The 56,477-nt window shown below is 72.0% G+C and carries 52 protein-coding genes and 1 tRNA gene (1 of these 53 running past the window's edge); 25 read left to right on the plus strand and 28 right to left on the minus strand.

Annotated features, from left to right (window positions below):
* Positions 1-508 precede the first annotated feature (508 nt).
* A complete protein-coding gene (aceE, locus tag ACZ5C2_RS03860; protein ID WP_468786212.1) occupies positions 509-3,256 on the minus strand; it encodes a pyruvate dehydrogenase (acetyl-transferring), homodimeric type in 2,748 nt (915 codons plus the stop codon).
* Between the two features lie 403 nt (positions 3,257-3,659).
* On the opposite strand from aceE, the gene ACZ5C2_RS03865 reads away from it, so the two are divergent.
* From ACZ5C2_RS03865 to ACZ5C2_RS03890, 6 genes are all read left to right on the plus strand, one after another.
* On the plus strand, positions 3,660-4,097 hold the full coding sequence (locus ACZ5C2_RS03865) for a DUF3052 domain-containing protein (protein ID WP_468786214.1): 438 nt from the start codon (positions 3,660-3,662) through the stop codon (positions 4,095-4,097).
* Between the two features lie 109 nt (positions 4,098-4,206).
* A complete protein-coding gene (locus ACZ5C2_RS03870) occupies positions 4,207-4,665 on the plus strand; it encodes a peroxiredoxin (RefSeq protein ID WP_468786216.1) in 459 nt (152 codons plus the stop codon).
* Positions 4,666-4,778: 113 nt separating this feature from the next.
* Positions 4,779-5,354 (plus strand): calcium homeostasis/redox stress adaptation protein, encoded by a 576-nt coding sequence (locus ACZ5C2_RS03875; protein ID WP_468786218.1) that lies wholly within the window; start codon positions 4,779-4,781, stop codon positions 5,352-5,354.
* A 131-nt stretch (positions 5,355-5,485) separates the two neighbouring features.
* On the plus strand, positions 5,486-6,061 hold the full coding sequence (locus tag ACZ5C2_RS03880; protein ID WP_468786220.1) for a TerD family protein: 576 nt from the start codon (positions 5,486-5,488) through the stop codon (positions 6,059-6,061).
* Positions 6,062-6,109: 48 nt separating this feature from the next.
* Positions 6,110-7,249, plus strand: a complete 1,140-nt coding sequence (locus ACZ5C2_RS03885; RefSeq protein WP_468786221.1) for a DUF475 domain-containing protein — start codon at positions 6,110-6,112, stop codon at positions 7,247-7,249.
* Between the two features lie 137 nt (positions 7,250-7,386).
* Entirely contained in the window at positions 7,387-8,124 is a 738-nt protein-coding gene (locus ACZ5C2_RS03890; RefSeq protein WP_468786223.1) for a TerD family protein, read from the plus strand.
* Positions 8,125-8,157: 33 nt separating this feature from the next.
* Here the strand turns inward: ACZ5C2_RS03890 and ACZ5C2_RS03895 are convergent, their stop codons facing one another.
* Positions 8,158-9,114: a TerD family protein gene (locus tag ACZ5C2_RS03895; RefSeq protein ID WP_468786225.1), complete on the minus strand. Its 957-nt coding sequence runs from the start codon at positions 9,112-9,114 to the stop codon at positions 8,158-8,160.
* 173 nt (positions 9,115-9,287) lie between these two features.
* On the opposite strand from ACZ5C2_RS03895, the gene ACZ5C2_RS03900 reads away from it, so the two are divergent.
* From ACZ5C2_RS03900 to ACZ5C2_RS03910, 3 genes are read left to right on the plus strand one after another with little or no spacing between them, the layout of a single operon-like run.
* On the plus strand, positions 9,288-10,454 hold the full coding sequence (locus ACZ5C2_RS03900; protein ID WP_468786227.1) for an HpcH/HpaI aldolase/citrate lyase family protein: 1,167 nt from the start codon (positions 9,288-9,290) through the stop codon (positions 10,452-10,454).
* 5 nt (positions 10,455-10,459) lie between these two features.
* Positions 10,460-13,108, plus strand: a complete 2,649-nt coding sequence (locus tag ACZ5C2_RS03905) for a phosphoribosyltransferase (protein ID WP_468786229.1) — start codon at positions 10,460-10,462, stop codon at positions 13,106-13,108.
* Positions 13,108-13,920: an HAD family hydrolase gene (locus ACZ5C2_RS03910; RefSeq protein WP_468786231.1), complete on the plus strand. Its 813-nt coding sequence runs from the start codon at positions 13,108-13,110 to the stop codon at positions 13,918-13,920. The genes ACZ5C2_RS03905 and ACZ5C2_RS03910 overlap by 1 nt, the downstream gene beginning before the upstream one ends.
* 42 nt (positions 13,921-13,962) lie before the next feature.
* Here the strand turns inward: ACZ5C2_RS03910 and ACZ5C2_RS03915 are convergent, their stop codons facing one another.
* The 4 genes from ACZ5C2_RS03915 to ACZ5C2_RS03930 all read right to left on the minus strand — a co-directional run bounded on the left by ACZ5C2_RS03915 (position 13,963) and on the right by ACZ5C2_RS03930 (position 17,741).
* Positions 13,963-14,751, minus strand: coding sequence for a DedA family protein (locus tag ACZ5C2_RS03915; RefSeq protein ID WP_468786233.1), 789 nt, complete (start codon positions 14,749-14,751; stop codon positions 13,963-13,965).
* 428 nt (positions 14,752-15,179) lie between these two features.
* A complete protein-coding gene (locus tag ACZ5C2_RS03920) occupies positions 15,180-15,398 on the minus strand; it encodes an FmdB family zinc ribbon protein (RefSeq protein ID WP_468786235.1) in 219 nt (72 codons plus the stop codon).
* A 37-nt stretch (positions 15,399-15,435) separates the two neighbouring features.
* Positions 15,436-16,866 carry a hypothetical protein gene (locus tag ACZ5C2_RS03925; protein WP_468786237.1) on the minus strand — a complete coding sequence of 477 codons (1,431 nt, stop codon included), beginning with the start codon at positions 16,864-16,866 and terminating at the stop codon, positions 15,436-15,438.
* Between the two features lie 74 nt (positions 16,867-16,940).
* Positions 16,941-17,741, minus strand: coding sequence for a DUF4097 family beta strand repeat-containing protein (locus tag ACZ5C2_RS03930; RefSeq protein ID WP_468786239.1), 801 nt, complete (start codon positions 17,739-17,741; stop codon positions 16,941-16,943).
* Between the two features lie 244 nt (positions 17,742-17,985).
* On the opposite strand from ACZ5C2_RS03930, the gene ACZ5C2_RS03935 reads away from it, so the two are divergent.
* Positions 17,986-18,057: transfer RNA gene (locus ACZ5C2_RS03935), tRNA-Val, on the plus strand.
* Between the two features lie 66 nt (positions 18,058-18,123).
* Here ACZ5C2_RS03935 and ACZ5C2_RS03940 read toward each other — a convergent pair.
* Entirely contained in the window at positions 18,124-18,477 is a 354-nt protein-coding gene (locus ACZ5C2_RS03940) for a hypothetical protein (RefSeq protein WP_468786240.1), read from the minus strand.
* 108 nt (positions 18,478-18,585) lie between these two features.
* Between ACZ5C2_RS03940 and ACZ5C2_RS03945 the strand changes: the two genes are divergently transcribed.
* Entirely contained in the window at positions 18,586-18,816 is a 231-nt protein-coding gene (locus ACZ5C2_RS03945; protein ID WP_468786242.1) for a DUF2277 domain-containing protein, read from the plus strand.
* Positions 18,817-18,982: 166 nt separating this feature from the next.
* On the opposite strand, the gene ACZ5C2_RS03950 is transcribed toward ACZ5C2_RS03945, so the two are convergent.
* From ACZ5C2_RS03950 to ACZ5C2_RS03965, 4 genes are all read right to left on the minus strand, one after another.
* A complete protein-coding gene (locus ACZ5C2_RS03950; protein WP_468786244.1) occupies positions 18,983-19,591 on the minus strand; it encodes a DedA family protein in 609 nt (202 codons plus the stop codon).
* A 286-nt stretch (positions 19,592-19,877) separates the two neighbouring features.
* Entirely contained in the window at positions 19,878-20,333 is a 456-nt protein-coding gene (locus ACZ5C2_RS03955; protein ID WP_468786246.1) for a DoxX family protein, read from the minus strand.
* A 251-nt stretch (positions 20,334-20,584) separates the two neighbouring features.
* A complete protein-coding gene (locus ACZ5C2_RS03960; protein WP_468786248.1) occupies positions 20,585-22,231 on the minus strand; it encodes an alkaline phosphatase D family protein in 1,647 nt (548 codons plus the stop codon).
* A 202-nt stretch (positions 22,232-22,433) separates the two neighbouring features.
* On the minus strand, positions 22,434-23,078 hold the full coding sequence (locus ACZ5C2_RS03965) for an HNH endonuclease family protein (RefSeq protein WP_468786250.1): 645 nt from the start codon (positions 23,076-23,078) through the stop codon (positions 22,434-22,436).
* A 404-nt stretch (positions 23,079-23,482) separates the two neighbouring features.
* On the opposite strand from ACZ5C2_RS03965, the gene ACZ5C2_RS03970 reads away from it, so the two are divergent.
* Entirely contained in the window at positions 23,483-24,064 is a 582-nt protein-coding gene (locus ACZ5C2_RS03970; protein WP_468786251.1) for a TMEM165/GDT1 family protein, read from the plus strand.
* 253 nt (positions 24,065-24,317) lie between these two features.
* The gene (locus ACZ5C2_RS03975) at positions 24,318-24,980 is read left to right on the plus strand and encodes an HAD-IA family hydrolase (protein WP_468786692.1); all 663 of its coding nucleotides are present in this window, start codon (positions 24,318-24,320) and stop codon (positions 24,978-24,980) included.
* A 40-nt stretch (positions 24,981-25,020) separates the two neighbouring features.
* On the opposite strand, the gene ACZ5C2_RS03980 is transcribed toward ACZ5C2_RS03975, so the two are convergent.
* Entirely contained in the window at positions 25,021-26,187 is a 1,167-nt protein-coding gene (locus ACZ5C2_RS03980; RefSeq protein WP_468786253.1) for a peptidoglycan-binding domain-containing protein, read from the minus strand.
* A gap of 159 nt (positions 26,188-26,346) precedes the next feature.
* Here ACZ5C2_RS03980 and ACZ5C2_RS03985 point away from each other — a divergent pair, with 159 nt between their 5' ends.
* On the plus strand, positions 26,347-28,437 hold the full coding sequence (locus ACZ5C2_RS03985; protein ID WP_468786694.1) for an MDR family MFS transporter: 2,091 nt from the start codon (positions 26,347-26,349) through the stop codon (positions 28,435-28,437).
* Positions 28,438-28,455: 18 nt separating this feature from the next.
* Here ACZ5C2_RS03985 and ACZ5C2_RS03990 read toward each other — a convergent pair whose 3' ends face one another.
* Complete coding sequence (locus tag ACZ5C2_RS03990) at positions 28,456-28,947, minus strand: GNAT family N-acetyltransferase (RefSeq protein ID WP_468786255.1); 492 nt, start codon at positions 28,945-28,947, stop codon at positions 28,456-28,458.
* Positions 28,948-29,125: 178 nt separating this feature from the next.
* Between ACZ5C2_RS03990 and ACZ5C2_RS03995 the strand changes: the two genes are divergently transcribed.
* Both ACZ5C2_RS03995 and ACZ5C2_RS04000 read left to right on the plus strand, forming a co-directional pair.
* Positions 29,126-29,815 carry a hypothetical protein gene (locus ACZ5C2_RS03995; protein WP_468786257.1) on the plus strand — a complete coding sequence of 230 codons (690 nt, stop codon included), beginning with the start codon at positions 29,126-29,128 and terminating at the stop codon, positions 29,813-29,815.
* Positions 29,816-29,820: 5 nt separating this feature from the next.
* Positions 29,821-30,489 carry a hypothetical protein gene (locus ACZ5C2_RS04000; RefSeq protein ID WP_468786259.1) on the plus strand — a complete coding sequence of 223 codons (669 nt, stop codon included), beginning with the start codon at positions 29,821-29,823 and terminating at the stop codon, positions 30,487-30,489.
* Here ACZ5C2_RS04000 and ACZ5C2_RS04005 read toward each other — a convergent pair.
* A complete protein-coding gene (locus ACZ5C2_RS04005) occupies positions 30,478-30,912 on the minus strand; it encodes a DnaJ family domain-containing protein (protein WP_468786261.1) in 435 nt (144 codons plus the stop codon). The two genes, ACZ5C2_RS04000 and ACZ5C2_RS04005, sit on opposite strands and share 12 nt — an antisense overlap.
* A 143-nt stretch (positions 30,913-31,055) precedes the next feature.
* Between ACZ5C2_RS04005 and ACZ5C2_RS04010 the strand changes: the two genes are divergently transcribed.
* A complete protein-coding gene (locus ACZ5C2_RS04010) occupies positions 31,056-31,448 on the plus strand; it encodes a hypothetical protein (RefSeq protein WP_468786263.1) in 393 nt (130 codons plus the stop codon).
* 77 nt (positions 31,449-31,525) lie between these two features.
* On the opposite strand, the gene ACZ5C2_RS04015 is transcribed toward ACZ5C2_RS04010, so the two are convergent.
* On the minus strand, positions 31,526-32,203 hold the full coding sequence (locus tag ACZ5C2_RS04015) for an O-methyltransferase (protein WP_468786265.1): 678 nt from the start codon (positions 32,201-32,203) through the stop codon (positions 31,526-31,528).
* A gap of 282 nt (positions 32,204-32,485) precedes the next feature.
* Here ACZ5C2_RS04015 and ACZ5C2_RS04020 point away from each other — a divergent pair, with 282 nt between their 5' ends.
* The gene (locus ACZ5C2_RS04020; protein WP_468786267.1) at positions 32,486-34,540 is read left to right on the plus strand and encodes a bifunctional glycosyltransferase 87/phosphatase PAP2 family protein; all 2,055 of its coding nucleotides are present in this window, start codon (positions 32,486-32,488) and stop codon (positions 34,538-34,540) included.
* Positions 34,541-34,776: 236 nt separating this feature from the next.
* Here ACZ5C2_RS04020 and ACZ5C2_RS04025 read toward each other — a convergent pair whose 3' ends face one another.
* From ACZ5C2_RS04025 to ACZ5C2_RS04060, 8 genes are all read right to left on the minus strand, one after another.
* Positions 34,777-35,196 (minus strand): aggregation-promoting factor C-terminal-like domain-containing protein, encoded by a 420-nt coding sequence (locus ACZ5C2_RS04025; protein ID WP_468786269.1) that lies wholly within the window; start codon positions 35,194-35,196, stop codon positions 34,777-34,779.
* Between the two features lie 300 nt (positions 35,197-35,496).
* On the minus strand, positions 35,497-36,333 hold the full coding sequence (locus ACZ5C2_RS04030; protein ID WP_468786271.1) for an ECF transporter S component: 837 nt from the start codon (positions 36,331-36,333) through the stop codon (positions 35,497-35,499).
* Positions 36,330-37,994, minus strand: coding sequence for an ABC transporter ATP-binding protein (locus ACZ5C2_RS04035; RefSeq protein ID WP_468786273.1), 1,665 nt, complete (start codon positions 37,992-37,994; stop codon positions 36,330-36,332). Before ACZ5C2_RS04035 ends, ACZ5C2_RS04030 begins: the two co-directional genes overlap by 4 nt.
* Positions 37,991-39,109, minus strand: coding sequence for an energy-coupling factor transporter transmembrane component T (locus ACZ5C2_RS04040; RefSeq protein WP_468786275.1), 1,119 nt, complete (start codon positions 39,107-39,109; stop codon positions 37,991-37,993). Before ACZ5C2_RS04040 ends, ACZ5C2_RS04035 begins: the two co-directional genes overlap by 4 nt.
* Positions 39,110-39,197: 88 nt before the next feature.
* Positions 39,198-39,833, minus strand: coding sequence for an SCO2322 family protein (locus ACZ5C2_RS04045; protein ID WP_468786277.1), 636 nt, complete (start codon positions 39,831-39,833; stop codon positions 39,198-39,200).
* Positions 39,830-41,050, minus strand: coding sequence for a prenyltransferase/squalene oxidase repeat-containing protein (locus tag ACZ5C2_RS04050; protein ID WP_468786279.1), 1,221 nt, complete (start codon positions 41,048-41,050; stop codon positions 39,830-39,832). The genes ACZ5C2_RS04045 and ACZ5C2_RS04050 overlap by 4 nt, the downstream gene beginning before the upstream one ends.
* 397 nt (positions 41,051-41,447) lie before the next feature.
* Positions 41,448-42,875 carry a glycoside hydrolase family 10 protein gene (locus ACZ5C2_RS04055; protein WP_468786696.1) on the minus strand — a complete coding sequence of 476 codons (1,428 nt, stop codon included), beginning with the start codon at positions 42,873-42,875 and terminating at the stop codon, positions 41,448-41,450.
* Between the two features lie 258 nt (positions 42,876-43,133).
* Positions 43,134-43,736: a TetR family transcriptional regulator gene (locus tag ACZ5C2_RS04060; RefSeq protein ID WP_468786698.1), complete on the minus strand. Its 603-nt coding sequence runs from the start codon at positions 43,734-43,736 to the stop codon at positions 43,134-43,136.
* A gap of 464 nt (positions 43,737-44,200) precedes the next feature.
* On the opposite strand from ACZ5C2_RS04060, the gene ACZ5C2_RS04065 reads away from it, so the two are divergent.
* Genes ACZ5C2_RS04065 through ACZ5C2_RS04075 form a run of 3 tightly spaced genes read left to right on the plus strand, consistent with a single transcriptional unit; the run spans position 44,201 to position 47,531 of the window.
* A complete protein-coding gene (locus ACZ5C2_RS04065; RefSeq protein ID WP_468786281.1) occupies positions 44,201-45,691 on the plus strand; it encodes a glycosyltransferase family 4 protein in 1,491 nt (496 codons plus the stop codon).
* Positions 45,685-46,431 carry a class I SAM-dependent methyltransferase gene (locus ACZ5C2_RS04070; RefSeq protein ID WP_468786283.1) on the plus strand — a complete coding sequence of 249 codons (747 nt, stop codon included), beginning with the start codon at positions 45,685-45,687 and terminating at the stop codon, positions 46,429-46,431. Before ACZ5C2_RS04065 ends, ACZ5C2_RS04070 begins: the two co-directional genes overlap by 7 nt.
* On the plus strand, positions 46,428-47,531 hold the full coding sequence (locus ACZ5C2_RS04075; RefSeq protein WP_468786285.1) for a prenyltransferase/squalene oxidase repeat-containing protein: 1,104 nt from the start codon (positions 46,428-46,430) through the stop codon (positions 47,529-47,531). The genes ACZ5C2_RS04070 and ACZ5C2_RS04075 overlap by 4 nt, the downstream gene beginning before the upstream one ends.
* A 219-nt stretch (positions 47,532-47,750) precedes the next feature.
* On the opposite strand, the gene ACZ5C2_RS04080 is transcribed toward ACZ5C2_RS04075, so the two are convergent.
* On the minus strand, positions 47,751-48,044 hold the full coding sequence (locus tag ACZ5C2_RS04080) for a hypothetical protein (protein ID WP_468786287.1): 294 nt from the start codon (positions 48,042-48,044) through the stop codon (positions 47,751-47,753).
* A 72-nt stretch (positions 48,045-48,116) separates the two neighbouring features.
* Positions 48,117-48,905, minus strand: coding sequence for a DUF2249 domain-containing protein (locus ACZ5C2_RS04085; RefSeq protein ID WP_468786289.1), 789 nt, complete (start codon positions 48,903-48,905; stop codon positions 48,117-48,119).
* Positions 48,906-48,978: 73 nt separating this feature from the next.
* Here ACZ5C2_RS04085 and ACZ5C2_RS04090 point away from each other — a divergent pair, with 73 nt between their 5' ends.
* From ACZ5C2_RS04090 to ACZ5C2_RS04105, 4 genes are all read left to right on the plus strand, one after another.
* Positions 48,979-49,677, plus strand: a complete 699-nt coding sequence (locus tag ACZ5C2_RS04090; RefSeq protein ID WP_468786291.1) for a helix-turn-helix transcriptional regulator — start codon at positions 48,979-48,981, stop codon at positions 49,675-49,677.
* Entirely contained in the window at positions 49,674-50,900 is a 1,227-nt protein-coding gene (locus ACZ5C2_RS04095; RefSeq protein WP_468786293.1) for a hypothetical protein, read from the plus strand. The genes ACZ5C2_RS04090 and ACZ5C2_RS04095 overlap by 4 nt, the downstream gene beginning before the upstream one ends.
* Positions 50,897-53,638 carry a multicopper oxidase domain-containing protein gene (locus ACZ5C2_RS04100; protein ID WP_468786295.1) on the plus strand — a complete coding sequence of 914 codons (2,742 nt, stop codon included), beginning with the start codon at positions 50,897-50,899 and terminating at the stop codon, positions 53,636-53,638. Before ACZ5C2_RS04095 ends, ACZ5C2_RS04100 begins: the two co-directional genes overlap by 4 nt.
* Positions 53,639-53,781: 143 nt before the next feature.
* Complete coding sequence (locus ACZ5C2_RS04105; protein WP_468786297.1) at positions 53,782-54,162, plus strand: putative zinc-binding protein; 381 nt, start codon at positions 53,782-53,784, stop codon at positions 54,160-54,162.
* On the opposite strand, the gene ACZ5C2_RS04110 is transcribed toward ACZ5C2_RS04105, so the two are convergent.
* From ACZ5C2_RS04110 to ACZ5C2_RS04120, 3 genes are all read right to left on the minus strand, one after another.
* Positions 54,159-54,917, minus strand: coding sequence for a helix-turn-helix transcriptional regulator (locus ACZ5C2_RS04110; protein WP_468786299.1), 759 nt, complete (start codon positions 54,915-54,917; stop codon positions 54,159-54,161). The genes ACZ5C2_RS04105 and ACZ5C2_RS04110 overlap by 4 nt on opposite strands.
* Positions 54,918-54,987: 70 nt before the next feature.
* Positions 54,988-55,362 (minus strand): hypothetical protein, encoded by a 375-nt coding sequence (locus tag ACZ5C2_RS04115; RefSeq protein ID WP_468786301.1) that lies wholly within the window; start codon positions 55,360-55,362, stop codon positions 54,988-54,990.
* Positions 55,359-56,477: the 3' end of a nitric-oxide reductase large subunit gene (locus tag ACZ5C2_RS04120; protein ID WP_468786303.1), read on the minus strand. The gene runs 1,350 nt beyond the window's last position; 1,119 of the gene's 2,469 nt are visible here — the last part of the coding sequence; its start codon lies beyond the right edge, outside the window — the gene reads right to left on this strand; its stop codon occupies positions 55,359-55,361. The genes ACZ5C2_RS04115 and ACZ5C2_RS04120 overlap by 4 nt, the downstream gene beginning before the upstream one ends.

Here is a 56,477-nt window from a genome sequence, read left to right on the forward strand (position 1 = left end):
CCGCTCGTGTATCCCCTTCTCCTCAACACCGCAACGCAACTTCTCGGCCCCCTCCCCCCCCCCCCCCCCCCCCCCCCCCCCCCCCCCCAACCCCCCCCCCCCCCCCCCACCCCTGTGTGCCCCTCCACGAGGCGGAGGCACCACCGCGGGCACGCCCTCTTCGCGTGACCGCACGTCGAACCGACGGACCCCCGCGTCCTCGCCGTTCATCCGGCCGCGCGGAGGGCCGGGCTGGGAGGGTGCGCGCGGTTGGGCTGGTCTGGGAGGGTGCGCGCGGTTGGGCTGGTCCGGGAGGGTGCGCGCGGTTGGGTCGGTCCGGGAGGGCATGCGCGGCGGCCGGTCCTCGGGGTCTGCCCGGACGGCCGGCCCGCGGGGGTGCGCGCGGGCGGCTGGGCGGTCACGCGGCCCGCACGCGGGATCCGTGACCCCGGGGCGGAACGGGGGGAGGGCCCCCGGCGACTCGCCGGCGGCCCTCCTCCTCGTGTGCTTCCCGCCCCCGCCGGAGGCGCTACGCGTCGCCGCCCGCCACCCCCGGGTCCGCCGCCGCGACGTCCAGCAACTGGTAGCGGTCGATCGCCTGCTTCAGTACCGAGCGGTCGATGTGGCCCTCCCGGGCGAGTTCCGTCAGTACGCCCACCACGATCGACTGCGCGTCGATGTGGAAGAAGCGCCGGGCGGCCCCGCGCGTGTCCGCGAAGCCGAACCCGTCCGCACCCAGCGACTGGTACGTCCCCGGCACCCAGCGCGCGATCTGGTCCGGCACCGACCGCATCCAGTCGGACACCGCCACCACCGGTCCCTGCGCCGCGGCCAGCTTCCGCGTCACGTACGGCGTCCGCTGCTCCTCCTCCGGGTGCAGCAGATTGTGCCGCTCGCAGTCCACCGCCTCGCGCCGCAGCTCGTTCCAGGACGTCGCCGACCAGACGTCGGCCCTGACGTTCCACTCCTCGGCGAGGATCTTCTGCGCCTCGATCGCCCACGGCAGTGCGACACCGGACGCCAGGATCTGCGCCGGCAGCGAACCCGCCGTGCCCTCGCTGAAGCGGTAGAGGCCCTTGACGATGCCCTCCGCGTCCACGTTCTCGGGCTCGGCCGGGTGCCGGATCGGCTCGTTGTAGAGGGTCAGGTAGTAGAAGACGTCCTCGCCGTGCGGGTGCTCCTCGTCGCTGCCGTACATCCGGCGCAGCCCGTCCCGCACGATGTGCGCGATCTCGAAGCCGAACGCGGGATCGTAGGCCACGCACGCCGGGTTCGTGGACGCCAGCAACTGCGAGTGGCCGTCCGCGTGCTGGAGACCCTCACCGGTCAGCGTCGTACGCCCCGCGGTCGCACCCAGGACGAAACCGCGCGACATCTGGTCGGCCATCTGCCAGAACTGGTCGCCGGTGCGCTGGAAACCGAACATCGAGTAGAAGACGTACACCGGGATGAGCGGCTCGCCGTGCGTGGAGTACGCCGATCCCGCGGCGATCAGCGAGGCGGTGCAGCCGGCCTCGGAGATGCCGTCGTGCAGCATCTGCCCGTTCGGCGCCTCCTTGTAGGCGAGCAGCAGTTCCCGGTCCACGGACTCGTACTGCTGCCCGAGCGGGTTGTAGATCTTCGCACTCGGGAAGAACGAGTCCATGCCGAACGTGCGGTACTCGTCCGGTGCGATCAGTACGAATCGCCTGCCGAGCTCCTTGTCCCGCATGAGGTCCTTCAGGAGCCGGACGAAGGCCATGGTCGTCGCGATGGACTGCTGACCGGAACCCTTCTTCACGGACGCGTACGTCTTGTCCTCGGGCAGTCGCAGTGGCTTCGACCGCACCACCCGCGTCGGCACATAACCGCCGAGCGACTTGCGGCGGTCGTGCATGTACTGCATCTCCTCCGTGTCCGGGCCCGGGTGGTAGTAGGGCGGCGGGCCGGACTCGAGGTCCTTGTCGGAGATCGGCAGATGCAGCCGGTCCCGGAAGTGCTTGAGGTCGTCGACCGTCAGCTTCTTCATCTGGTGCGTGGCGTTGCGGCCCTCGAAGTTCGGGCCCAGCGTCCAGCCCTTGATCGTCTTCGCGAGGATCACCGTCGGCTGGCCCTTGTGCTCCAGGGCCGCCTTGTACGCCGCGTAGATCTTGCGGTGGTCGTGACCACCGCGGCCCAGGTGCAGGATCTGGTCGTCGGTCATGCCCTCGACCATCGCGCGCAGCCGGTGGTCGTCGCCGAAGAAGTGGTCGCGGATGTACGCGCCCGACTCGGTGGCGTACGTCTGGAACTGCCCGTCCGGTGTGGTGTTCATCTTGTTGACCAGCACACCGTCGCGGTCCTGGGCCAGCAGCGGGTCCCAGGTGCGGTCCCAGACCAGCTTGATCACGTTCCAGCCGGCGCCGCGGAAGACCGACTCCAACTCCTGGATGATCTTCCCGTTGCCGCGCACCGGACCGTCGAGCCGCTGCAGGTTGCAGTTGACGACGAAGGTGAGGTTGTCCAGCCCTTCCCGCGCGGCGATGGACAGCTGGCCCAGCGACTCCGGCTCGTCCATCTCCCCGTCGCCGAGGAACGCCCACACGTGCGACTTCGACGTGTCGGCGATGTCGCGCGCGTGCATGTAGCGGTTCATCCGCGCCTGGTAGATCGCGCCGATCGGGCCGAGCCCCATCGACACGGTCGGGAACTCCCAGAAGTCCGGCATCGACCGCGGGTGCGGGTAGGACGACAGGGCGTACGGCGCCTTCGACTTCTCCTGGCGGAAGCCGTCCAGATGCCGCTCGCTCAGCCGGTCCAGCAGATACGCGCGGGCGTAGATGCCCGGTGAGGCGTGCCCCTGGAAGAAGACCTGGTCGCCTCCGTCGCCCTCGTCCTTGCCGCGGAAGAAGTGGTTGAACCCCACGTCGTACAGCGACGCGGAGGACGCGAAGGTGGCGATGTGGCCGCCGACCCCGATACCCGGCCGCTGCGCGCGCGAGACCATGACAGCGGCGTTCCAGCGCGTCGCGTTGAGGATCTTGCGCTCGATCTCCTCGTTGCCCGGGAAGAACGGCTCCGCACGGGTCGGGATCGTGTTGACGTAGTCCGTACTGCGCATCTCCGGAACGGCCACGCGCTTCTCGCGGGCCCGTTCGATCAGCCGCAGCATCAGATAGCGGGCCCGCTCCCGGCCGCGCTCGTCGACCGCGGCGTCGAGGGAGTCGAGCCACTCCTGGGTTTCCTCGGGATCGAAGTCAGGAACCTGACTCGGGAGGCCGCCAATGATGATCGGGTTGCGATCGGATGCGGAAGCCACGCTGTTCCTTACCTTTCAGAGGGCCGTGAAAGGGCCGCCGTCACGCTGGCACGGCCCGGTGTGCGCCGCTCCCCATGGTCCACCTCGGGGCCGCCGGCGTCATCTCTACCGGGAGGTAATCCGCGGGCGTGGCCAGTACGGTGTCCATAGGGCTCGTCCGTTCGAGTCTTCGTACATACAGACGGTTCCCAAAGGGCCAAACGGGGCACAAGGGTGTGGCGTACGTCACTTCGGGTCATGATGGTGTGCCTGGAGTTGCGTGGACCCGGCCAGGATCGTCACCGTTTCGGCGGTCTGTACGGCCGGGTACTTGCGCGATCCGTCCCGCCCGTGTGGACTACGGCCAATGCTGCGCGCACGCGCGTGGCCGAGTTATTCCCAAAACATGATCAGGAGGCAACCCGTGAGCGCGACCGCGGACCACGCGGAGGAGCGGACGAACCCTGCCGCCAGGCTGGGGTTCCAGCCCGGGCAGGTGGTCCAGGAGATCGGCTACGACGACGACGTCGACCAGGAGCTCCGCGAGGCCATCGAGGGCGTCATCGAGAGTGACCTGGTCGACGAGGACTACGACGACGTGGCCGACGCCGTTGTGTTGTGGTTCCGCGACGACGACGGCGACCTGACGGATGCGCTGGTGGATGCCGGCACGTACATCGAAGAGGGCGGCGCGGTTCTGCTCCTCACGCCGAAGACCGGCCGTTCGGGCTACGTCGAGCCGAGCGACATCTCGGAAGCCGCCACCACGGCGGGCCTGACGGCGTCCAAGAGCGTCAGTGTGGGCAAGGACTGGAGCGGCAGCCGGCTGGCAACCCCGAAGGCGGCCAAGTCGAAGCGGTGAATCACCCCCGGTCGGGCCGGCCGCGTCCGGCGGCGGCCCGTCCGGCGGCCTGTCGTACTCCCTGCGTAGGGTGGTCGGAGCGAACCACCCCGAAGGGATGATCACGACGATGGCGATCCAGGTCGGCGACAAGGCCCCCGAATTCGAACTCAGGGACAACCACGGGGCCACCGTGCGGCTGTCCGACTTCCGTGGGCGGAAGAACGTGGTGGTGCTCTTCTACCCGTTCGCCTTCACCGGCGTGTGCACCGGCGAGCTGTGCGAGGTCCGTGACAACCTGCCGCGGTTCTCCGACCGCGACACCCAGGTGCTCGCCGTCTCCAACGACTCCATCCACACCCTGCGCGTCTTCGGCGAGCAGGAGGGCCTGGAGTACCCGTTGCTCAGCGACTTCTGGCCGCACGGCAACGTCTCGCGTGCCTACGGCGTCCTCGATGAGGACAAGGGATGTGCGGTGCGCGGGACCTTCATCATCGACAAGGAGGGCGTCGTGCGCTGGACCGTCGTCAACGGTCTGCCGGACGCCCGTGACCTGAACGAGTACTTGAAAGCGCTCGACACCCTGTGATCGTTCGTTTCCAGGGCCTGCGAGCTCCGGGAACCCCTCACTAGGATCGACTCGTTGATCCGACATCCAACGCACTACGGGGCACCCCGCCCCTGGACACCAATGGAGGACTCGTGGGAGTCAGCCTCAGCAAGGGCGGCAACGTATCGCTGAGCAAGGAGGCGCCGGGCCTGACCGCGGTCATCATCGGACTGGGGTGGGACATCCGCACCACGACCGGCACCGACTTCGACCTGGACGCCAGCGCCCTGCTCCTGAACAACTCGGGCAAGGTCGGCAGCGACGCCAACTTCATCTTCTTCAACAACCTCAAGAGCCCGGACGGCTCGGTCGAGCACACCGGTGACAACCTCACCGGTGAGGGCGAGGGCGACGACGAGCAGATCAAGATCAACCTCGCCGGCGTCCCCGCGGACATCGAGAAGATCGTCTTCCCGGTCTCCATCTACGACGCCGAGAACCGCCAGCAGTCCTTCGGCCAGGTGCGCAACGCGTTCATCCGCGTCGTCAACCAGGCCGGCGGCGCCGAGATCGCGCGCTACGACCTCTCGGAGGACGCCTCCACCGAGACCGCCATGGTCTTCGGTGAGCTGTACCGGCACGGCGCCGAGTGGAAGTTCCGCGCCATCGGCCAGGGCTACGCCTCGGGCCTGCGCGGCATCGCGCAGGACTTCGGCGTGAACGTCTGACACACTCCCGGGCGGCCCCGCCCGAGCCAGGCCGTCCCGCACGGCCACACCGTCCGGCGCCGCACGGTTTACGTGCGGCGCCGGACGTGCAGGACCACCTGAGAGACATCAACCGGAGGGGGACCAGCATCATGGGCGTCACACTTGCCAAAGGGGGGAATGTCTCCCTGTCCAAGGCCGCGCCGAACCTCACGCAGGTGATGATCGGGCTCGGCTGGGACGCGCGCTCCACCACAGGAGCCGACTTCGACCTCGACGCCAGTGCGCTGATGTGCAGCGGGGGCCGGGTCATGGGCGACGAGTGGTTCATCTTCTACAACCAGCTCACGAGCCCGGACGGCTCGGTGGAGCACACCGGTGACAACCTCACCGGCGAGGGCGACGGCGACGACGAGTCCCTGCTGGTCGACCTGCCCAAGGTGCCGCAGCAGTGCGAGAAGATCGTCTTTCCGGTCTCCATCCACATGGCCGACGAGCGCGGCCAGACCTTCGGCCAGGTCAGCAACGCGTTCATCCGCGTGGTGAACCAGGCGGACGGCCAGGAACTGGCCCGCTACGACCTGAGCGAGGACGCCTCCACCGAGACGGCGATGATCTTCGGCGAGCTCTACCGCTACCAGGGGGAGTGGAAGTTCCGTGCCGTGGGGCAGGGGTACGCGTCGGGGCTGCGCGGTATCGCTCTAGACTTCGGAGTCAACGTTTCGTAAAGCCGACTCGGCAGCGGGGGAGACCCGTACACACACCTGGGGTAGCCAGTGGTTTTGAAAACCTTCGGCTGGTCGTTCGCGGTCACCGCGCTCGGCCTGGTCGCAGCGATCCTCTTCGGGGGGTGGACCGCCTTCGGCATCGTGGCGATCCTCTCGATCCTCGAGATTTCGCTGTCTTTCGACAACGCGGTGGTCAACGCCGGGATCCTGAAGAAGATGAATGCCTTCTGGCAGAAGATCTTCCTCACCATCGGCATTCTGATCGCCGTCTTCGGTATGCGACTGGTCTTCCCCGTCGTCATCGTCGCCGTCAGCGCTCAGCTCGGTCCGATCGAGGCCGTCGACCTCGCGCTCAGCGACAAGGACCGTTACCAGGAGCTCGTCACCGACGCCCACCCGGCGATCGCCGCGTTCGGTGGCATGTTCCTGCTCATGATCTTCCTGGACTTCATCTTCGAGGAGCGGGAGATCAAGTGGCTGGCCTGGCTGGAGCGCCCGCTGGCCAAGCTCGGCAAGATCGACATGCTGTCGGTCTGCATCGCGCTGATCATCCTGCTGATCTCCGCCATGACCTTCGCGACCCAGGCCCATCAGCATGGCGGGGCGCACGTCGACAAGGCGAGTACGGTCCTGCTCTCCGGTATCGCCGGTCTGATCACCTACATGGTCGTGGGCGGTCTCTCCGGCTTCTTCGAGGACAAGCTCGAAGAGGAGGAGGAACGTGAGCACGAGGAGGAGGAGAAGGCCGCGAGCCAGGGCAAGCCGCGTTCGGCCGTCGCCCTGGCCGGTAAGGCCGCGTTCTTCATGTTCCTCTACCTCGAGGTGCTGGACGCGTCCTTCTCCTTCGACGGAGTCATCGGCGCCTTCGCCATCACCAACGACATCGTCCTGATGGCGCTGGGCCTCGGCATCGGCGCCATGTACGTCCGTTCTCTCACGGTCTACCTGGTCCGCCAGGGCACCCTCGACGACTACGTCTACCTGGAGCACGGCGCGCACTACGCGATCGGCGCTCTGGCGATGATCCTGCTCGTCACCATCCGGTACGAGATCAACGAGATCGTCACCGGCCTCGTCGGCGTCGTCCTGATCGGTGCCTCCTTCTGGTCGTCGGTGCGCCGCAACAAGCGGATCGCGGCGGCCGAGGGAGAGGATGCCCCGAAGACCGAGGTCTCCTCCGGGGTGTGACGGCCTCCCGGGTGAGGAACGCTCTCGACGGGGCGGCCACCGAGGACCAGTCCTCGGTGGCCGCCCCGTCGGCCGTCCGGCACACAGGGGTGCCAGGCGGCGTGGGCGGGGGTTCGACAAGCGGACTTGGGGCGGGAATGGGTTTCCTGGACGGACTGTGGCGTGGACGCGAGAGCGCCTTCGACTCGGGCAACGCGGCCACCAACGCCATCGAGCTGACCAAACGGCACGGTCAGGTGTCCCTGACCAAACAGGGCGCGGCCACCGGCCACCTGCGGATCAACCTGAGCTGGCGGATGCGCACCTCGGACTTCGGCGGCTCCCAGCGGGAGAGCCTGCTGCGCCACCCCTTCAAGGCGCTCAAACCGCCGGAGGTCGTCGGCCACAGCCAGTCCATGGTCAACGTCGACCTGGACCTCGGCTGTCTGTACGAGCTGCAGGACGGCACCAAGGGCGTCGTCCAGCCCCTCGGTGGCCTCCTCGGCGACGCCAACGCGCCGCCGTACGTCAAGCTCAGCGGCGACGACCGGTTCGGCTCGGCGTCCGGCGAGACGATCTACGTCAACCTGGACCAGCGCGAGAGCATCAAACGCCTGCTGGTCTTCGCCTACATCTACGACCAGACGCCGGCCTTCGACCGTACGCACGCCATCGTCACGCTGTTCCCCAGCAACGGCCCGCGGATCGAGATCAGCCTGGACGAACGCCACCCCCAGGCCCGGTCCTGCGCGGTCGTGATGATCGAGAACGTCAAGAACGAGATCATCGTCCGCCGCGAGGTGAAGTTCGTGTACGGCTTCCAGGCGGAGCTCGACCGGCTCTACGGATGGGGACTGCAGTGGGGCAGGGGCTTCAAGTCGAAGGCCGGGCGGTGAGCGGGTCCTGATTCCCGTGGCGTCTGCCGACCGTCAACGCCCGATGAACTGCGGTCCCTGAGGCGGCAGCCGGAAGTCCGGGTCGGGAGACGCGGGAGACGCGGGAGCCGGCGGCGGGAAGCCGTACCCGGACTGCGCGCCCGCGGCGGCGGCCGTCGCGGGCGCGGGCGGGTAGCCGTAGGCGGGCCGGCCCGCCGGATGCGGATAGCCGTAGGCCGGCTGCGTGGCCGGGGGCTGCTGCGGATAGCCGTACGCGGGCTGCGCGGGCACGCCCGCCGGCTGCTCGGGCGGCAGCGGCCGGGACACCTCGGGGGCCGGTGGTACGAGCGGGGCCTGCGGCTGGGTCAGGGCCTCGGAGGACGGCCGGCCGGTGGAGCCTTCGGGGATCTGCGTCGTGGCGGGCGGCTGCTGGGTGGTGTCGGCCGCGTCGGGCTCCCGCACGGCCTCCGACTCCTCCACCGAGATGCCGAAGTCGGTCGCCAGGCCCTCCAGCCCGTTCGAATAGCCCTCGCCGAGCGCCCGGAACTTCCAGCCGTCCCCGCGCCGGTACAGCTCACCGCAGATCAGCGCGGTCTCCCGGCCGGTCTCCGGCTTGATGTCGAAGTACGCCAGCGCGTCCCCGTCGGCGGCCTGCGCGTCGTACAGCAGAATGCGCAGGTCCCGTACGCGGTCGAAGGTGACGCCGTCCGCCGACGCGACCAGCAGAACCCGGCCGACACCGGGCTCGACACCGGCGAGGTCCGTCTGGATCGTGTCGGTCAGGCTCTCGGCGACGCGCTTCTTGCCGAGCCGCCACACCTGCCCGGAGGGGTGCCGGGGCTGGTTGTAGAAAACGAAGTCCTCGTCGGAGCGCACACGGCCGTCGAGGCCCAGGAGCAACGCGGAGGCATCGACGTCCGGTATCCCCTGCCCGGGCGACCAGCGCAGCACGGCGCGTACGGTGGTGGCCTCGAGAGGGACGTTCGACCCCTTCAGCATCGCGTGCGTCATGTGGTCATCCTGCCTTCTCCGTCCTGGCCACGACAATGCGGGGGGTTGGGCCCGACACAGCCGGGTTACCTGAAGTTCATGGCCGGAGGGAACCGTCGACATGGAGATCTACGTACTATTACCGGCCACCTTCCGACATTCCACTGATTCCACTGATGCCACGGGGGAGTTCCATGCGTCATTTCGGTCACATCACCCCTGCGGTGCGGAAACGTCTCTTCTACCGGGAGCCCGGCGAGTTCACGGCCGGCTCCCCGGCGCGACTGCTCTCCGCCGCCCTCGGCGCCACGCTCTACAGCCCGGCGACCAGACCCCGGCTCGCCGACGACGTCGTCAAGCAGGGCGGACAGGGTGTGCTCTCCATGGTGCTGTGCCTGGAGGACTCCATCGACGACGCCGACGTGATCGCCGGTGAGGAGAACCTCGTACGCCAGTTCACCGATCTGGCCGGGCGGCCCGGGGCCGGTCTGCCGCTGCTGTTCATCCGCGTCCGGGCCCCCGAGCAGATCCCCGACCTCGTGCGCCGTATCGGCCCCGCCGTCTCGCTGCTGTCCGGATTCGTCCTGCCGAAGTTCACCGCCGAACACGGCCTGCCGTTCCTGGAGGCGCTGACCACCGCAGAGGCCGAAAGCGGCCACCGGCTGTTCGCCATGCCCGTACTGGAATCCCCCGAGCTGCTCTACCGCGAGTCGCGCATGGAGACCCTGGAGGGCATCTTCCGCGCCGTGGACAAGTACCGCGACCGCGTGCTCGCCCTGCGCCTCGGCGTGACGGACTTCTGCTCCTCCTACGGGCTGCGCAGGGGCCCCGACATGACCGCGTACGACATCCAGGTCGTCGCCTCCGTCATCTCCGACGTCGTGAACAGGCTGGGCCGCGCCGACGGCACCGGATTCACCGTCACCGGTCCCGTCTGGGAGTACTTCCGCGTCCAGGAGCGCATGTTCAAGCCACTGCTGCGACAGAGCCCCTTCCACGAGGTCAAGGCCGTCGCGCTGCGCCAGAAACTCATCGAGCACGCCATGGACGGCCTGCTCCGCGAGATCTCCCTCGACCGGGCCAACGGCCTGCTCGGCAAGACCTGCATCCACCCCTCCCACGTACTGCCCGTGCACGCGCTGTCCGTCGTCAGCCACGAGGAGTTCAGCGACGCCCAGGACATCCTCCGGCCGGAACGCGGCGGCGGGGGTGTACTCAGGTCGGCCTACACGAACAAGATGAACGAGGTGAAGCCGCACCGCGCCTGGGCGGAGCGGACGCTGCTGCGCGCCGAGGCCTTCGGCGTGGCGAACGAGGACATCGGCTTCGTGGAACTGCTCGCGGCGGGCCTGGCGGACTGACGGGGATGGAGAAGGCTGTGAACGAGGGGACGCACCACCCGGTGCGCCGCGACACCCCGGCCGCCGAGGGCATATGGTCCGGCAGCTGGGTCACGCGGCGGCTCGGGGTCGAGCTGACCGGCGACGAGGGGCTGCCCGAGCTGCTGGGACTGGCACTGCGCCGCAACCCCAAGCGGGCCCACCTGCTCGTGTCCAACATCCTCGGCAAGCACGTACCCCAGGCGCCGGCCGTCGTGTACGGCCACGGCGTCGGGCTCGGCCGCAGGGTGCGGGAGCTGCTGGGGGACTCGGCGCAGGACGCGGTGGTCCTCGGCTACGCCGAGACCGCGACCGGGCTCGGCCACTGCGTCGCCGACGGTCTGGGCGTCGCCCCCTACCTGCACTCCACCCGCCGCCCGGTCGCGGGGACGGCCACGGCCGGCGGCTTCGAGGAGTCCCACTCCCACGCGACGTCTCACCTGCTGCTCCCGGAGAACCCCCGGCTGCTCGCCGGCGCGGGCCCGCTCGTTCTGGTCGACGACGAGTTCTCCACGGGCAACACGGTGCTGAACACCATCCGGGACCTGCACGCGCGGTATCCGCGGGGGCGGTATGTGGTCGTCGCCCTCGTCGACATGCGGTCGCCCGCGGACGCCGGGCGGCTGGACGAGTTCGCCCGTGGGATCGGGGCCCGCATCGACCTGGTGACGGTCGCCTCGGGCACGGTGCGGTTGCCACACGGCGTCCTGGAGAAGGGCCGGGAACTGGTGGCGCGGTACGAGGAGGACGCGGGGGGCGGTGGGTCGGATGCGGCGGCGTCGGCGTGGGGGTCGCCCGCGTCCCTGGAGGGGGAGGCCAGTGCCGTCGGCCGTGAGGGTGAGGGTGTGGATCACACCCTGGGGACGCGGGGAACCGCGCGACCGGCCCAGGACGGCCCGCAGCCGGGGGGCGGGCCCACCCGAGTGGACCTGGGCTGGCCCGCCCAGCTCCCCGACGGGGGCCGTCACGGCTTCACCCCCGCGCACCGAGCTCGCCTCGAATCCGCGCTCCCCGCCATGGCGGCCCGCCTGGCAGACGCACTTCCGGAAGGCGCACGCCGCATACTCGTCCTCGGCTTCGAGGAGCTGATGTACGCCCCCCTGCGTCTCGCGGGCGAGCTGGAGCTGACCACCCACGCCGACGTGCGCTTCTCCACCACCACCCGCTCACCCGTCCTCGCCGTCGACGACCCCGGTTACGCGATACGCACCCGCCTGGTCTTCCCCGCCCACGACGACCCCGCAGACGGCCCCGGCGAGCGCTACGCCTACAACGTCGCCGGCGGCGGTTTCGACGCCGTCGTCGCCGTGGTCGACTCGGCCGCCGACACCCCCGCACTGCACGCGCCCGACGGCCTGCTCGCCCGACTCGCCGCGCACACCCCGCGCGTCCTCCTCGCGGTCGTACCGTCGTACGTACCCGCACCCCAGGACGCATCCCCGGACGCCCGACCGGACGCCCCCGAAAGGCCCGCCACCATGCTGCCCGAGCCCCTCAGAGGCCCCGCCTTCTCCTCGTACGCGCCGGAGGAGGTCGGCTGGCTGCTCCAGGACCTCTCGGACGTGACGCTGGAGGCGCCGACGGAGGAGCGCGAGGAAGCCATCCAGAGCGGCGGCGCCCACTACGCGGAGTCGCTGCCCGTGGAGTACCAGCCGAGCGAGCAGTACCAGGAGCTGTTCCACACGGCCCTCGACGACTCGGCGGCCCGCCTCGCCCACGCGGTGGGCGTGGTCACCGAGACCGTCCTCGCCGAGCGGTCACCCCGCCCGGTGCTCGTCTCCCTGGCCCGCGCGGGCACCCCCGTCGGCATCCTGATGCGCCGCTGGGCCCAGTACCGCCACCGGCTCGACCTCCCGCACTACGCGGTCTCCATCGTCCGCGGCAGGGGCATCGACGCCAACGCGCTGCGCTGGCTGGCCACCCACCACGACCCCCGGGACGTCGTGTTCGTCGACGGCTGGACCGGCAAGGGCGCCATCACCCGCGAACTCGCGCAGGGGGTCGAGGAGTTCGAGAAGGCCGAGGGCGTCACCGGCTTCGACCCGGAGATCGCGGTCCTCGCCGACCCCGGCTCCTGCGTCCGCACCTACGGCACCCGCGAGGACTATCTGATTCCATCCGCGTGCCTCAACTCGACCGTCTCCGGACTGATCTCACGGACCGTGCTGCGCGCCGACCTGGTCGGCCCGGACGACTTCCACGGCGCCAAGTTCTACGGTGAACTCGCCGGCGCGGACCTCTCGGTGGCCTTCCTGGACGCCGTGTCCGCCCGCTTCCCGGAGGTCACCGACGCCGCCTGTGCCCAGGCCAAGGAACTCCTCTCCACCGACCGCACCCCGACCTGGGAGGGCTGGGCGGCGGTCGAGCGCATCAGCGAGGAATACGGCATCCACGACGTGAACCTCGTCAAGCCCGGCGTCGGCGAGACCACCCGGGTGCTGCTGCGCCGGGTGCCCTGGAAGGTGCTGGCCCGCGCCGGAGCGGGCAGCGACCTCGACCACGTCCGCCTGCTCGCCGAGCAGCGGGGGGTACCCGTGGAAGAGGTCGACGGACTCCCCTACACCTGCGTGGGGTTGATCCACCCCAGATACACCCGGGGTGCGACCGGTGCCGACGGCAAGGCGGTGACCCGCTGATGCCCGTCATCGTCGCCAGCGACCTCGACCGTACTCTCATCTACTCCGCCGCCGCCCTCGCCCTGACCATGCCCGACGCGCGGGCACCGAGGCTGCTGTGCGTGGAGGTCCACGAGAGCAAACCGCTGTGCTACATGACGGAGACGGCGGCCCAGCTCCTCACCGACCTCGGCGACGAGGCGGTATTCGTCCCCACGACGACCCGTACCCGCAAGCAGTACCAGCGCATCAACCTGCCGGGTCCACAGCCCACGTACGCGATCTGCGCCAACGGCGGCCACATCCTGGTCGACGGCGAGACGGACCGGGACTGGCACGCCCGGGTGCTCGCCCGCCTCGCCGACGAGTGCGCCCCGCTGTCCGAGGTGCAGGAACACCTGCTGCGGACCGCCGACCCGGTGTGGGTGCGCAAGCACCGCGTCGCAGAGGACCTCTTCGCCTACCTCGTCGTCGAGCGTGAGCTGCTGAGTGAGGAGTGGGTGAAGGAACTCGCGGTGTGGGCGGAGAACCGCGGCTGGACGGTGTCCCTCCAGGGCCGCAAGATCTACGCCGTACCCAAACCGCTCACCAAGAGCGCGGCCATGCGCGAGGTCGCCCGCCGCACCGGCGCCGATCTCACCCTCGCGGCCGGCGACTCGCTCCTCGACGCCGACCTGCTCCTCGCCGCCGACCGGAGCTGGCGCCCCGGCCACGGCGAACTGGCCGACGCCGACTGGACGGCCCCCGCGGTCAGGGCCCTCCCCGAGCGGGGAGTGCTGGCCGGCGAGCGCATCCTGCGCGAGTTCCTGCGGACGGTGCGCTCACCTGGGTGAGACCGCGCGACCGAGAGGCCGGGCGGCCGGGCGGCCGGGACGTCAGCGGTGGCGTCGCGGGCTCATCGTGTCGGCAGGGTCGAACCTGTGGGCGGGCACGCTTCCGCCGACGCGATCGGCACCGGTGGTGGGGTGCGACGGACGCATGTGATCCGCGTCCGCCCGCCCGTCCCGCCGCCGGCGGCCGTCACCCGAGCGCAGCAGCCGCAGGAGCACGAACGCCGGCAACGCCAGCGCGGCCACGCCGAGGACCACCTTCGAGTACGTCGAGGCGACGGTCGACACCTGCTCCCAGTTGTCCCCCAGCGCATACCCCGCGAGCACGAACACGGTGTTCCAGATCGCGCTGCCCAACGTGGTCAGGCCGAGGAACAGCGGCAGCCGCATGCGCTCCACGCCGGCCGGCACCGATATGAGACTGCGGAAGATCGGAATCATCCGGCCGAAGAACACCGCCTTCGGTCCGTGCCGCAGGAACCACGCCTCCGTCTTCTCGACGTCCGCGACCTTCACCAGCGGCAGCCGCCCCGCTATCGCCAGCGTCCGCTCCCGGCCGAGCAGCGCGCCCACCCCGTACAGGGCGAGCGCGCCGATCACCGAGCCGGCGGTGGTCCACAACAGCACGGCGAGCAGGCTCATCCGCCCACTGCTCGCGGCGAACCCCGCCAGCGGCAGGATCACCTCACTGGGTAGGGGAGGGAAGAGGTTCTCCAGCGCGATGGCGAGGCCGGCCCCGGGGGCGCCCATGGCGTCCATGAGGTCGTTCACCCACTGCGGTCCGGCACTCCCGTCCGTGGCCGCGGTGATCGTGTGCGCTGCGATGGCTGTCATGCCTGCCACGCTAGGGAACGGGAGCTGAAGGAAAGCTGAGGAGAGCCGCACGATGCGCTGCGGTACTCCGCAGCCGCGATGGTGGTTCTCCGCAGTGTGCCCGTATGCCGTGTCCGGCTAGCCTCGCGATCATGCGAGACATGGTGCGGCGCGTGACGCGGTGCGCGGTGGGGCTGATGTGGGGCGCCGCCGCGGCCGTCGCACCGTGCTCCGCCCGGTCCTCACGGGCGCGCGAAGACTGACGGAACTGGACCGCACCCGCCTGCGGACATGGCTGGGAGCGCACACCTCGCCCGCGTACGAGGACACGCAGGCCCTGGGATACCTGGCCTGCCGCTGGACCCTGGGTGTACTGGGCGCGGTGGTGATGCTCCCGGTGGCGATCGGCTGCGGCGGCCGACGCCCGGTGCCGTGGCCTTCGCCGGGGATCAGCCGCAGCAGCCGCCACCGCAGCAGCCGCCGCCACCGCCACCGCCCGCGCGGGGCGCCGGGGCCGCGGCGGTACCGGCCACCGCGACGGTGGAGAGGAGCTTGACCGTGTCGTCGTGGCCCTCCGGGCAGGCCGTGGGGGCGGAGGACTCCGCCATGGGGCGGCTCAGTTCGAAGGTGTCGCCGCAGGTCCGGCAGCGGTATTCGTAGCGAGGCATGGGCACAGGTTAACCGGGTCGGCCCCCGCCGTGCCGGTCACTGGGTGCCGCCGCCCCGTTCCTCACGGATCTGCGCCACCACCCGGCCCGCCGCCGCCCGTACCGCCTCCGTCTCCGTCAGGAAGTGCCAGTAGTCGGGATGGCGCCCCTCCAGACCGGTGACGGCCCGCTCCAGCCGGGCCACGGCGTCGTCCAGCGGGCGGGCATGGCGTGGGTCGGGGGTGTTGCGGCCGGCCATGGCGAGGCGCTGGGCGTCCCGGATGGCGAACCGGGTCCTCTCGATCTCCTGTTCGGGATCCTTCTGTACGGCGTTCAGCCGCCGCAGCCGGTCACCGGCGGCCGACACGGCCTCGTCGGTCGTGTTCAGCAGCGCCCGTGCGGTGGACAGCAGTGCGGTCGCGTCCGCCCAGCGCTGCTCCTCCCGGGCGGTCCTGGCCTCGGCGAGCCTGCTCTCGGCCTGGCTCACGTTCTCCGAGGCGACCTCGGGGACGTTCTGCAGGTCCTGCCAGCAGGCGACGGTGAAGCGGCGGCGCAGCTCGCTGAGTACCGGTTCGACCTGCCCGGAGCGGGTGGTGAGGGCCTGGGCGCGGGTGCGCAGGGAGACCAGCCGGTGATCGATCTCGGCGGCGCGCTCCGGTAGCCGTTCGGCCTCCACGCGTACGGCCTCGGCCTCACGCGTGACGCGTTCGGCCCGCTCCAGGGTCTCCGGCACGCCGTGCTGCCCCGCGCCCTGGTTCAGTTTGGTGAGTTCCGGGGAGAGCGCGGCGAGCCGGGCGGCGAGGTCGTCGGCCTTGAGCCCCGAGCCGCGCGCGGTGTCGAGGGCGTTCGAGGCGGCGAGCAGCGCCTGCCGGGCCCGTTCGACAGCCGGCGCGAGCCGGGCCAGCTGGGTCTCGGCCTTGTCGAGGAGGGAGCCGAGACCGTCGGTGAACCGGTCCAGCTCCTGCTTGACCCGCCCGAGCTCCTCCTCGGCGGCTGTCAGCTCGGCGCGGGCCCGGGAGGCCGCGGACGCCTCCAGATCGTCCCGGTCCAGGTCATGGGCGTCGACGGCGTTGATGTACTGGTGACTGGCTTCGTCGATTCGCCGGCCCAGCGCCTCGAAGTCGGACACCGCGCGGCGGGCGGCGGGGGAGGCGTCGACGGCGGTGATCGTTTCTATGGAGATCCGCAGATCGCGCTGGGCGGTGTCGAGTTCGTAGAACGCGGCCGCCGCCGCGTCCTTCGCGGCCTGGGCCTCAGCCCGCTGGTTCTCGGCCCGCCCGCCGAACCAGCGCCGGGTTCCGCCGCCGGCGAACGCGGCGGGCAGCACCAGCGCCAGGGCCAGGGGCAGCCCCACGAGGGCGAGCGCGTCCCGCAGCGGGCCTGGAACCCGGCGGGGGCGTCGTCCCGGAGGGAGAGAAGGTGCGGCGCGACGCATGCGGGGCATGCGCGGCTCCGACGGCGAGTACGGCCGCGCTGGTGTCGCCGTCACATCCCTCTCCCGTACTGTCGTTCGCCCTGCCCGGTGCCATTCTCCCACCGGTGGAGGACGAACACACGGGCCCGTCAGTTCGCTGTGCGGATGGTGAGTTTCCCGTCGCCGGTGCGGGCGGTCAGCCTGTGGGGGCTGGAGTCGTCGCGCGGCACGGACACGTCCTCGGCGCCGTCACCGGTCTCGGTGTCCACACGGTAGGTGGCCCGGGGCAGCTCGACGGTCAGCGAACCGTCACCGCTGCGGGACTCCACCAGGTCCGGTACGACGCCGAGTTCGAGGCGGGCCGAGCCGTCTCCGGTGTGGGTGCGCACCGTGCGGGAGGAGACCTCGGCGCGCACGGATCCGTCACCGGTGCGCAGGTCAAGGGGCCCGGTGGAGTCGGTGACATGGACCGAGCCGTCCGTCGTACGGATGCTCAGCGCGTCGCGGAAGCCCTTGGCCCGCACGCTGCCGTCCTCCTCCTCGACCTTGACGGCCACACCGCGGGGCACCTCGATGCGGTGCTTGGTCGAGCAGTCGGCGACGAGGCCCGAGCACTTCTCCCGCAGCACCAGCCGGTCGCCGTCCATGGACCAGGTGGCCTTCGCGTCCGAGCCCATGACGACCGTGCCCCGGAACCAGCGGGTGACCTCGATCCGGCCCGGGGGGTTGTCGTCCGCCGCGACGATCTCGAGGGCGGACTCGTCGGAGTCGATGGTGAGGGTGCTGCCCGGGAGGTCGAAGGAGCGGCGGTCGGGATCGTCGTCGTCGGCGGCCGACGACCCGCAGGCGCCGAGGCTCGCGACGAGCACCACGGTGGCCCCGGCGAGGGCGAGCGTACGCGGTCGCACGGTACGGGCGGTCCGGGGCGCGGTGCGGGACGTGCGGGTCATGACGGTCTCCCCCTGGGACGGACGGCGGCGCCCGACGGACGTGGTTCGAGCGCTCTTCGACCGTACGGACGCGGAGCCCGGCGGGGGATCCGGGCCACTACCGGATCGGAGGTGGGGATATCCCCCGGGGGAACCCCGAGGGCCGCCGCCCGGATCTCTGCGGGAGGTCGTGATACGGGTTTGCCGGACCGCGCCCCGGGCCATGTAGGCTATCGACTCGACCTGGGCACGTGGCCCGGTCCTCGGGTGCGTAGCTCAGGGGTAGAGCGCCTGCCTTACAAGCAGGATGTCGGCGGTTCGAAACCGTCCGCGCCCACCGTGACACGGGGCCTCCGGAGTTTCTCCGGGGGCCTTTCGTCCTCTCCGTGGCCCCTGCCGTCCTCTACGGGGACTCCTGCGCGCCCTCCGCGATGTCCTCGCGGGTGTGCTTCAGCCGGGAGCGGGCGTGCATCCGGTCGGAGCCGGTGATTCCGGCCCAGTAGCGGTGGGTGCTGACGAACACCGCGAGCTCGTGCTCCCGTCGTCTGAGCTTCTCGACCTCGGCCTGCTCGTCCTCGGTCCAGCCGGGTGAGGCAGGGCGCTCGATCTTGCGCCAGCCGTTGTCGTCGCTGAACCCGTCGAGGGGTTCGACCGACCAGGGAAGCCGTTTCAGCAGGGCCGACAACTCGGCCCGGACCTGATGCAGTTCCTCCTGACCGGCGAGGAGGTCACTCGGAAAGTCATAGGTCGCAGCCACGCTGCAATGATACGCCTGTTCGATTTTGGGTGGCGAGTTACTCATGGGTCTCCGCCGGGATTCATTCCTTCGTGGCCGTAGGGGGGACCCGCGCGTCAGACTGGAGGCATGTGCCGGAGTATCAAGACCCTGCGTCCGCCCGTACTGCCCGAGGAGGCCACGGAGGAGGAGATCAGGGCCGCCGCCCTGCAGTACGTGAGAAAGGTGTCCGGCTTCCGTGCGCCGGCCGCGCACAATCGCGAGGCGTTCGACCGTGCGGTGGACGCCGTCGCGGAGGCGACGGCGGAGCTGCTGGACGGTCTGGAGATCCGCGGGGCCGCCGCGCGGCAGGCGGGCTAAGGCCCTCTGGGGGCTTCGGTGCCCTCGGTGCCGAGGGTGGTTGGGCTGGGCGGGGTGCCGCTGCGCCCACCCGTGCCGTCCCAGCGGCACGACTGCCCGCAGTGGGGCGGGCGCGGTCGTCCGGCTTGGGCGCGCGTGGCTGCCCGTAGTCGCGTTCCCGTGGAGCCTACGACGCCTCCGACGGCTGTGGATGTGGCCGTCGGCGCATCAGGAAGCCCGCTCCCGCGCCCGCGGCGAACAGCGCGCCCACCGAGACCGCCGTCGCCAGCCAGGTCGCGCCCAGCCACCGCGCACCGAAGTAGCCGAGGGCCACGCTGTACCCGGCCCAGGAGAGCCCCGCCAGGGCGGACCAGGGCAGGAAGTCCCGGGCGCGGTGGCGCGCGGCGCCGGCGCCGAGGGAGACCACCGAGCGCCCGGCCGGGGCGAAGCGGGCGAGGACGACCAGGGCGCCGCCTCCCCGGGTCAGCGCCGCGCCGAGACGTTCCTGCGCCGTGGTCAGTCGCCGGGAGCGGGCGATGGCCCGGTCCAGCCGGGCGCCGCCGCGCCAGGCGAGGCGGTAGGCCACCAGGTCACCGATGACGGACGCGGTGGCGGCGCAGAGCGTCAGCACCAGGATGTCGGGCACGTCGGTCGCCGTACCGGCCGCCGCGGCCGTGGCCGCGGTGATCACCAGAACCCCGCTGGGCAGGACCGGGAGGAACACGTCGAGCAGGACCGACAGGGTCACCACCGCATAGACCCACGGGCTGCCGACCAGCGACCCCAGACTCTCCACCCGAACTCCCCGTAGCGCCCCCGCGGGCCAGATCCGGCCGAGCTGTCGCGGAGGGGGCGGCAGGAGTGGCAGAAGTGTGGCCGATGACAGCCATACAGCGTACGCCCGGTAAGTGACGGAAAGGTCACGGGGGGTTCGCGCGCCCGTTCCCCGGAGTTTCGCCTCCCGTCGCGGCGCGTCGCCGCTGCGACGAGGGGTGCTCTCCCTCCGACCCCCGACGTGTCGGAGGGAGGGCACCGCGGTCGGCCAGGGACGTACGGCGACGGTCAGGGACGTACGGCGACGGTCAGGCCGTCACCGGCGTCTGCTCCCTCGTCCCCCGGTGGCCCGAGGACGACGAGCGCCTGGCGAACAGGCGGTCCAGACCGAAGGCGCCGGAACCGGTGAACACCAGCAGGAGCATGGCCCAGCAGTACATGGCCGCGCTCTCGCCGTTGTTCTCGATCGGCCACAGGGCCTCGGGCTGGTGGACCTTGAAGTAGGCGTAGGCCATCGCGCCGGACGAGATGAACGCCGCCGCCCGGGTGCCGAGGCCGAGCAGGACCAGGCAGCCGCCGACGAGTTCGATCAGGGCCGCGTACCAGCCCGGCCAGACGCCGGTCTCGACGGTGCCGCCGTTGCCGTCGACGCCGCCGAGCAGGCCCAGCAGGGACACGGCGCCGTGGCAGGCGAAGAGCAGGCCGACGACTATGCGGAACAGGCCCAGCGCGTACGGCTGGGCGCTGTTGAGCCGTCCGGTCATGTGGGTGTCTCCTTCGGTCAGGCCGGCCCCTGGACAGGGCCGGTCCGGGGGACGGAACCGAGTCGAATTCCCACGCTAGGAGCGCCTCACTCTTACTTGCAAGTTCAACATTCGGCCACGGGATCGCCCCGGTCCCGCAGCTCCAGCGCCCGCCGTCGCACGTCAGTACGGTCCCCGCCCCGTACCGATGTCCCACGGCATGACCGAATACCCACCCTGATGCACAGGCGCCTCACAGGTGCCTTCGGACATCACCGGCTCAGCCGGGTCTCCGACACCGCCCTGAGCCGTACCGCGGTCTCCTTCCGCTGTGCGTGCTCCAGCCGCAGCACCGCCGAACGTCCCTGCGCGGTCAGTGTCATGAGCTGGTTGCCGAACCAGGGCCCGCCCGTCTTGCGCCAGCTCACCGCCGGCCGGTCCAGACCGCCGTGCCGTGCGAACACCCGCCCGAGCCCCCGGGCGGCGGCGCTCCACCCGAAACGGAAGCCGAGCCTTATCGTCTGCGGGATGGAGTTGTGCACCGGGGAGCAGGTCAGCTGTACCACCCGGGCATCCGGCACCGCACGCCCCGGCCAGCTCGGCTCGGCGACATAGGCGTGGTGGACGTCTCCGGAGAGGACGCACACCGTCGCCGGCGCGTCCGGTCCCGTCCCGGCCTCGGCGATCAGCTCCGCCAGTTCGCCGAACGACTCCGGGAAGGCCGACCAGTGCTCCAGGTCCGCCGCACGCCGCAGTTTCTCCCCGAGCCGGGCCCAGCGCGGGCCCTTGTCGCCCCGGCACAGTACGGAACTCCACGCCTCGACGTCGTGCACCAGATGGGGCAGCAGCCAGGGCAGGGACGTACCGATCAACAGATGGTCGTAGGAGCCGCGACCCTCGAGGGCCTGTTCGCGCAGCCAGGCGGCCTCGGTGCGGTCGAGCATGGAGCGCCGCCCCTCCTCCAGGACGCGGGCGGCGCGGCTGTCCACCATCACCAGGCGCACCCGGCCGAAGTCGCGCCGGTAGCTCCAGCGAACGGCGGTCGCGTCCGCCTCGGCCTCGGAGGCGAAGGCGCGCAGCGCGTCGGTGCCGTCGGGGTTCTGCCGGACGGACGCGTACAGCGGATCGGCTTCAAGGGCGGCGGGGGAGAGGTTGCCCAGGTGCTGGTGCACCCAGTACGACATCAGACCGCTGAGCACCCGCTCCCGCCACCATGACGTGGCGCGCATGTCCTCGACCCAGGAAGCCGAGGTGTTCCAGTCGTCGATCACGTCGTGGTCGTCGAAGATCATGCAGGTGGGCACGGTGGAGAGCAGCCAGCGCACCTGCGGGTCCAGCCAGGACTCGTAGTAGAGGTGGGTGTACTCCTCGTAGTCCGCCACCTGGATGCCCGGCGGGTCCTTCAGGTCGCGGCGGCCGGCGAGCCACTTCTGCGTGGCGTTGGACGTCTCGTCCGCGTACACCTGGTCGCCGAGGAGCAGCAGGACGTCCGGCCGCTCACCGTCCGGGTCCGCGGCGATGCGCTTGGCCAGGGCGTCCAGGGCGTCGGGGCCGACGGGATCGGGTTCTCCGGTGGGCGGGGAGGCCCAGCGGCAGGAGCCGAAGGTGATGCGCGTCCGGTCGCCGGGCCCCGGGGTGGCGATCACGGAGGGCGGGAACGACGGGAAGGGGTCCTGGGGCAGCGGCCACACCCGGGTGTCGTCGAGGAAGACCTCGTACGGGGTGGCCGTGCCCGGGGTGAGGCCGGTGACCTGGACGAGCGCGTAGTGGTGTCCGGCGATCTGGAAGGTGCCGGCCTTCCCGCCGGTCCCGTCCGTGCAGCGCACCTCGACGGTGCCCGGGCGGCCGGTCTCGACCCATACGGTCGCGGACGAGCCGTCGACGTACCTCAGCAGTGGTCCGAGCCGCAGTCCGGCCATGGTGACCCCTTCCTCCGTCGCCCCCGTACGGTACGCAGCGACGGAGGTCACTGGGGAGATTTCTGCACCCGGCAGTTCGCGGGTCGCGCCGGCGATGAACGGGGCGCCCCGCTGGACGGGGTGCTCCGGTGTACGGGGCACCCCGGCGTTCCGCGAGGCACCCCGGGGATCCCCGGCCCCGCCCTCGCCGGTGCGTGAGGCCTCAGCAGTTCGCGAGGTACCCCTGGAGGGCGGACTTCTCGGCCGAGTCGACCGAGAGGTCGTAGTAGTACTTCACCTGCACCCAGGCCCGGACGTACGTGCAGCGATAGGCCGATCGCGACGGCATCCAGGTGGCGGGGTCCTGGTCGCCCTTGGACTGGTTGACGTTGTCCGTGACGGCCAGGAGCTGCGGGCGGGTCCGGTCGTTGGCGAAGGCCTGACGCCGTGAGGTGGTCCAGGAGCCGGCGCCGGAGTCCCAGGCCTCGGCGAGCGGGATGAGGTGGTCGATGTCGACGTCGGAGGCGGCGGACCAGGTGGCGCCGTCGTACGGGGAGTACCAGCGGCCGCTGGTGGCGGCGCAGGAGGAGTTGGTGACGACGTTCGTGCCGTCGCGCTTGAGGATGGTCTCGCGGGTGTTGCAGGTGCCGCTGACGGTGATCCAGTGCGGGAACAGGTCGCGGTCGTATCCGGCGCGGTTCTCGGTGCGCACGGGCAGGGCGGCGAGGTAGCTGCGGGCGGTGGCGGCGCTGACCGGGGTGGGGAGGGCGGCGGAGGCGGCCGGGGCGTTGAACAGGCCGACGGAGGCTATGAGTCCGGTGAGCGCCGCGGCTATGCTGAGCCGTCGACGCGCGTAGAGCTTCGTCATGCGAACTCCCTTGTGGGGTGGGGCTGTTGGCGTGCGGGCAGGGGAATGCTCGCCACGCCGCGTTGCCGGGAGGGGTGGATCCGGTAAGAAGCTAATGACAAGGGCATGACACGTCTATGGTTCAGGTGTGAAGTTTCCGCGTACGAGGCCGGCGCGGGCCTCGCGTACCATGGACGGCGCAGAAGGGGAGTAGCCCTACGCCGGACCGTCGACATACTGCTCAGCCCGCCTGAGCCGGCGCCCGGAGGCAGGCCTCACGAGGTGGGGCCGGCCGGCGAGACCTTCGGCAAGCAGTGCACCGCCCGTGCCTCACGGCACGGGTGCCGCGTGCGCTGCCGTGCCGAGGTGTCCCGTGGAATCACACAGCGCTCTCGGTGGGGCAGCCCCGACCGATTGAGGAACCGTTGATCAGCCTGACCGTGACGGCCGTCGTCTTCGGCGTCGTCTTCCTCGCGGAACTGCCGGACAAGACCGCCCTCGCCGGCCTCGTCCTCGGCACCCGTTACCGCGCCTCCTACGTCTTCGCCGGAGTCGCCGCCGCCTTCGCGGTGCATGTCGCGCTCGCGGTGGCGGCCGGCAGCGTGCTCACGCTGCTGCCGCAGCAGATCGTGCACGCGGTCACGGGCGTGCTCTTCCTGGGTGGCGCGGCGATGCTGCTGTTCAAGAAGGACGAGGACGGGGACGAGGTCCGCAAGCCGGAGAACCAGAGCTTCTGGAAGGTCTCCGGGGCGGGTTTCATGCTGATCCTCGTCGCCGAGTTCGGTGATCTGACGCAGATCATGACGGCCAACCTCGCCGCCCGCTATGACGACCCGCTCTCCGTCGGCCTGGGTGCGGTGCTCGCCCTGTGGTCGGTGGCCGGGCTCGGTATCGTCGGCGGAAAGGCGCTGATGAAGCGGGTTCCGCTGAAGCTGATCACGCGGATCGCGGCGATGCTGATGTTGGCGCTCGGGGTGTGGAGCCTGTGGGAGGCGGTCACCGGCTGACGTCCGTCGCGGACCGCCGGGAGCGACGGCGGGCCGAAGTGTCGGTGAACGGCCGGCGAAGACAGTGGCGGAAGACCGGGGTTCTTTTGTACCGTGGATGAACAAAGTGGTTCCCGCCCGTTTTCCCTGACCGGCGGGCGGGGGCCGCCTTGTCCCCGCCCGGGGGTCCCGGCCGGGGGCCCGTCAGGGGTCCTTCCCGGGTCCGCCCGGGGCCCGGTCCCCTACCTCCACCCTCCGCGCCTTGGAGCTGCCGATGACGGCCACCGCCGTACTCACCGCCCGCGCCCTCCTGCTGGACATGGACGGCACCCTCGTCAACTCCGACGCCTGCGTCGAACGCGTCTGGCGTCGCTGGGCCGACCGGAACGGGCTCGACGGTGACGAGGTCATGAAGGTCGTGCACGGCCGCCAGGGCTACGCCTCGATGGCCCTGCTGCTGCCCGACCGCCCCATGGAGCAGAACCACGCCGACAACGCCCGCATGCTCGCCGAGGAGACCGCCGACACCGAGGGCGTCGTCCAGGTGCCGGGCGCCCGCGACTTCCTCGCCTCCCTCACGGGACTGCCGCACGCCCTCGTCACCTCCGCGGACGTCGCCCTGTCGACGGCACGGATGGCCGCCGCGGGGCTGGCACAGCCCCACGTCCGGGTGACGGCGGAATCCGTCGGCGCGAGCAAGCCCGACCCCGAGGGCTTCCTCAAGGGCGCGGCCGAACTGGGCGTCGACCCGGCCGACTGCGTGGTCTTCGAGGACTCCGGCGCCGGCATCGCGGCGGGCCGCGCGGCCGGCATGCGCGTCGTGGGCATCGGCCCCCGCGCCGGCTTCCACGCCCCCGACGTGGTCGTACGCGACCTGACCCGGGTAGGTGTGGACGCCGCCCCGGACGGCACGATCCGCCTGCACATCACGCAGTAGCCGGCCGCGCACCCCGCCCCCGTCCGCCATGCGCCCGCCCCTACGGCTCCCGGGTCTCCGATTCCAGCCGGGCGCGGGTCTGCGGGCCGTACACGCCCAGTTGCTCGCGGATCCCGCGGGACCACTGGTAGTTGCGCACGGCCTCTTCCACGCGGCGGTCGAACTGGCCGTTGATGTCGTCGTTGTACAGGTACAGCTGGTGCAGGCGCTGCTGGAGTTCGGTGACCTCCGGGCCGCGGTCGCCGTGGCGCAGCACCGGGGCGGTGTCGTCGCCGGCGTCCTCGTCCGAGTCCTCCGGAGAGCCCGCGGAGGCAGTGGAGGCCGTCGGGGTCGGTGACGGCTCGGCCGGGTCCGCCGGGGTCGGTGAGGCGCTGGACGCCGACGGCGTGGCCGACGTGCTCGCGCTCGCGGACGGAGAATCCGACGGGGAGGAGGACGACGTCGGCGCGGCGGAGGACGCACGGGCCGTCGGTCCCGCGGACGGTGAGGCGGACGACGGGTCCGGAACACTCGCCCGCACCTCCTCCGGCGCGGCGCCGTTGCGGGACGGTGTCTCGTAGGAGAACACCCCGCTCGCCCACCCGGCCGCCCCCACCACGATGACGACGGCCCCGGCGACCGCCAACAGCACCCCACGCCGACGCCGGCCCGACGGCGCCTCGCCGTCGCCCTCCGAGCCGGTCGGGCCGGAGGAGCCGGACCCGTCGGGCACGGACCCGATCGGCTGCGTCGTGTCGAACAAATTCAGGTCCGTGGCGCTCGGCCGCGCCGTCGCCGGCGCCAGGGGCGTCGGCAACAGGGACGCCGCGTCCGCCGCGCCGTGCGCCGCCTCCGGCGGGACGGCGCGCAACGGCGTCGTCTGGTCGGGCGCCCCCGAGGCGCCGGGCTCCCGCACGGGCGGCGGCGCGGGCTCACCCGTGGACGACGCGGGTGCGTCGGAGGACACCGCGGGCGCCCCGGCCGTCCCCTCCGTCGCCGCCTCCTCAGCCCCGTCCGCCCCGTCCGGCGTACTCCGCGCGCCCTTGCCGTCCAGTTCGACATACGGCCGTATGCGCAGCGGATCGAAGTCCTCCGCCGCCGCCGCCTCCGCCGTGCGCGCGTCGCGGAAGGCGTCGGACGCACGCAGCGTGCAGGCGCAGGACGGCGTGTGGTCGCTGTTTCTGGGCGCACCGCACTCCGGGCACGGGTTTCCGTTCGGCTGTTCCACGTGTCGTCCCTCCCCTCACGAACTCCAGAGATTATGCAGATCTTCTTCACAGGCCGTTCCGTGCGCCCCCGGAATGCGACCTTCCGGCAGGACTCAACAGGCCATAACAGGTCACACCGATCACGATGGACCGTGGAACGAGAACCTGTGGAGGTCTTCATGGCCGGCGACGCGCACGGTACGGCGCCGAAGGCGAGCGACACACGGCCCGCACCCCGCGCCGGCCCACCGGCCTCCGGCGGCGGTGGCCCGGAACACGTGTCCGGCAACATCCTCTTCTCGATCGGCGCCCTGCTGCTCGGTCTGCTGCTCGCCGCCCTCGACCAGACCATCGTGTCCACCGCCCTGCCCACCATCGTCAGCGACCTGGGCGGTCTCGAGCACCTCTCCTGGGTGGTCACCGCCTATCTGCTGGCCTCCACCGCCGCGACCCCCCTGTGGGGCAAGCTCGGTGACCAGTACGGACGCAAGCGTCTCTTCCAGCTCGCCATCGTGATCTTCCTGGTGGGATCCGCACTGTGCGGCGCCGCGCAGGACATGCCGCAGCTGATCGGGTTCCGCGCGCTCCAGGGGCTGGGCGGCGGCGGGCTGATCGTGCTGTCGATGGCGATCGTCGGCGACCTCGTACCACCCCGCGAACGCGGCCGGTACCAGGGTCTGTTCGGGGCGGTGTTCGGCGCGACGAGCGTGCTCGGACCGCTGCTCGGCGGACTGTTCACCGAACACCTGAGCTGGCGCTGGGTGTTCTACGTCAACGTGCCCGTCGGCATCGTCGCGCTCGCGGTGATCGCGGCGGTGCTGCACATCCCGCGCAAGTCGACCAAGCACGTCATCGACTACCTCGGCACGTTCCTCATCGCCTCCGTCGCCACCTGCCTGGTGCTGGTCGCCTCCCTCGGCGGCATCACGTGGAGCTGGGGATCGCCGCAGATCATCGGGCTCGCGGTGCTCGGCGCGGTCCTCATCGTCGCCTTCGTGTCCGTGGAGCGCCGGGCCGCCGAGCCCGTACTGCCGCTGAAGCTGTTCCGGGTGCGCACCTTCACGCTCTCCGCCGTGATCAGCTTCGTCGTCGGCTTCGCGATGTTCGGCGCGCTGACGTATCTGCCGACGTTCCTCCAGGTGGTCCACGGCATCACGCCCACCCTGTCCGGTGTGCACATGCTGCCGATGGTGGCCGGCATGCTGCTGTCCTCCACCGGCTCCGGTCAGATCGTCAGCCGCACCGGCCGCTGGAAGGTGTTCCCGATCGCGGGCACCGCCGTCACCACCCTCGGGCTGCTGCTGCTCCACCAGCTCGACGCGCACAGTTCCACCGCGGTGATGAGCACCTTCTTCTTCGTCTTCGGCCTCGGACTCGGCCTGGTGATGCAGGTCCTCGTGCTGATCGTGCAGAACGCCGTCTCCTACGAGGATCTCGGCGTCGCCACCTCCGGCGCGACCTTCTTCCGCTCCATCGGAGCCTCGTTCGGCGTCGCCATCTTCGGCGCGGTCTTCGCGGGCCGCCTCGGCGACGAGCTCACGGCCGCCCTGCGCGGCGCACAACTCCCGCCCGGAGTCTCCGCCGAGACGCTGGAGGCCGACCCGCGCGGCATCGCCGCCCTGCCGCCGCCCCTGCGCCCGCCGGCGCTCGACGCCTACTCCAACGCCATCACCGACGTCTTCCTGTACGCCGTACCGGTCGCCCTCCTCGGCTTCGCGCTGGCCTGGTTCCTCAAGGAGGACCGGCTGCGGGCCTCGGTCACCGCCCCCGACGTGACCGAGACCCTCGCCAGCAACCCCGTGGAACGGTCCTCGTACGACGAGGTGTGCCGCGCGCTGTCGGTGCTCGGCACCCGCGAGGGGCGGCGCGAGATCTACCGGAAGATCACCGATCGCGCGGGCTACGACCTGCTGCCCGCGGCGAGCTGGCTGCTGCTGCGGATCCGGCGGCACGGCTCGGTGGAACCGGCCCGGCTCGCCGAGCACAACCCGGTCCCGCTGAGCGTCGTCCTGGAGGCCACCCGCCAGGTCGAGATCCGGCACCTCGCCGTGCGCCGGGGTGTCGACATGGTGCTGACCGACGAGGGCCGCGAGGTGAGCGAGCGGCTGGCGCGGGCCCGTGAGGAGTCCCTGGCCGAGCTGCTCGGCGACTGGTGGGGCCAGGACCGTCCGACCGACCTGGTGCGGCTGGTGCACGAGCTGAACGACGAGCTGTGCGGCTCCCGGGGGGAGCGTCCGCAGGACGAGCGTGCGGTGACCCCGACGGGCTGACGCGGGGCCCTCTGAGTCTCAGCCGAGCCGCTTGGTGAACCAGTGCTCGGCGTACGGCTTCGCGTTGTGCGGCTCGGTCTCGGCGTACCCCAGCCGGGCGTACAGCGCCCGCGCCTCCACGAGGTCACCGCGTGTGTCGAGGACCATCCGGGTCGCGCCCGCCGCACGGGCCGCGTCCTCGGCCGCCCGCACCAGCAACCCCGCCCCGCCCCTGCCCCGCATCCCCTCGTACAGGAAGACCCGGGTCAGCTCGGCGGTCGTGCCGTCCAGCAGCCGGAAACCGGCACTCCCGGCCGGCTCACCCGCGTACCGCGCGACCAGCAGGCCCCCGCGTGGCGCCGCGAGGCCGCCCTCCAGCCCGGCGGCGATCTCCCGCTCCAGCTCCTCCGGTCCGGTCCGACGCCCCTCGTGCAGCAGATACCAGCGGTCGCTGACCTCCGTGTAGTACGCCCGCCAGAGCGCGACGGCGGCGGGGGAGTCGTACGGTTCCGGGGCGACGGTCCAGGTCATGGGCGCATTGTGGACGGCCCGTACGCAGGACGCGCAAGCGCATATCGACGGCGCCGGGACCGGTGCCGGGGACCCGGTGTCTGTGTCGTGCAGTTTGTGTGCCGGGCATCGGGCAACCCGGAAGGGACGAACCGGCTCGCGAGGAGTGCCGGTTGGGCCGAGAACCCGGAAGGCATCCATGTCCACTGGCCTGATCATTGCGTTGATCGTGATTGTCGCGGTCGTTGTCGCCGTCGCGGCCGTGCTGACCCTGCGCGGCCGTGGCCCACGGCACGGCACCAGCCTGAAGCGGCGCTTCGGGCCCGAGTACGACCGTGCCGTCGCCCGCCACGACGGGGACACCAAGGCCGCCGAGCGGGAACTCGCCGAGCGTGTGGAGCGCCACGGCGAGCTGCGCGAACGGCCGCTGGAACCCGCCGAGCGCGAGCGGTACGAGGCGCGCTGGACGGCCGCCCAGGAGCGGTTCGTCGAGTCCCCGCGCGACGCCGTCGCGGAGGCGGACCGGCTGATCGCCGAACTCGCCGGCGCCCGCGGTTTCCCCGCCGACGGGCACTACGAGGACCAGCTCTCCGCACTGTCCGTGCACCACGCCCACCACGTCGAGGGATACCGGCGCGTGCACCGCGTCGCCCAGGCGCGCGCGAACGGCGCGCACGACGGCGGTGCGGGTACCGAGGAGATGCGCGAGGCCATGGTCGAGGCCCGCGCCCTGTTCGAGGAGCTGGTCCGCCCGTCCCGGCACGACGGCGGACGCCACCGCCCCGACGGCGGACGGCACGGCGCCGAAGGCGACCGCACGTCCCCGGCCGCCCGACGCGGCCACCACACGCCGTCCCTGCTGCACCGGCGCCAGGCGAAGGAGAGCTGACCGACATGACCGACGTGACCCGACGCCCCGGAGACACCCCGCTCACCGGGGACACCGACCGCACCACCACCGGCATCGACCGCACGGGCACCGGCATCGACCGCACGGGCACCGGCATCGACCGCACCGGCACCGGCATCGACCGCACCGGCACCGGCATCGACCGCACCGGCACCGACCCCGGCGCCACTGGCACCGGCCGCGGCGCCGACAGCCCGCCGGTCGACCCGCACCCGCGGTCCGGGAGCACCGCGCCGACCGGCTCGGGCCGGGACATCACGCCCGGAACGGGTTCGCAGACGCCCGCTTCCACCACCGGCGGCTCTCCCACCCACGCCCGCCACGGCGGCGAGCGGGGCGGACACCACGGTCTCCTCCCGCACGACGACACCGACCAGCTCGCCGCGCAGTTGCAGCACGCCGTGGCCGGGTTCGTCGACGCGCCGCGTGACGCCGTACAGGAGGCCGATCACGTACTGCGCGAGCTGACCGAGCGCTTCACGGATGCCGTGACCGAGCGGCGCCGCACCCTGCGGCGGTCGTGGGAGACCGCCGGCACCACCGACACCGCGGGCCCCGGCGACGGACAGGCCGCCGCGGCGACCGACACCGAACAGCTGCGCCTCGCCCTGCGGGACTACCGCGAGCTGGCGGAACGGCTGCTACACGTCTGAGCCGGGGTCCGCCCCGCCCGCCGCCGCCCGGCGCTCCCGCCACAGCCGTACGACGTCCTCGACGTCGTACGGCTTCTTGCCCAGCGGGGGGCCGGGCGGCGGCTTGAACATCATGTCGCTGATCCTGGCGTTGATCTCCGTGAGGATCTTCCGGACGATCCGCTCCGAGGGAGCCGCGAGAGCCGCCTCCAGCGCGTCCTCGGCCTCCTTGCGCAGGGCCAGCGTCGGCGGCAGAAGCGAGAAGCCCTCGCGGGCCATCTTCCGCTTGACCCACCACAGTTCGTCGTAGGTGCTCTCGACCTCGCTGGGGAGCGGCTTGCCCACTCCCGCCAGTTGCTGGAACTCCCCGCGCGCCTCGGCGTCACGGATCTGCTTGTCGACCCAGCTTTCGAAGTCGACGCCCGGTGGCTTGCGCTCCGTCATGAGTTCATTGTGCCGGACGCCGCGCAGCCGGGCGTTTTATCATTCGGCGGCGGCGAGCCGATCCGGCCGCCGTGCACGGCCGTTCCGGCCACCGCCGGGTCCGGGCCCTCCTCGGCCCGCAGGACGTCTCAGGAGGAGCACAGGTGCTCGAACTCACCATGGCCGCGGTGTCCGCGGCGGAAGCGGGTGCCACGGCGGGCATGCTCATGGCCGACGCGCCCAGCGAGCCGGGCGCCCTGCTGCGGGTGGGCCGGGACAGGTCACTGTGCCGGCTCTCGACGCCGGACGACTGGCTGTTCGTCTCGCGCGTCCACCTGGAGTTCAGTTGCGCGCAGGACGGCACCTGGCAGCTGACCTGGCTGCGCGGCTCCCTGCCCGAGCCGTCCTCCGAGGTCCGGCTGACCATCGGTGGATACGCCCACCCGGTCGCCTACGGCGGCACCGTGGCGCTGCCCCGGGGCGGCAGCGGAGAGGTCGTCATCCAGGACCGCACCGCCCCGCGCAGCGTCAACGTGGGGTTCTACCACGAGGTGTGAACCGTGGGCTCACGCGCGACGGGTGGAGCGCGGGCTCACGCGCGGGGTGTGAAGCGCGCATCGCCGGAGCGCGCGGCTCACGGCCGTACGAGCGCCAGCGCGAAGCCGTCGTAACCCTTGGTGCCCACCGTCTGGATCGCCGTGCCCGTCAGCCGCGGGTGACTGCCGATCATGTCGAGGGCGGCGCGGGTGCCCACCACGTCCGGATCGGTGTTGTCCGGGTCGGCCATGCGACCGCCCCGGACGACGTTGTCCACGACGATCAGGCTGCCCGCGCTGGTCAGCCTGATCGCCCACTCCAGGTAGTGCGGATTGTTCACCTTGTCGGCGTCGATGAAGACCAGGTCGAACGGGGGCGGGTTCTCGTCGGCCAGCTTGGGAAGCGAGTCCAGCGCCGCGCCCACCCGCACCTCGACCTGCTTGTCGAGTCCCGCGCGGGCGATGTTGCGGACCGCGACCTCGGCGTGCGCCGGGTCGTACTCCAGGGAGACCAGCCGCCCGTCGGCCGGGAGGGCGCGGCCCATCCAGATGGTGCTGTAACCGCCGAGCGTGCCGATCTCCAGGATGTTCCGGGCACCCCGCACCTGCGCGAGGAGCTGGAGCAGCTTGCCCGCCAGGGCGGAGACGGCGATCGGCGGAAGACCGGCGGCGTCGCTGTCGCGCAGGGCGGCCGCCAGGGCCTCGTCGGGGGCGTCGGTCAGGAGACGGTCGGCGAAGTAGTCGTCCACCTTGTTCCAGAGCTGCGGCTCGCTCATGCGCCCCTGCCTTCCGTACGGCTGATTAGTTTCTCTAACTAGGGTCGCTAACGAAGATACGCCGTCCGCCCGGGCCCGTCAGGACTTTCCCAGGCGTGTCCCGGTCCCGGCGGCCCCCGTCACCGCGCAGCCCTCCCCTTCGCTCGTTGGGGCCCTTCTCGCGTCGCACGCGGGAAACGCGATCCCACCCGGACTATCGTCATCCGGACAAAAGCGAGAAGGCCGTCGGTACATCCACGCACAGGACGTGCGGGGTGAAACGGGGCGGGAGGCCGACGAGGCGTGGCGAACGCGGATTACAGGGGGCGACCGGCGGAGGCTCTCGGGGCGACGGCCGCCGGCGGCACCCGAACACGACTGCGCGCGGTGCGCTCAGGGCTGTGGCTGCTCGCCGCCGTCCTCGCCGTGCGCCAGGTCGCCGCCGTCCTCACCACCCCCAGCGGGGAACGGCTGACCGCCCTGGAGACCTGGGTGGGTCCCGGGGGCGTGCTGCACGTCAGCGGCTCCCTCTACGACTCCAGTCAGTTCACCGGCACCCCCTTCAGCGGTCTGGTCCTCAAACCCCTCACCCGGCCCGCCGAGCAGGCCCTCGGCTGGAGCTGGACCTTCGGCACCCTGCTCCTGGTGGTCGCCCTCGGACTGATCGCCGCCCGCGCCCTGCCCCAGCCGGTCGGCCGCCGCACCACGATCCTCGCCGCGCCCGCCGCAGTCAGCCTGCTCATGCTGTCCCTGCCGGTGCGCAACACCCTCTGGCTCGGCCAGACCAGCATCGTCCCGGTCCTGCTCGTCCTGCTGGGCTGCTTCGTCGCCCACGGCCAGCGCGTCAGCGGCGCCCTCATCGGCCTGGCGGCAGCCCTCCAGCCCACCCTCCTCCTCTTCGCCCCACTGCTGTGGTTCACCGGCCGCCGCCGGGCGGCCACGGCCACCGGCGTCACCTTCACCGCCACCACCGCGCTCGCCTGGGCCGCGCTGCCGCACGACTCCTCCACCTACTGGGTGCACCACATGGCGGGCACCGGCCTCGGTGGCCCCGCCGACGACCTCACCAACCAGTCCCTGCACGGCGCCCTGCTCCGCCTCGGCCTCGAAGGCCCCCTGGAGATCGGCCTCTTCCTCCTCCTCGGCGCAGCCGTCGTCACCGTCGCCCTGCGCCGCGCCGTCCGGTACGCCCACGACGGCCAGCTGCTCCTCGCGGTCGCGGTCACCGGCTGTGCCGCCATCGTGGTCGCCCCGACCGCGTGGCAGCACCAGCTGCTGTGGGTGCTGCTCAGCGCCGTCGGCCGGGTCGGCAAACGCGCCCGCGACCGGATGGCGTGGCCCGTCGCCGTCGTCCTCGTCATGACGCTGTCGGCCGAGATGACGCTGCCGAACATGGCGTTCCTCCACCCGGTGCGCGACAACGTCGTCCTCCTCGCCGCCCTGGCCGCCGCCGTCGCGGTCCCCTTCCTCTCCCGTTCCTCGGAGTACTTCCGCACCCCCGTCCCCACCCAGTACGCCCCACCGGTCCCGGCCCGCTGGGCGTTCGTCCCCCTGCTGCCCTTCCTGCGCCGGGTGCTCATCCGCCCGAACCTCCTGCTCGAGCTCCTCCTGATCCGCGTCACCTACGCCGCGTACGCCACGGTCCGCCTCGCCGCGACCGGCGGCAGCAACTCGGCGGGCCGCGCCCGTGCCGAGGACCACGGACAGCAGATCCTCGACCTCGAACGCCTGCTCCACATGGACATCGAGCACGCCGTCAACCACGCCGTGGCGAAGATCGGCTGGCTGCGGGAGTTCTTCGACCTCTACTACACGTCGTTCCACTTCATCGTCCCGCTGGCCGTCCTCGGCCTGCTCCTGTGGCGCCGCCCCGTCGACTACCGCTGGGCCCGCTCGGCCCTCGGCTTCGCCACGATCCTCGCCCTGGTCGGCTTCTGGCTCTACCCGCTCGCCCCGCCCCGCCTCATGCCGGACCTCGGCATCATCGACACGGTCCACGGCGTCCAGGACTTCTCCAAGCCCGACTACGGCACCCTCACCGCCCTCACCAACCAGTACGCGGCGATGCCGTCGCTGCACTTCGGCTGGTCCCTGTGGTGCGGACTGGTGATCGCGATCGTCGCGCCGAAGCCGTGGATGAAGGCCCTCGGCGCTCTCCACCCCCTCCTCACGGCCGCCGCGATCGTCGTCACCGGCAACCACTGGATCCTGGACGCGGCCGGCGGCGCCCTCGTCGTCGCCGCCGGCTTCGCCCTCACCTACCTCCTCCAGGGCCCCCGCGCCCGTACGACGCTGGCGGCCACCGAGAAGATCGGCAGCAAACCGGCGCCGCCGGCCAGGCACCGTACTCCGAGCTGATCCGGTACTCCCCGGTCACCGACACGGTCAGCCGCCGTCACCGCGCCGTCAGGGCGAGTAGGTGATCCGCACGGTCACCGCGCCCGGCTGTGACATCCGCGGCACCACGTCGGCACTGGAGGTCCGTACGACCGTCCCCGGGATGTGCAGTCATTCCTGTGCCCTGACAACGACGAAGGCGGCGGCCCCGGGGATCGTGGGGTCGCCGCCTTCGGTATGGGGGGTGTGGGGGTGGATCAGTACCAGTTGTTGGCCTGCCAGAAGGACCAGGCGCCGCAGGCGCTGCCGTAGCGGTCCTTCATGTAGTCCAGGCCCCACTTGATCTGGGTGGTGGGGTTGGTCTTCCAGTCGGAGCCGGCCGAGGCCATCTTGGAGGCGGGCAGGGCCTGGACCAGGCCGTAGGCGCCGCTGGAGGGGTTGGTGGCGGTGGGGTTCCAGCCGCTCTCGTGCTGGACGATCTTCGAGAAGCACTGGAACTCGGCCGAGTTGCCGATCATCTTCTGCGCGGTCGCCTGGGCCGAGGTGGCCGTACCCGTGGTGGCGGCCTGGGCGGGCGCGGCGGCGATCAGGGTGCCGCAGGTGGCGGCGACCAGGGTGGCACCGGCGAGGGCCTTCTTCGGGGTGGCGACGGTACGGAGGAAGGAAGCGGCGGACACAGGCGGCCTTTCGGTGGGGAACGGGGTGGTCGCGTGGTGCGGTGCCGGATGCCGGTGTGCGGCGGGGGCATGCGTCGGCGCCGCGACCCCGTGTGGGGCGTTGGCGCCTGGCGACTGCTCCACAGAAACAAATCCCCGGATTGCCCGCAAAGGTCCCTTTTACTACCGAAGGTCGGAGGGGACGCTTCGAAGGGCGGGGGCGCCGTGTACGGCCCGGGAAGTCGCTACGGTGCCGGGTCGTATGTGACGCGGGTCATGTGGGGTGGTTCACCATCCCGGGCACACAGGGTGGGCGCGTGGCTACCGAGGGGGGTCGTCGAATGTGACCGGCGCCTCGAAGGCCGCCCTGCGGGTGGCCCGGCGCAGTGCCTTGAGGAGGGGGGCGCCCACGGTCAGGGTCAGGACGACGGTGACCAGGGCCCGGCCCAGGTCCCAGCCGAGGGAGGTCGCCAGGCAGTAGGCCAGGAAGCGGGCCAGGTTGGTGGGGAGGGAGGCGTCCGGCGAGAAGGAGATGTTCGAGGCCAGGGCGGACATGAAGGGCCAGCCCGACATGTTCATCACCGTGCCGTAGGCGAAGGCGGCCAGGAAGCCGTACACGGCGAGCATCCAGACCTCCGCGCGGCCGCGGAGGCGGTCGGGCCCCGGGAGGAATCCCGCGCCCATCGTGAACCAGCCCATCGCCAGCATCTGGAACGGGAGCCAGGGGCCGACACCGCCCGTGAGCAGCGCGGACGCGAACATCGTCACCGAGCCGAGGACGAAGCCGAAGCCGGGGCCGAGGACTCTGCCACTGAGGACCATGAGGAAGAACATGGGTTCCAGGCCGGCCGTTCCCGCGCCGATGGGGCGCAGGGCCGCCCCGGTCGCCGCGAGGACGCCGAGCATTGCGACCGCCTTCGGGCCCAGGCCGGACTCCGAGATCGTCGCCGCCACGACCGCGACCAGGAGGACCAGTAGGCCCGCGAAGAGCCACGGCGCGTCCTGGGCATGGGCGTTCACCGTCGAGGTGGGCGGGGCGAGGAAGGGCCAGCCGAAGCCGGCCACGCCCACCGCGCTGACCAGGGAGAGGGCCAGCCAGGAGCGGGGACCGAGAGGGATGGCGCGGGCCTGGCGGTCCGGCCGCCGTGTGATCGTCATCGCAGTGCCTCCCGGACCTGGGAGACCGTGAGCCAGTGCTGAGGGGCCAGGATCTTCGCCACCTGGGGGGCGAAGGACGGGGACGCCACGACCACGTCCGCCGACGGGCCGTCCGCGATCACCTCGCCCTCGGCCAGCAGGACGACGCGGTGAGCGAGCTCCGCCGCCAGTTCCACGTCGTGCGTGGCCATGACGATGGCGTGACCCTCGGCCGCCAGCCCCCGCAGGATCGCCACCAGGCGGGCCTTCGCCGCGTAGTCCAGGCCGCGGGTCGGCTCGTCGAGGAGGAGGAGGGGCGGGCGGGCGGTCAGGACGACCGCCAGGGCCAGGGTCAGGCGCTGGCCCTCGGAGAGGTCCCGGGGGTGGGTTTCGTCGGCCACCGAGGGGAGGAGTTCGGTGAGCAGGGCGCGGCAGGTGCCGGGGGGTGCCTCCGCGTCGCGGTCGGCGGCCGCGCACTCCGCCGCGACCGTGTCGGCGTAGAGCAGGTCGCGGGGTTCCTGGGGGACCAGGCCGACCCGGCGGACCAGGTCACGGGGGCGGGTGCGGTGGGGGACCGCGTCGCCGGTGCGGACCGAGCCCGAGGAGGGGGCGACCAGGCCCACCAGGGCGCTGAGCAGCGTCGACTTGCCGGCTCCGTTGCGGCCCATGAGGGCGATCGTCTCGCCGGGGGTGACCGTCAGGTCGACGTGGCGCAGGGCCTGGACGCGGTCGCGGCGGACGGCCAGGGAGCGGACCTCGGCGACGGGGGCGGGGAGGGCGGTGTCGTCCGGCTTCGCGCGCCTGAACAGGTGTCGGGACGGGACGGGGGACGGCGTGGGTGCGTGGCCGGCCTGCTGCGGCCGATGGCCGGCGAGGCGGGCGCGCAAGGGAACCGCCTGGCGGCGGGCGTCGCGGACGGTCAGGGGGAGGGGGGACCAGCCGGCCAGGCGGCCCAGGGCGACCACCGGGGGGTGGACGGGGGAGACCGCCATCACCTCCGACGGGGAGCCGAGCCACGGGCGCTCGCCGGGGCCCGGCAGCAGGGCCACCTGGTCGGCGTACTGGATGACGCGTTCCAGGCGGTGCTCGGCCATGAGGACCGTGGTGCCCAGGTCGTGGACCAGGCGCTGGAGGACGGCCAGGACCTCCTCGGCGGCCGCCGGGTCGAGGGCGGACGTCGGTTCGTCCAGGACGAGGACCCGGGGATGCGGGGTGAGGACCGAGCCGATGGCCACACGCTGCTGCTGGCCGCCGGAGAGGGTGACGATGGGGCGGTCGCGGAGGTCGGCGAGGCCGAGCACGTCCAGGGTCTCCTCCACCCTGCGGCGCATGACGTCGGGGGACAGGCCCAGTGACTCCATGCCGTAGGCGAGTTCGTCCTCCACGGTGTCCGTCACGAAGTGGGAGAGCGGGTCCTGGCCCACCGTGCCGACGACGTCGGCGAGTTCACGCGGCTTGTGGGTGCGGGTGTCACGCCCGGCGACGGTGACCCTGCCGTGCAGCGTGCCGCCGGTGAAGTGCGGGACCAGACCGCTCACCGCGCCCAGTACGGTCGACTTCCCCACGCCGGACGGGCCGACGAGGAGGACCAGTTCGCCCTCGGGGACCTCGAAGTCGACGCCGTGGACGGCGGGTCGCGTCGTGCCGTCGTACGTCACCGACACGTTCTCGAAGCGGATCACGTCGTCGGCTCCTTGCGGGTGTCCGTGGCCGCCTCGGGGGCGGGGGTGATGAAGGCGGGGAGCAGGCCGACGAGGATCGCCGCCGCCGGCCACAGGGGGAGGGTGGGCGCCACGAGGGGGACCACACCGGGGTTCAGTGCCGCCGGGTCGCGGGAGGCGGCGAGGGTGAGGAGTGCGGCCACGGCGACTCCGGACGCCGTGACCAGCCAGGCCCGGGTGTCCCAGGTGTCGGGGCGGTAGCGGGTGCGCAGGGTGCGGCGGCCGCCGAGCCAGAGGCCCGCGAGGGCGGCGGACAGGCCGGCGAGGAGGACCGGGAGGCCGTAGGTGCCGCCCTCGGCGGTGAGGAGTCCGTACGTTCCCGCGCAGACACCGAGCAGGCCGCCCAGGGTGAGGGCGGAGGTGGTTCGGCGGACGGCGGGCGGGACGTCGGCGGTACGGCCGTATCCGCGCGCGTCCATCGCGGCGGCGAGGGCGACGGAGCGCTCCAACGCGCCCTCCAGGACCGGGAGTCCGACCTGCAGGAGGCCACGGATGCCCTTGTCGGGCCGGCCGCGCAGACGGCGGGCGGCGCGCAGGCGCCGCACGTCGGCGATGAGGTTGGGGGCGAAGGTCAGGGCCACGACCACTGCCACGCCCATCTCGTACAGGGCACCGGGGAGGGACTTGAGGAGGCGGGAGGGGTTGGCGAGGGCGTTCGCGGCGCCCACGCAGATGAGGAGGGCGGCCAGGCGGAGGGCGTCGTACAGGGCGAAGGTGAGGGCCTCGGCGGTGACCTTGCCGCCGAGGCGGATGCCCTGGGCCCAGTCGGGGAGGGGGACTTCGGGGAGGGTGAGGACGGTGTGGGTGCCGGGGATGGGGGAGCCGAGGATCACCGCGAAGGCGAGACGGATGAGGATGACCGCGGCGGCGAGTTTGACGAAGGCGCCGTAGGAGCGGGCCCAGGGGGTGTGGGGGCGGCGGGTCGCCACGACGTAGGCGGAGGTGGCGATGAGGAGGGTGAGGAGGAGGGGGTTGGTGGTGCGGGTGGCGGCGGTGCCGAGGGCCAGGGCCCAGAGCCACCAGGCGCCGGGGTGGAGGGAAGCGCGCCGCGGCCGGGCGGGGGCGGGCTGCTCCACCGGCGTGCGCCGGGTGCGGCCGTGCCCATCCGTGCCGCCCTGGGGGCACCCCCTCCGGGGGAGGCGCGACTGCCCGCAGCCGCGTGACTCACGCACGGCGGCGGGCCTGCCAGAATGCCGCTGCTCCGAGGAGGGCCACTGCGGCGATTCCGGCTATCAGGCCCACCGACGGGCCCGTGTCGCTCTGCCCGGTCTCCTCCTTCGCGGGCGCCGGGGCCTTGTCTGCCGAGACCTGCTCTCCGCAGCCCTTCTCCGGGTAGCCCGCTATCGCGCACAGCAGGGCGTTGGTGTCGTAGCGGAGGGGTTTGGCGACCGAGGCCAGGGCCTCGGCCGTGGTGGCGTCCTCGGGGACCTGGGCGCAGGCCGTGCGGCCGGCGGGCGGGGTTTCGCCGGACGGGGCGTCGGCGGGGGTACCGAAGTCGATGACCAGGGCCACGCGCTTCCTGCCGTCCTGCGCCGGGGTCTTCGCACAGATGGTGTCGAAGTCGGCGGCGCCCCGGGGCTTCGCCGCGTCGCCGGAGTTCTCGCTGACGGAGAAGCGGAAGCCGTGGACGTCGCCGTCGGAGGGGCGGGCGAGGGACGGGCCCTGGGTGGCGTACGTCCAAGCCGTGCCGTTCCGCTCCCAGAAGGACCAGTAGCGGTAGCCGGCGGCCTGGGCCTGGCCCGCGCCTGCCAGCAGGGGCAGGAGCGCGGCCAGGAACAGGACGGTGATCCGGCGGATCACGACTGCCGCTTCTTCGCGCGGCCGCTGACCAGGAAGCCGACGCCGATACCGGCGACCAGGCAGACGCCGACGAACCACCAGACACCGAAGCCCGAGTCGGAGTCGTCCTTCTTCTCCCCGTCCTCGGACGCCTGGGTGGTCTTCTCGGGGGCCGGGCCCGTCGCCGTCAGTTGCTTCACCAGGTCCGTGCCGCCGAAGGCGCGCGGGTCGGCGCCCGTCGCGTGGGCCGCGAAGATCAGCTGGGCGTAGGCGGCGGGGCCGCTCTGGGCGGCCCAGCCGGCGGCGTTCTTCTCCAGCCAGGCCAGGGACTCTCGGGCCTGCTCGGTGGAGCCCTGTGCGGCGAGGGCGACGACCGCGTCGGCGGTGTTGCCGTAGTCGGGCTGGTCCTCGGAGCCGGGGAGGGCGGAGACGAGGTGGCCGCCCTCGGCGAGGGCGTCCGTGAGGTACGCGGCGCCGTTGGCGGCGGCCTGCTCGGGGGTGTCCGCCTTCTCGCAGTCGGCGTCCGCCCGACCGCCCTTGCCCCCCTCCGCGGCCAGGCCCGCGCCGAGCGTGCCGAGCACGCCCGCCGCCGTCGCGTCCGCGTTGGCGATCAACTCGCCCTTCTTGTCCGGCTGGAAGGCGAAGGCGCCACCGCCTTCGCCCCCGCACGGGAGCTCCAGCTTCAGCAGGGCGTCGTAGGGGGACGTGCCGTCCTTCTTCACCTCGGCGGGCTTCTCACCGGCGGCGGCAAGGGCGCCGATGACGACGGAGGTGGAGTTGGCGTCGCTCGCGCCGCCCGCGGTGTAGCCCCAGCCGCCGTCCTTGTTCTGCGCGGACCTGAGCCAGTCGACGGCCTTCTTCGTGACGTCGTCGTGGCCACCGAGTGCGGCGAGCGCCTGAACGGCGGCGGCGGTCTGGTTGGTGTCGACCATCGTCTTGTCGTCGCACGCCTTCGACGTGTCGGCGCGGTACGGGGCGAAGGAGCCGTCGGCACACTGCTGACCGGTCAGCCACTCGACGGCGCTCTTCGGCGGCTGGACGTCGACCGTGTGCTGGGCGAGCAGGGCGAGCGACTGGCGCCAGACGCCGTCGTACTGGGGGTCGCTGTCGCCGTACAGGGCGGCGGGGAGTGCCGACTGGGACGGTGACGGTGACGGTGACGAGTCGGCTGCGGCCGGTGCGGCGGCGCCGATCACGGCGACGGCGGCCAGAACCGCTGCGCTGCGGCGGACAATCATGATCGGCGGGTGCCTCTCCCTGAAGAGGGCCGGGCAGCGCGGGACACCCCGGGCGGCTCGGCTCCGTATACCTCGACGGTGCCCGTGCGCCGGCGGACTGCCGGGCACGTGAGCCGGTCACGATCCGTGCGGGGCAGTCCGGCTCACCGTCCCTGCGGACGGCTCACGGTTGCGGGTCAGCGCCGGAATTGCACCGGCTTCCCCCCGTACGGGTGTGATGACGACGCCGCCACTCTACCCGCCTGCCGGGGGAGGGGTCAGGGGTGGCCGGGGTGAGGTGAGAGGGGCGGGGCCGCGAGGTGAGGGAGGTCACGGCACCGACGAGACGTAACCCGCACCCGCAGTCCCCGGAGAAGGGGACTGCGGGTGCGGGCCTGTTCGGGCGGGGCGGGCCGGGTCAGGACGCCGTGCAGGCGCCGACCTGCGGCGGAGACGCGCTGCCGCCGTTCACGGTGAAGCCGAAGCTGGTGGACGCCCCGGCCGCGAGGGAGCCGTTCCAGCTGGACCGGACGGTCATGACGGTGCCGCTGCCGTCCCAGGTGGGTGAGCCGTTCCACACGGCGACGACCTTCTGCGGGGGCGTCATGGTGACGTTCACGTTCCAGCCGCTGATCGGCGCGCTGCCCGCCGTGATCGTCACCTTGCCGTTGTAGCCGCCGTTCCACTGCTCAGCGGTGGTGTAGGTGGCGGTGCAGGCCGCGTTCGGGTCGCCCGGGTCACCGGGGTCACCCGGGTCACCGGGGTCACCGGGGTCGCCCGGTTCGCCGCCGAGGGCGTTCAGTACGGCGTCGTACGCGGGCTTCTTGTTGTAGTTGTCGTCGAACAGCAGGGGAGTGCCGCTCGACCGCCACGAGTACTTGTCCGGGATGCCCCACACCGTGATGCCGGTGCAGCGGGTCACCGCGAGGCAGGCCCGTACGACGTTGCCGTAGTTGGTGGCCTGGGCCTGGCCCGAGCCCTCGATGTCCAGCTCGGTGATCTGCACGTCGACGCCGAGATCGGCGAAGCGCTGGAGGTTGGCCTGGTAGTCGGAGGGGACGGGGGAGTTGGGGTTGAAGTGGGACTGGAAGCCGACGCAGTCGATCGGCACGCCACGGGACTTGAAGTCCCTGACCATGGTGTAGACGGCATTGCTCTTCGCGTTGACGCCGTCGGTGTTGTAGTCGTTGTAGCAGAGCTTGGCGTTCGGGTCGGCCGCGCGGGCCGTGCGGAAGGCCTCCTCGATGAAGCCGTTGCCGAGTCTGTCCTGGAAGGGGGAGCTGCGCCGGGCGCCGCTGCCGCCGTCCTGGAACGCCTCGTTGACCACGTCCCAGGAGTGGATCTCGCCCTTGTAGTGGGTCATGACCTGGGTGATGTGGTTGTTCATGGCCGAGCGGAGGTCACTCGCGCCCAGGCCGGAGACCCAGCCGGGCAGTTGGGAGTGCCAGACCAGGGTGTGACCGCGGACCTCCATGCCCTGGCTCTTGGCGTGGTTGAAGATCTGGTCGGCGCGGCTGAAGTTGAAGGAGCCGCGGTTCGGTTCGAGGGCGTCCCACTTCATCTCGTTCTCGGCCGTCACCGAGGTGAACTCGCGGTTGAGCGTGGCGACGTACTGCGATTCGCCGAGGTGGTTCGCGGCGACGGCGGCACCGAAGTAGCGGCCCTGCTCGGCCGCCGCCGCGCCCAGGGTGTCGGCGGCGTGGGCGGTGGTCTGGGGGAGCGCGGCGAGGGCCGTGACGGTGAGCAGGGCGGTGGTGGTGGCGCCCAGAGCGGCCCGCAGCCGGCCTCGGTGGCGGGGGGTGGTGCCTCCGGCTCTCGTTCTTGTTCGCAGTCGCTTTCCGATCATGCGCATGCCATCCCTTCTCCGGTGGGGGACCCGTGATGCCGTTCGGCGGGAATGTCGTGCTGTGCGGTGGAACGAAAGTTTCGGACTCGGCTCCGAATTTCTGCGGTGACCATACGGATGGCGAGGGTGCGGGTCAACCATTCGCGCACGACGGGAAGGGAGTTGGCCGATGGGTAGGTCGGGTGAAGGCCCGTCACCAGCACTGACGGAAACGTCTCGAAACTTTCGACTGGGCGGAGGGGTGGCGGGCTGGGCGACTCAGGGGGTGACGGCGGTCTGCGGAGCCGTCAGGTCCACCAGTCGGCACGCCGTCTCGATGTCGATCCTGACCTGTGCGATGGAGGCCCGGCCCGAGAGCCAGGTGATCAGGGCCGAGTGCCAGGTGTGCTCGATGACCCGGACCGCCGCGAGCTGGTCCGGCGTCGGATCGGCGAGTTCCATGGCGTCCAGGATGATCGCCGTGGTCTGCCGGGACACCTGGTCGACCTCGGGACTCACGCTGCGGTCCGCGAAGGTCAGGGCGCGCACCATCGCGTCGGCCAGCTGTGGCTCGCGCTGGAGGGCGCGGAAGGCCCGCATCAGGGTCTCCGCGGCCCGCTCGGCGGCGGTCTCACCGGACGGCGGCTTCTTCCGCAGGGTCGCGTGCATGTGCTCCAGCTGGTCCTGCATCGTGGCGACCAGCAGATGGATCTTGGACGGGAAGTAGCGGTACAGCGTGCCCAGCGCCACCTGGGAGGATTCCGCGACCTCACGCATCTGCACCGCGTCGAAGCCGCCCCGGCAGGCCAGCTGGGCGCACGCCTGAAGGATGCGGCGCCGGCGCGCCTCCTGCCGCTCGGTGAGGGAGGAGGCGGTGCGCAGGGAAGCGGGAGCGGTGCGCGGCGGGGCGGTGGGGTCGCTGCGCGGCGGGGCGGCGGGAGCGGTGCGGTGGGCGGCAGGGGCGGAGGCCGAGGCCGAGGTGGCGCACGTGGTGCCGGCATCGGGCCGCGCCGCCTTGCCGGCCTTGCTCGACTCGTCCGCCTCGGCTGCCTTCACTGCACCGGCCGCATCGGCCGTGGTGGCCTGATCGGCCGCATTGGCTGCCTTGGTCGCCTTGGTCCTGTTGGCTTCCGCGGGCATGGGTCCCGTCCGTGACACTCGGTGAGGGTGAATGGTCGGACAGCATGGCACGCTGTCCGTCGTGGCGTGAATCACCTGATCCACCGCTCACAACATCCCTACCTGCCGGTAGATTCAGATCCTCCAGACGATCAACTCTGAAACTTGTTCTAGGTTAGCGTCCCGGCGTAATGTCGCGGGACAGTGCAGGGAGAAGGGGGCCCAGAGTGACCGCTGAGGCCAGTCAGGCCGGGCCCTCGGCGGGCCTCGCATCCGACGGCTTGCGACCGCTCCGGATCGCACTCCTCACCTATAAGGGAAACCCGTTCTGCGGTGGCCAGGGTGTCTACGTACGCCACCTCTCCCGCGAGCTCGCCCGTCTCGGACACCGCGTCGAGGTCATCGGCGCCCAGCCCTACGCCGTCCTCGACGAGGGGTACGACGGGCTGAGCCTCACCGAGCTCCCCAGCCTCGACCTCTACCGCCAGCCGGACCCCTTCCGCACCCCGGGGCGTGGCGAGTACCGCGACTGGATCGACGCGCTCGAGGTCGGCACGATGTGGACCGGCGGTTTCCCCGAGCCGCTGACGTTCTCCCTGCGTGCCCGCCGCCATCTGCGCGCCCGGCGCGGCGACTTCGACGTCGTCCACGACAACCAGACGCTCGGCTACGGCCTGCTCGGTGACATCGGCGCCCCGCTGGTGACCACGATCCACCACCCCATCACCGTCGACCGGCGCCTCGAGCTGGACGCCGCCGAGAACGGGAAGCGGCGTTTCTCGGTGCGCCGCTGGTACGCCTTCACGCGGATGCAGAAGCGGGTGGCGCGCCGGCTGCCGTCCGTGCTCACCGTCTCCGGCACCTCGCGCCAGGAGATCATCGAGGATCTCGGCGTACGGCAGGACCGTATCCACGTCGTCCACATCGGCGCCGACACCGACCTGTTCTCGCCCGATCCTTCGGTGGCCGTCGTACCGGGCCGGATCGTGACGACGTCCAGCGCGGACGTGCCGCTGAAAGGGCTGGTCTTCCTCGTCGAGGCGCTGGCGAAGGTACGGGCCGAGCAGCCCGACGCCCATCTCGTCGTGGTCGGCAAGCGGCCCGCGGAGGGGCCCGTCGCGCAGGCCATGGAGCGGTACGGCCTCGAGGGCGCCGTCGAGTTCGTCAAGGGCATCTCGGACGCCGAACTGGTCGACCTGGTGCGGTCGGCGCAGGTCGCGTGCGTGCCGTCGCTGTACGAGGGCTTCTCCCTGCCGGCCGCCGAGGCCATGGCCACGGGTACCCCGCTGGTCGCCACGACCGGCGGTGCGATCCCCGAGGTCGCCGGCCGCGACGGGGAGACCTGTCTGGCCGTACCGCCCGGTGACCCGGGAGCGCTGGCCGCCGCGCTGACCCGGCTGCTCGGGGACCCGCAGCTGCGCGCACGCCTCGGGGCGGCCGGACGGGAACGGGTGCTGCGGAACTTCACCTGGGCGCGCGCGGCCGAGGGCACGGTGGCCCGCTACCGCGAAGCCATGGCGAGGGCCGGCGCGGGCCGGGACGCCGGGGCCGCCCGTGCGGCGGAACCGGCCGCGCGCCGTCCGTCCCCGGCCGGCACCGACGTCCTTTCCGGCACCCTCGCGGACGCGGGCGCCGTCCCGGGCACCCTCGCGGACCAGGGCGCCGTACCCGTGACCGCAGCCGACTCCTCCGACCGTGAAAGCAGGGCCACGTGCTGACCGTCGACTTCTCCCGGTTCCCGCTCGCCCCGGGCGACCGTGTCCTGGACCTCGGATGCGGGGCCGGCCGGCACGCCTTCGAGTGTTACCGGCGCGGTGCGCAGGTCGTGGCGCTGGACCGGAACGGGGAGGAGATCCGCGAGGTCGCCACGTGGTTCGCGGCGATGAAGGAGGCCGGGGAGGCGCCCGCCGGGGCCACCGCCACGGCGATGGAGGGCGATGCCCTCGCCCTGCCCTTCCCGGACGAGTCCTTCGACGTCGTCATCATCTCCGAGGTGATGGAGCACATCCCGGACGACAAGGGCGTGCTCGCCGAGATGGTGCGGGTGCTCAGGCCCGGCGGGCGGATCGCCATCACCGTGCCGCGCTACGGCCCGGAGAAGGTGTGCTGGACACTGTCCGACGCCTACCACGAGGTCGAGGGCGGCCACATCCGCATCTACAAGGCGGACGAGTTGCTGGCGAAGATCCGCGAGGCGGGCCTCAGGCCGTACGGCAGTCATCACGCGCACGCGCTGCACTCGCCGTACTGGTGGCTGAAGTGCGCGTTCGGCGTGGACAACGACAAGGCGCTGCCGGTGCGGGCGTACCACAAGCTGCTGGTCTGGGACATCATGAAGAAGCCGCTGGCCACCCAGCTCGCCGAGCGGGTGCTGAACCCGGTGATCGGCAAGAGTTTCGTGGCGTACGCGACCAAACCGCATCTGCCGCGCGCCGCGGCCGGGGCGGACGCCACGTGACGACCTCCAGGACTCCTCGCGATTCCCGGATCCCTCGGACCGAACACCTCGTCCTGCCCGGTGTTCTGACGGCCGATGATGCCGCCGCGACCGTCGCCGGGATTCTCGCCGTGCAGCGGGAGGACGGTGCGATCCCGTGGTTCCGGGGCCATCACCTCGACCCCTGGGACCACGTCGAGGCCGCGATGGCGCTGGACACGGCGGGTGAGTACGAAGCGGCCGAGCGGGCGTACCGGTGGCTTGCCCGGCACCAGTTGGAGGACGGCTCCTGGTACGCCGCCTATGCCGACGGCGACGTGTCCGACATCACCGACCGGGGCCGGGAGACCAACTTCGTCGCCTATGTCGCGGTCGGGGTGTGGCACCACTACCTCGCCACCGGTGACGACACCTTCCTGGACAGCATGTGGCCCACCGTGGGCGCCGCGGTGGAGTTCGTGCTGCGGTTGCAGCAGCCCGGCGGGCAGATCGGCTGGCGGCGCGACGACGACGGCACGGCCACCGCGGACGCGCTGCTCACCGGCTCCTCCTCCGTCCACCACGCGCTGCGCTGTGCGCTGGCCATCGCCGAGCAGCGCGAAGAGCCGCAGCCCGACTGGGAGTTGGCGGCGGGCGCGCTGCGGCATGCGATCCGGCACCACCCGGAGCGGTTCCTGGACAAGGACCGGTACTCGATGGACTGGTACTACCCGGTGCTCGGCGGTGCGCTCACCGGCGCGGAGGCCAAGGCCCGTATCGAGAAGGGCTGGGAGCGATTCGTCGTTCCCGGGCTCGGGGTGCGCTGTGTGGTGCCCAACCCGTGGGTGACCGGCGGGGAGTCGGCCGAACTCGCCCTGGCGCTCTGGGCGATGGGCGAGTCCGACCGGGCGCTGGAGGTGCTCCAGTCGATCCGGCACCTGCGCGATCCGGGGACCGGCCTGTACTGGACGGGGTACGTCTTCGACGACGACGCGATCTGGCCGCGCGAGCTGACGACGTGGACGGCCGGCTCACTGCTGCTGGCCGTCGCCGCACTCGGCGGCCACGAGCCCACCTGCGCGGTCTTCGGCGGCGATCACCTGCCCAGGGGCCTGGACCCGGACTGCTGCGCGCTCCTCTGAACCGGCCCCACCGCAGGCCGCCATGCGCTTCGGTTGCGGCGCGGGCGTCCGGCGATGGTGTGGCCGGTGAACAGGTGAACAGGTGGACGACGGCGGCGAGTCCGTAGCCGGGCTCGTCGCCGTGCCGTCGCCGCGGCCCTGGTCGGCCCCCGGCCGGGGTGCCCGGACCCCCGGTCACGTGACCGGGTTGCGGTGATGTCCGTACCGGGCGGGGCGGGTTCAGTTGCGGCGCAGGCGGCCGGCGATGGTGTGGCCGATGAACAGGTAGACGACGGCGGCGAGTCCGTAGCCGGCGACGACCCGGGCCCACTCCTCGTCGAACGTGAACAGGTCACGTGACCAGGCCGCGAGCCAGTTGGCCGCGTCATGGACGAACTGGACCAGGTCGTTGGCCCGGTTGGCGTCCAGCAGGTACATCAGAATCCACAGTCCGAGAATGACGGCCATGATGTCCGCGATCACCGCGATGACCGTCCCCGCGGAGGTGGAACCAGAGCGATATCGAGGGGACATACCTTCCGACTGGCCCCGAACGCCCGGTTGAAACCCGGGACGTTCGGGGCCAGTCGGAAGATGGGCGTGAGCTCAGCGGTGGGTGAGCAGCAGCCGCCAGGCCTCCGGGCCGCGCTGCTGGTACTCCACCGCGAAGACACCCGGGTGCCGGTCCTCGATCTGCCGCAGCAGCGGCAGCGGGTCGTGCGGTGCCACGAGCAGCATGGCCTGTCCGGCCGGTACGGCACCGAGTGCGCCGAACACCGTGGCGTGACGCAGGGCGTGCGGCACCTCCCGGACGTCGAGTTCGGGCACCTCCACGTCGTCCGAACCGCCGCATCCGCACGTGCCGCCACAGCCTCCGCCGCCGGCCTCCGCGCCTTCCTCGCTGCCGTGCTCGTGGCCGAGCAGCTCGTGCATGCCCGCCAGGAGCCCGGCGAGGGAGATGTCCGGGGCGCCGGCGATCAGCGGCAGGATGAGGTTGTTCTCCTTGTCCAGGTGCTCCTCGAAGAGGACCTGGAGCGCACGGCCGTCGGCCGCCGCCCGCACGGCCGAGCCGGCCTCGCGCAGCGCGTCGACCAGCGCGACGAGCCTGCGGTGCTCGGCGAGCATGCCGTCGACCAGGAGACGGGCCTCGGGCAGGTCACGGGCGGCCGAGTAGAGGGTGCCCTCCTCGGCGACCGCGTGCGGGATCAGGTCCCGGTCGCAGAAGGCGACCAGTCCGGAGCGGACCTCGTCGGCCCCGGCCGGGTCGCGGTCCGCGGCGGCGATCAGCATGGCCACCCGTCCGGCCAGCTCACCGGCCAGCTGGGCGTGATGTGCCTCGACGGCTTCGACCGCCGCCGCGTCCTTGGGGTCCGATGCGAGGGTGAGGGTGCTCATCAGGGGGCCGTCCTTCCAGCCGTGGGCGACCCGTCCGGTTCGGCCGGGTCCATGTCTGCAATATAGTACGGGCATGACCGTGGAAAATAACGGCCCGCTCCCCGGCAGCGGAGCGCAGCGTGTTCCGCTGTCCCGGCAACGCAGCGGAGTCCTGCAATATCTGCGCGGCCAGTCGGGTCCCGTCACCGCCACCGCCCTGGCCCAGGTGTGCGCGCTGCACGTCAACACCGTCCGCGAGCACCTGGACGCCTTGGTGGACGACGGTCTGGCGGCCCGTGAACGGTCCGCCCCCTCCGGACGCGGCCGACCCGCCTGGCGCTACCGGGCCCGCCCGCCGCAGGAGTCCCCCGCCCGGCACTACGCCGGTCTCGCCGCCGTCCTGGCCGCCCGGATCGCCCGCACCAGCCCCGATCCGCGCGGGGACGCCCTCGCCGCGGGCGAGGACTGGGGGCGCGTCCTGACGTCCGGGCAGGAGCCGTCGGCGGATCCGCGGGAGGCACGCGAGCGGCTGCTGGACCTGCTCGAGGAGATCGGTTTCGCACCGGAGGCCGGCCCGGAGGCGCGCGACGTCCGGCTGCCGCGCTGCCCCTTCGTCGAGACGGCCCGCGAGCACCCCGGTGTCATCTGCGGCGTCCACGAAGGGCTGGCCAGGGCCGCCCTCGCCGCCCTGGGCGAGAACCCCCAGGAGATCGAGCTCCTGCCCTTCGCCGAATCCGACGCCTGCCGCCTCCACCTGGACACCCTCAGCCGACCGTCCGGAGAATCCCGATGACCACCGCCGCCCGGCGGGCCGGCGCCCGCCGCGCCCCTCTGCTGCTGGCCGCCGGCCTCTGCCTGCTCGCCGGGCTCGACGCCGCACTCCTCCTGCTCGGACTCCCCGCCCCGGTCACCGATGACCGTCTGCCCCAGGTGCACGGGGTGCTGCTGGTGCTGGGCTTCGCCGGCACGCTGGTGGCGCTCGAACGCGCGGTCGCCCTGGGCAGCCGATGGGGCTACCTCGCCCCCGCCGGACTGGGCGCCGGGGGCCTGCTGCTGCTCACCCCCGTGGACCTGACCGTCCCGCGGCTGCTGCTCGTCGCCGGGAGCCTCGCACTGACCGCCCTGTACACGCGTTTCTGGCGCCGCCAGCCGAGCGCCGCCCTGCTCGCCCAGGGCGCCGGCGCGGTGTCCGGACTCGGCGCGGCGCTGCTGTGGCTCGGCGGCCTCGACGTCCCGCGGCTGCTGCCCTGGCTGGTCGCCTTCCTCGTCCTGACCATCGCGGGCGAGCGACTCGAACTGGCCCGTGTGGCAGTTCTCACACCGCACGCCGAGCCGACCTTCGTGGCCTGCCTCGGGGCCGTCGTCACCGGAGTCGTCACCACCCTGATGTGGCCGGCCACCGGCACGCTGCTCCTCGGTGCCGCCCTGCTCGCGCTGGTCGCCTGGCTCGTCGCGCACGACGTCGCCCGCCGGCTGCTGCGCTCCACCGGACTGCCCCGCTTCTCCGCCGCCTGCCTGCTCGCCGGCTACGCGTGGCTGGGCCTGGCCGGCGCGTTGTGGCTGCTGGGCGGCCCGGTCGCCGAGGGGAGCCGCTACGACGCCGTGGTGCACGCCGTGTTCCTCGGCTTCGTGATGTCGATGATCATGGCGCACGCCCCGGTGATCCTGCCCGCCGTACTGCGCCGCCCGCTGCCCTACCACCCCGGGCTCGCGGTGGCGGCCTGGCTGCTGCACCTCTCCCTCGTCCTGCGCGTGGTGGTCGGTGACCTGCGGGAGATCCGCGGGGCGTGGCAGCTCGGCGGGGTGCTCAACATCGTCGCGGTGCTGCTCTTCGTCCTGACGGCGGCGGCCTCGTCGGTGGCGGCCACCCGACGCGCCGCCACCCCTGCCAGGTCCCCCGACCCCGTCTCCCCCGGCCCCGTCTCCGACTCCGCCGACTCCGCCGACTCCGCCGACTCCGCCGACTCCGCCGACTCCGCCGGCCCCGTCTCCGCCGACCCGAGGAACACCCGGTGACCACGCAACTGTCCTCACCCCCGGCGAGCGGCCCCGCCCCGACGCCCCCCGGACGATCACCGCGCGCGCTGTGGCACCTCGGTGTGAACGCCGTCGTGGTGGCCTGGCTCGCGCTGTTCGCCGCGGTTGGGAGCGCCCACCACTTCCTGCCGCACGCGTCCTGGCTGCTGGTCCACACGCTGCTGCTCGGGGCGGTCACCAACGCCGTCGTCATCTGGTCGGGCCACTTCGCCGCGTCCGTGCTCCGGCTGCCGGAATCGAACCGGGGCGCCCCGGCCGCCCTGCGGCTGGTCTGCCTGAACGCCGGAGCCGTCGCCGTCATCGGCGGCATGTTCTTCGACCGGTGGGCCGTCGTGCTCGTCGGCGCGTGTCTGGTCGCGGCGGCCGTCACGGCCCACGCCGTGTGGTTGGTCCGGCTGCTGCGCCGGGCGCTGCCCGGCCGGTTCACCATGACCGTGCGCTACTACATAGCCGCCGCCGCCCTGCTGCCCGTGGGGGCCGCGCTCGGCGTCGTCATGGCCCGCGGTGACCTCGGCGGGGACCTCCCCGACCGGCTGCTGATCGCGCACGAGCTGATCAACCTGCTCGGCTGGGTCGGCCTCACCGTGGCCGGAACGCTGATCACCCTGTGGCCCACGATGCTGCGCACCCGGGTGGCGGACGGCGCGGAACGGGCCGGGCGCCGCGCCCTGCCCGTGCTGCTCACCGGACTCGGCGCGGCCGTCGCCGCCGCCCTGCTCGGGCCCCCGGCGCTGGCCGCCCCCGGGGTGGCCGCCTACGCCGCCGGGCTCGTCGTCGCGGGCATCCCGTGGGTGCGCGAGGCCCGGGCGAAGACCCCGCGCTCCTTCGCCGCCTGGTCGGTGGCCGCGGGCAGCCTCTGGCTCGCCGGGTCACTGCTGGTCCTGGCCGGCATCCTGCTCTCCACGACGTCCTGGATCACGGTGGCGGAGCGCACGTCCCTGCTGACCGCGCCGCTCGCCGCGGGCTGGATCGCCCAGGTGCTGCTCGGCGCCCTCAGCTTCCTCGTCCCCGTGGTCCTGGGCGGCGGCCCCACGGCTGTACGCGCCGCCACCGCCGGACTCGAACGGGCCTGGCCCGCCAGGCTGACCATCACCAACGCCGCGCTGCTGCTCTGCGTCCTCCCGGTGCCGTCCATGGTCCGGGTGGTGAGCTCCGTGCTGCTCCTGGTGATGCTCCTGCACTTCCTCGTCCTGCTGGTCCTCACGGTCGTACGGGGCCTGCGGAACCGTCGGAACGGGGCGGCCGCACCGGCAGTCCCGGACGGGCCGGCGACCCCGCACCGCGTGCTCGGGGGCGTGGCCGTCGGGCTCGCGGTCGTGATGCTGGCCGTCGCGGGCGGCGGTGCGGCGGACGTGCGGTCGCTGCCGATCCTGGAGCGGTCCGCCGCGACGAGCGCGGACGGCGGCGAGGTGACGCCGACCGGTGACACCACGACGGTCGAGGTGACGATCCGCGGCATGCGTTTCTCCCCGGCCTCCGTCGAGGTGCCCGCCGGCAACCGCCTGGTGGTCGAACTGCACAACACCGGCACCGACACACACGACCTGGTCCTGGAGACCGGCGCCCGCACCGACCGGCTCGCCCCCGGGAAGCGGGCGACGCTGGACGCGGGGGTCGTCGGCCGGGACCTGGACGGCTGGTGCTCGGTGGTCGGACACCGGCAGATGGGCATGGTCTTCGCGGTGGAGGTCACCGGGGACGGCGCAGCCGCGCAGGACAACGAGGCCGCCGAGGAGAACGGGACGTCGAAGGAGAACGGGACGTCGAAGGAGAACGGCACCGGGCACGACCACGGCGGGACGGCATCCGAAGGCGACGGCGCCTCCGCCGCGGACGCCTTCGACCCGATGGCCGAACCCGCCGACGGCTTCACCGCACGCGACGCCCACCTTCCTCCCGCCTCGGAGGCGTCCGGCCCCCGGCTGCACAAGCGCACCCTCACCGTGCAGGAGGCGGAGGCCGACGTGGCCCCCGGTGTACGGCAGAAGCTGTGGACCTTCGGCGGAACGGCCCCCGGGCCCGTCCTGCGCGGCCGCGTCGGTGACACCTTCGAGATCACCCTCGTCAACGACGGGAGCCTCGGCCACTCCGTCGACTTCCACGCCGGAGCGCTGGCACCGGACCGGCCGATGCGCACCATCCAGCCCGGCGAGTCGCTGACGTACCGGTTCAAGGCCACCCGCAGCGGGGTGTGGATGTACCACTGCTCCACCATGCCGATGTCCCTGCACATCGCCAACGGCATGTTCGGCGCCGTGGTCATCGACCCGCCCGACCTGCCGGCCGTGGACCGCGAGTACCTGCTGGTGCAGTCCGAGTTCTACCTCGGCGAGCAGAACGGGACGGCCGACGCCGGCAAGCTGAACGCGAAGGAGCCCGACATGGTCGCCTTCAACGGGTACGCCAACCAGTACGACCACGACCCCCTGACGGCGAAGGTCGATGAGCGCGTACGGATCTGGGTGCTGACGGCGGGGCCGAACGTGCCCAGTGCCTTCCACGTCGTGGGCGGGCAGTTCGACACGGTGTTCCGTGAGGGTGCGTACGACCTGAAGCCGGGCAACCCGGAGCGCGGGGGCGCACAGGTCCTCGATCTCGCCCCCGCGTCGGGCGGCTTCGTCGAGCTGACCCTGCCCGAGGCGGGCAACTACCCGTTCGTCACGCACATCATGAGCGACGCGGAACGCGGTGCACACGGTGTGCTGCGCGTGCGCTGACCGGGCCGAACGGCCCTGTACCGGTGCCCCGATGGGCCCATGAGCCCGTCGGCGCACCGGACCTAGCCTGGCGCGGAGCGCACCGCGCGATCCCGCCGTTGTGAGTGAGCCGTAGTGAGTGAGCCGTTGTGAATGAGGCCTCCGTGAACCGCCGCCGCCGTGATCTGCCGCTCGTCTACTCCTGCTCGGGCTGTTCGAGCGCGGCCCAGATGACCAACTGGATCGCGGTCCAGCTCGACCGGCGCGGCATCGCCGAGATGTCGTGCATCGCCGGTGTCGGAGGGGACGTGCCGAGCCTGGTGCGCAAGGCGCGCAGCGACCGGCCGGTCGTCGCCATCGACGGGTGCGTGCTGCAGTGCGCCCGCAACTGCCTCGCCCGGCACGGCGTGACGCCGGCCGTGCACCATCTCCTCAGCGACGACGGCGTGCGCAAGCGGCTGGGGGAGGACTTCGACCCGGAGCAGGCGGAGCGGGTGCTCGACGGACTGATCGCCCGGATCGGCGAGGAGACGGGTTCCTCCTAGGCGCCGGTGCCGTTACCCGTGCGCCGCAGGGTCGCCACGCACAGGTGCGGGGTGACGAAGGGCTCCAGGCCCTCGGCGGCAAGGGGGGCCCGAAGGGTCTCCACCGTGCCGCGCATCAGGCCCAGGTGGATTGCGCAGACGATGTCCGGGCGGTGCTGTGCCACCTCGCGGAACGGGCAGTGGTGCAGGCGCAGCCGCCGGTCGGCGCCGCCGTCCGGGTCCGCCCCCGCACCCGTCCCGGTCTCGTCCGCACCCGTCCCGGTCTCCTCCGCCTCGGGCTCCGTCACGAAGCCCATGTCCTCCAGGGTCGCCACCAGCCGGCGTTCCCCCTCCTCGGCGCTGATGCGCTCGGTGGGGGCGGGAGCGTCGGTCAGATAGGCGCCCCACGAGTGACCGGCCCGCGTCGCGGCGGCGACCGGGTCCTCCACCGAGGACGAGACGACGCCGATGAGGATGTCGGAGAGCAGCCGGAAACTGCGGGAACCGTCCGGTCCGTCGGTGGCGGCGGCCGAGTAGACCACCTTGGGCCGTCCCGGTTCGTCACGCGGCGCGGTGCCGCGTACCGCCAGGTTGTCGGCGACGAGCGCGTCCAGGTGGAAGCGGGCGGTGTTGAGATGGATGCCGGCGTGCGCGGCGATGTCGGCCACGCTCACCGGGCCGTCCGCCTCGCGCAGCATCTGCAGGACGGCGGCGCGCCGCCCGCGCTGGGCCGGACCGCCGGTGCCGGGATCGGTGAGCTGTCGTCGTGGGGCCATGTGTGGATAGTACAACTGTAGGGGTTAGAAACAGGAGATTCTGTCTCTAACCCCTACGCGCTGTCTCCGGTCACTCCGGCGGGGCGACCTTGGTGTGGTAGAGCCGGCGTCCCAGCAGGGTGAGGAGCAGACCGTGCGGTGCGGACACCGCCAGCAGGAGGGCGAGTTCCGCCGGGGCGTGGTGGCGGACCGCCTCCGCTGCCGCCAGCGCGATCGCGACGACGGAGACGAACAGCGAGACGGCCCGGTGGAAGCGGTGCACCTCCGAGTGCGGCCACGCGTCCGGGCGCACCGGTACCGGGGCCTCCTTCACGGCCCGGTGGTATCCGGCGAACAGACGGGACTCCCAGGCGCCGGTGCTCTGGCGGCCGTAGATGTCCAGGCCGATGCCGACCAGCAGCAGCACCGTCAGGTATCCGGCGGCGAGCAGGGTCTCACCGCTCACGGGGACACCCCCTCACCGGCCAGGTCCTCGTCCGCGTCCTTGTTCCGGCTCGCGTCCGCGTCGGCATCCTCGCCCCGGCCCGTGTAGTCGTCCGAGTCCTCCCCCCGGCCCGTGTACTCGTCCGTGTCCTCGTCCTCGTTCCCCGAGTCGGTGGGCTTCGCCATGACGGGCCCCACCTCGGTGAACAGCAGGCTCAGTTCCTCGTCTCCCGGCTGCCGGGTCCTGCCGACGCGATGGCGTACGCCCAGCCAGGTCATCCACAGCACCGGCAGCACGCCTCCGACGAGGAACACCACGTCCCCGGGCAGTCGCAGCCACTCCAGGAACACGTTGGTGTCACCCTGCAGATAGCCGAGGCTGCGGGCGTCCGCGTAGCCGCTCTCGACCACCTTGTACAGCTGGAGGGCGCCGCTGGGCAGCAGGGTGGCGAACGACATCCACGCCAGGCCGAGGTTGAGCGACCAGAACGCCATCCGGGGCCAGCGGTCGGACCACTTGTTCTCGGGGATGAGATACCGCAGCGCGAACACCGCGAAGCCGACCGCGAGCATGCCGTAGACGCCCATCATCGCGGCGTGCGCGTGGTTGGCGGTCAGGCCGGTGCCCATCTCGTAGTAGGAGACGATCGGCAGGTTGACCAGGAAGCCGAAGACACCGGCCCCCAGGAAGTTCCAGAAGCCGACCGCGGCCAGGAACATGACCGCCCACCGGTGCGGGAACGGTGTCTCCGACGGGCTGTGGCGGCGGGCGCCGATCTGCAGGAAACTCCATGCCTCGACGGTGAGGAAGAGCAGCGGCACCACTTCCAGGGCGGAGAACGTGGCGCCGAGCGCCAGGTGCTCGGCGGGCTCCCCCGAGAAGTACAGGTGGTGCATGGTGCCGATCACACCGCCCGCGCCGTACAGCACGATGTCGAGGAAGATGACGGACAGCGCCACCCGTTCGCGGACGACGCCCAGCAGGACGAAGAGGTAGGCGACCGTCGCGGTGGTGAACAGCTCCATGAAGTCCTCGACCCACAGGTGCACCACGATGAAGCGCCAGAAGTCGGCGGCGGTGAACTGCGTGTCGGGAGTGGCCAGGAGGCCGACGGCGTAGAAGGCGGGCAGGGCGAG

The organism is Streptomyces sp. NPDC031365 (assembly GCF_055569765.1).

Excerpts from the sequence above, each read along its gene's own strand:
- ACZ5C2_RS03995 (WP_468786257.1), top strand. The coding sequence starts at position 29,126 with ATGTCCACTGGCCTGATCATTGCGTTGATCGTGATTGTCGCGGTCGTT.
- ACZ5C2_RS03905 (WP_468786229.1), top strand. The coding sequence starts at position 10,460 with ATGGAGAAGGCTGTGAACGAGGGGACGCACCACCCGGTGCGCCGCGAC.
- ACZ5C2_RS04110 (WP_468786299.1), bottom strand. The coding sequence starts at position 54,917 with ATGGCCCCACGACGACAGCTCACCGATCCCGGCACCGGCGGTCCGGCC.
- ACZ5C2_RS04030 (WP_468786271.1), bottom strand. The coding sequence starts at position 36,333 with ATGACGATCACACGGCGGCCGGACCGCCAGGCCCGCGCCATCCCTCTC.
- ACZ5C2_RS03900 (WP_468786227.1), top strand. The coding sequence starts at position 9,288 with ATGCGTCATTTCGGTCACATCACCCCTGCGGTGCGGAAACGTCTCTTC.
- ACZ5C2_RS03965 (WP_468786250.1), bottom strand. The coding sequence starts at position 23,078 with ATGACGAAGCTCTACGCGCGTCGACGGCTCAGCATAGCCGCGGCGCTC.
- ACZ5C2_RS04055 (WP_468786696.1), bottom strand. The coding sequence starts at position 42,875 with ATGATCGGAAAGCGACTGCGAACAAGAACGAGAGCCGGAGGCACCACC.
- ACZ5C2_RS03945 (WP_468786242.1), top strand. The coding sequence starts at position 18,586 with ATGTGCCGGAGTATCAAGACCCTGCGTCCGCCCGTACTGCCCGAGGAG.
- ACZ5C2_RS03895 (WP_468786225.1), bottom strand. The coding sequence starts at position 9,114 with ATGACGCACGCGATGCTGAAGGGGTCGAACGTCCCTCTCGAGGCCACC.
- ACZ5C2_RS04050 (WP_468786279.1), bottom strand. The coding sequence starts at position 41,050 with ATGATTGTCCGCCGCAGCGCAGCGGTTCTGGCCGCCGTCGCCGTGATC.
- ACZ5C2_RS03960 (WP_468786248.1), bottom strand. The coding sequence starts at position 22,231 with ATGGCCGGACTGCGGCTCGGACCACTGCTGAGGTACGTCGACGGCTCG.
- ACZ5C2_RS04005 (WP_468786261.1), bottom strand. The coding sequence starts at position 30,912 with ATGACGGAGCGCAAGCCACCGGGCGTCGACTTCGAAAGCTGGGTCGAC.
- ACZ5C2_RS03990 (WP_468786255.1), bottom strand. The coding sequence starts at position 28,947 with ATGACCTGGACCGTCGCCCCGGAACCGTACGACTCCCCCGCCGCCGTC.
- ACZ5C2_RS04085 (WP_468786289.1), bottom strand. The coding sequence starts at position 48,905 with ATGAGCACCCTCACCCTCGCATCGGACCCCAAGGACGCGGCGGCGGTC.
- ACZ5C2_RS03910 (WP_468786231.1), top strand. The coding sequence starts at position 13,108 with ATGCCCGTCATCGTCGCCAGCGACCTCGACCGTACTCTCATCTACTCC.
- ACZ5C2_RS03890 (WP_468786223.1), top strand. The coding sequence starts at position 7,387 with ATGGGTTTCCTGGACGGACTGTGGCGTGGACGCGAGAGCGCCTTCGAC.
- ACZ5C2_RS04000 (WP_468786259.1), top strand. The coding sequence starts at position 29,821 with ATGACCGACGTGACCCGACGCCCCGGAGACACCCCGCTCACCGGGGAC.
- ACZ5C2_RS03915 (WP_468786233.1), bottom strand. The coding sequence starts at position 14,751 with ATGACAGCCATCGCAGCGCACACGATCACCGCGGCCACGGACGGGAGT.
- ACZ5C2_RS04090 (WP_468786291.1), top strand. The coding sequence starts at position 48,979 with ATGACCGTGGAAAATAACGGCCCGCTCCCCGGCAGCGGAGCGCAGCGT.
- ACZ5C2_RS04080 (WP_468786287.1), bottom strand. The coding sequence starts at position 48,044 with ATGTCCCCTCGATATCGCTCTGGTTCCACCTCCGCGGGGACGGTCATC.
- ACZ5C2_RS03880 (WP_468786220.1), top strand. The coding sequence starts at position 5,486 with ATGGGCGTCACACTTGCCAAAGGGGGGAATGTCTCCCTGTCCAAGGCC.
- ACZ5C2_RS03955 (WP_468786246.1), bottom strand. The coding sequence starts at position 20,333 with ATGACCGGACGGCTCAACAGCGCCCAGCCGTACGCGCTGGGCCTGTTC.
- ACZ5C2_RS03920 (WP_468786235.1), bottom strand. The coding sequence starts at position 15,398 with ATGCCTCGCTACGAATACCGCTGCCGGACCTGCGGCGACACCTTCGAA.
- ACZ5C2_RS04015 (WP_468786265.1), bottom strand. The coding sequence starts at position 32,203 with ATGAGCGAGCCGCAGCTCTGGAACAAGGTGGACGACTACTTCGCCGAC.
- ACZ5C2_RS03985 (WP_468786694.1), top strand. The coding sequence starts at position 26,347 with ATGGCCGGCGACGCGCACGGTACGGCGCCGAAGGCGAGCGACACACGG.
- ACZ5C2_RS03975 (WP_468786692.1), top strand. The coding sequence starts at position 24,318 with ATGACGGCCACCGCCGTACTCACCGCCCGCGCCCTCCTGCTGGACATG.
- ACZ5C2_RS03870 (WP_468786216.1), top strand. The coding sequence starts at position 4,207 with ATGGCGATCCAGGTCGGCGACAAGGCCCCCGAATTCGAACTCAGGGAC.
- ACZ5C2_RS04095 (WP_468786293.1), top strand. The coding sequence starts at position 49,674 with ATGACCACCGCCGCCCGGCGGGCCGGCGCCCGCCGCGCCCCTCTGCTG.
- ACZ5C2_RS03930 (WP_468786239.1), bottom strand. The coding sequence starts at position 17,741 with ATGACCCGCACGTCCCGCACCGCGCCCCGGACCGCCCGTACCGTGCGA.